Origin of the sequence: Pseudomonas sp. AMR01 (assembly GCF_041946035.1) — a bacterium.
In the GTDB taxonomy this organism is placed as follows: domain Bacteria; phylum Pseudomonadota; class Gammaproteobacteria; order Pseudomonadales; family Pseudomonadaceae; genus Aquipseudomonas; species Aquipseudomonas antarctica_B.
Window position 1 is genome coordinate 1 of sequence record NZ_JAUTYR010000022.1, and the last position, 55,069, is coordinate 55,069.

The window sequence follows — 55,069 nt, forward strand, 5'->3', positions numbered from 1 at the left end:
GGTTAGCCGTGCTGGGCCAAGGATGGCCCATCACGGCGGCCCACGGATTCAAGCCGGAGTGAGGGCACACCGAGCCTAAGCGAGGTGCCGAGTGGTGGGGCGAAGGCTTTTTGGTTACTTTTGGGCCTTTCCAAAAGTGACCCGCTGTAAGAGCGGAACCCATATCAGCCGTTGCGACGCTAACGGATATACACCCAAAACCCGCACCACACATTCAACCGACCCCATAGCCCAATCCTTCCGCTTACCCCTAGAATGCCCGCTCCACTTCCTCAGGCACTCGGGGCATTCATGCATATCTCTTCCGGTCGCTGGGTCTATGGCTTTGGCTTGACCCTGATGACCGCGTTTCTCTGGGGCATCCTGCCGATCAAGCTCAAGCAAGTGCTGCAAGTGATGGACCCGGTGACGGTCACCTGGTTTCGCCTGGTGGTCGCCGGCAGTTGCTTGTTCGTCTACCTCGCCCTTACCAAACGCCTGCCTAGCCGCAAAGTGCTTGGCCCCAGAGGCGGCTGGCTGGTAGGGATGGCCGTGTGCGGCCTGGTGGGCAATTACGTGTTGTACCTGATCGGCCTCAAAATGCTCAGCCCCGGCACCGCGCAGTTGGTGGTGCAGATGGGGCCGATTTTCCTGATGGTCGCCAGCGTATTCGTGTTCAAGGAGCGCTTCAGCGTGGGGCAGGTGCTGGGCCTGGTGGTGCTGATCCTCGGCTTCGGGCTGTTTTTCAATCAGCGTCTGACAGAGCTGCTGACCTCGATGGGCTCTTACACCGCCGGAGTGCTGACGGTTTTGCTCGCCACCACCATCTGGGTGTTCTACGCGCTGGGCCAGAAGCAGTTGCTGACGGTATGGAATTCACTGCAAGTGATGATGGTGATCTACCTGTCGTGCGCGGTATTGCTGACGCCATGGGCGAACCCGCTCGAAGCATTGGACCTGAGCCCGCTGCAAGGCTGGTTGCTGCTGGCCTGCTGCATGAACACGCTGGTGGCCTACGGCGCCTTTGCCGAAGCGTTGGCGCATTGGGAGGCCTCGCGGGTCAGTGCGACCCTGGCGCTCACGCCGTTGGTGACGTTTGTGGCAGTGGCCTTGGCGGCGTGGTTGTGGCCGGAATTTGTGCAGGCCGAAGACATCAACGCCCTGGGCTATGCCGGGGCGTTGGTGGTGGTACTGGGCTCGGCGACGGTAGCGCTGGCGCCGTCGCTGATCGCCGGGTTCAAGGCCCGGCGATTGCGCCTGGCGTCTTAGTGCCCGGCTTCGAGCATGTTTTCCGGGCGTACCCACTGATCGAACTCGGCGTCGGTCAGGAAGCCCAGGTCCAGCGCGGCCTGGCGTAGGGTCAGGCCTTCGGCGTAAGCCTTTTTGGCGATCTGCGCCGATTTGTCGTAGCCGATATGCGGGTTCAGCGCTGTCACCAGCATCAGCCCGCGCTCCAGGTGCTCAGCCATTTTTTCTGCATCCGGTTCAAGGCCTTCGATGCAATGTTCCTGGAAGTTGTTGCAGCCGTCCGCCAACAGGCGGATCGACTCCAGCACGTTGTGGATGATCACCGGCTTGTACACGTTCAACTGCAAATGCCCTAGGCTTGCGGCAATGCCGATGGTCACGTCATTGCCCAGGACTTGGCAGGCCAGCATCGACAACGCTTCGCACTGGGTCGGGTTGACCTTGCCCGGCATGATCGAGCTGCCCGGTTCGTTGGCCGGCAACTTGACCTCGGCCAAACCGGCTCGCGGGCCGGAACCCAACAGGCGCAGGTCGTTGGCGATTTTCATCAGCGCCACGGCCAGGGTTTTCAGCGCGCCGTGCAGGGTCACCAGCGGCTCGTGGCCGGAGAGGGCGGCGAACTTGTTCGGCGCGGTCACAAACGGCAAACCCGACAATGCAGCCAGCTCGGCGGCAATCGCTTCGCCAAAGCCATGCGGTGAATTAAGCCCGGTGCCGACGGCGGTGCCGCCTTGGGCCAGCTCGCACACGGCAGGCAGCGCGCTGCGGATAGCGCGCTCGGCGTAATCGAGTTGGGCGATAAACGCCGAAAGCTCTTGGCCAAAGGTGATCGGCGTGGCGTCCATCATGTGGGTGCGACCGGTCTTTACCAGTTTCACATGCCGCGCCGACAACTCGGCGAGGCCACCGGACAGGTTGCCGATCGCCGGCAGCAACTGCTGGGTAATCGCCTGCACCGTCGCAATGCTCATGGCGGTGGGGAAGCAGTCGTTGGAGCTCTGGGAACGGTTCACGTGGTCGTTGGGGTGCACCGGGCTCTTGCCACCACGGGGTTTGCCCGACAGCTCGTTGGCGCGACCGGCAATCACCTCATTGGCGTTCATATTGCTCTGGGTGCCACTGCCGGTCTGCCAGACCACCAGCGGAAATTGGTCATCGTGGGACCCGTCGAGCACCTCATCCGCGGCCTGTTCGATCAGGCGGGCGATGTCAGCGGGCAGGTCGCCGTTACGGTCGTTGACCCGTGCGGCGGCCTTCTTGATCAGGGCCAGTGCATGCAACACCGCCAGGGGCATACGTTGCTCGCCGATGGCGAAGTTCACCAGCGAACGTTGGGTTTGCGCGCCCCAGTAAGCGTCATCCGGGACATTTACTTCCCCCAGGCTGTCGGTTTCGATACGGCTCATCGGGTACTCTCCTTGAAGTCGGTTTGCGCAGTTTAGGCTGTGATCGACCTATGTCGTTCCATAAAAGACGTTTCATCGGTTAGAAGCCCCGCAAATCCAGGCCCGACAAGGCGCGGGGTTGAGCCGCGAGGTTTTTTAGGCGCAGAATGGTCGCCCTTGGGGTTTTACCTCGCCTGCTAGAAAGGAAACTCGATGACTCGTCTTCGTGCCATCTGTACCGCGGTTGCTCTGGTTTGCGCCAGCGGCCAAGTCTTTGCCGATACCGCCAGCCATAACGCCAGTGCCGAAGCCTTCCTGACCCTGGCCCACGCTGATAAGCTGGGGACCCCGGTGTACATGCAAGTGCAGCAAATGTTCGCTCAGCGTTTCGAACAGACCAAAGCGCCTGCCGCCAAGCAGTCCGTACTGGACAGCTACCAGGCCAAGGCCAACGCCGCTCTGGACCAAGCCATCGGCTGGCCGAAGCTCAAGCCGGACATGGTCAAGCTCTACACCACCAACTTCAGCGAATCCGAACTCAAGGACCTGGTTGCCTTCTACCAGTCGCCTCTGGGCAAGAAAGTCCTGGAAAAAATGCCACAACTGACCCAGCAATCGGCCCAGATGACCCAGGCCAAGCTGGAAAGCGCCGTGCCTGTGGTGAACAAGCTGTTGGAAGACATGACCAACGAGCTGGCGCCAAAAGCCGCTGCACCGGCCAAGAAGAAGTAAGCAGGAATGACCATGCAACAGCGTATCGAAACGGCACTCACCGCCTTGAGCCCGCAATACTTGAGCGTGCTGGATGAAAGCCACATGCACAGCCGTGGGTTGCAGACCCACTTCAAGGCCGTGCTGGTCAGTCAGCAGTTCGAGGGGCTTAACCGCGTCAAGCGCCACCAGACGGTCTACGCCACCCTGGGTGACCTGATGAGCGAGTTTCATGCGTTGGCGCTGCATACCTACACGCCTGAAGAATGGGCGAAAATCGACGCAGCCCCGGCCTCGCCGACCTGCGCCGGCGGGCATGACTGACGCGCGGGTGTCTCTGGCACCGAGCATTTGTTAGAATCCGCAACGCGCCGCTCAGACGGCGCGTTTTTTTTGCATCCGGTTCACCCTTTACGAGGGTAGCCACCTGGAGAGAACACCCATGACCCAACCGATCGTCGTGGCGGCACTGTATAAGTTCGTCACCCTCGAAGATTACGTCGCCCTGCGCGAGCCACTGCTGCAGGCAATGGTCGACAACGGCATCAAAGGCACCTTGCTGATCGCCGAAGAAGGCATCAACGGCACCGTTTCCGGCAGCCGCGAAGGCATTGATGGCCTGATGGCCTGGCTCAAGAAAGACCCGCGCATGGTCGACATCGACCACAAAGAGTCTTACTGCGACGACCAGCCGTTCTACCGCACCAAGGTCAAGCTCAAAAAAGAGATCGTGACCCTGGGCGTCGAAGGCGTCGACCCGAACAAACAGGTCGGCACCTACGTGAACCCGCAGGACTGGAACGCGCTGATCAGCGACCCGGAAGTGCTGTTGATCGACACCCGCAACGACTACGAAGTGTCGATCGGCACCTTCGAAGGCGCGATTGATCCGAAAACCACCAGTTTTCGCGAGTTTCCTGACTACATCAAAGCCAACTTCGACCCGGCCAAACACAAGAAAGTCGCCATGTTCTGCACCGGTGGCATTCGCTGCGAAAAAGCCTCCAGCTACATGCTCAGCGAAGGCTTCGATGAGGTCTACCACCTCAAGGGCGGCATCCTGAAGTACCTCGAAGAGGTGCCGCAGGAAGAAACCAAATGGCAGGGCGATTGCTTTGTGTTCGATAACCGCGTGACCGTGCGCCACGACTTGAGCGAAGGCGACTACGATCAGTGTCACGCCTGCCGCACGCCGGTGAGCATCGAAGACCGCGCGTCCGAGCATTACGTGGCTGGCATCAGTTGTCCACATTGCTGGGATAAGCTGCCGGAGAAGACCCGTCGCAGCGCGATTGACCGGCAAAAGCAGATTGAGCTGGCCAAGGCCCGCAATATGCCGCACCCGATTGGCTTCAACTATAAGCAATCACCTTCCGAGGCTTGACCCATGCCCGCGCGCCTGCTCTATGTGATGGACCCGATGTGTTCCTGGTGCTGGGGCTTTGCCCCGGTGGCCGAAGCGTTGGTGGAGCAGGCCCAGGCCGCAGGTGTGGAGCTGCACCTGGTGGTCGGCGGCTTGCGCACCGGCAGCGGCGCGGCGCTGGAGCCTACGACGCGGCGCTACATTCTTGAACACTGGCAGGCGGTCACCGAGGCCACGGGTCAGTTGTTCACGCGTGAAGGCGCGTTGCCCGACGGGTTTGTCTACGACACTGAGCCGGCGTGCCGCGCCATCGTGACTGCGCGCAGCCTGGCGCCGGACTGCGCGTGGACGTTGCTGGGGCTGATTCAGCGTGCGTTCTATGTTGAGGGCCGCGATGTGACCGTCGCCAGCGTGCTGGTGGAGCTGGCCGAGCAGGCCGGCATCCCGCGTATCGTGTTTGCCGAAGCATTCGACAAGGCCGAGCAGCACGCGGCCACGGCGGCCGATTTCACGTGGGTACAGGATTTGGGCATTGCCGGTTTCCCGACGTTGTTGGCCGAGCGCAATGGCCAGTTGGCGTTGTTGACCAACGGCTACCAGCCGTTGTCCGAGCTGTCGCCTTTACTCGCCCGATGGTTGGAGCGAGCCGCCTGTGCCTGAGCAACGCCAACGCACTGATCGTCTGACCTGGGCGGAAATTCGCCGTCTGGCCCTGCGTCACAAGAAATCCCTGTGGGTCGCCAATGGCGTCGCCGTGCTCGCCACCCTGTGCAGCGTGCCGATTCCCTTGCTGTTGCCATTGCTGGTGGACGAAGTGCTCCTCGGCCACGGCGATGCGGCGCTCAAAGTAATGAACCACGCGCTGCCATTGGGTTGGCAGAAGGCTGTCGGGTATATCGGCCTGATGCTGCTGGTGACCCTGACACTGCGTTGTGGCGCACTGGTGTTCAACGTGGTGCAGGCGCGGCTGTTTGCGCGCCTGGCCAAAGACATCGTGTACCGCATTCGCGTACGCCTGATCGAACGGCTCAAGCGCATTTCCCTCGGTGAATACGAAAGCCTGGGCAGCGGCACCGTCACCACGCACCTGGTGACCGACCTGGATACGCTGGACAAATTTGTCGGCGAAACCCTCAGCCGCTTTCTGGTGGCGATGCTGACGCTGGTGGGCACCTCGGCGATCCTGGTGTGGATGCATTGGCAACTGGCACTGTTGATTCTGTTATTTAACCCGCTGGTGATTTACGCCACTGTGCAGTTGGGCAAACGCGTCAAACACCTGAAGAAGCTTGAGAACGACAGCACGTCGCGCTTTACCCAGGCGCTGACCGAAACCCTCGACGCCATCCAGGAAGTGCGTGCCGGCAACCGCCAGGGCTTTTTCCTCGGGCGCCTGGGCCAGCGCGCTCAAGAAGTGCGCGACTACGCCATTCACTCGCAGTGGAAAACCGACGCTTCCAGCCGCGCCAGCGGGTTGTTGTTCCAGTTCGGCATCGACATCTTCCGTGCGGCTGCGATGCTCACTGTGCTGTTTTCCGACCTGTCCATCGGCCAGATGCTCGCGGTGTTCAGCTACCTGTGGTTCATGATCGGCCCGGTGGAGCAGTTGCTGAACCTGCAATACGCCTACTACGCGGCGGGCGGGGCGCTGACGCGCATCAACGAATTACTGGCGCGTGCCGATGAACCGCAATACGCCGGGGGCGAAGACCCCTTCACCGGCCGTGAAACCGTCGGTATCGAGGTGCGTGGCCTTAACTTCGGCTACGGTGAGGACCTTGTACTCGACCAGTTGAACCTGACCATCGCACCCGGTGAAAAAGTCGCCATCGTCGGCGCCAGCGGGGGCGGTAAAAGCACGTTGGTGCAACTGTTGTTGGGGCTCTACACGCCGCAGGCCGGCAGCATTCGTTTCGGTGGCGCGACCCAGCAGGAAATCGGCCTGGAGACCATCCGCGAGAACGTCGCCGTGGTCCTGCAACATCCGGCACTGTTTAACGATACGGTGCGCGCCAATTTGACCATGGGCCGTGAGCGCACAGACCAGGCCTGTTGGCAGGCGCTGGAAATCGCCCAGCTGGACGCGACCGTCAGGTCTTTACCCTTGGGGCTGGACAGTGTGGTGGGGCGCTCCGGCGTGCGCTTTTCCGGCGGCCAACGGCAACGCCTGGCGATCGCGCGCATGGTATTGGCTGAACCGAAAGTGGTGATTCTGGATGAAGCCACCTCGGCGCTGGACGCGGCCACCGAGTACAACCTGCACCAGGCGCTGGCGCGGTTTCTCAGTGGGCGTACTACACTGATCATCGCTCACCGTCTGTCGGCGGTGAAGCAGGCCGACCGAGTATTAGTGTTTGACGGTGGTCATATCGCCGAGGACGGCGATCATCAGCAATTGATTGCCGACGGAGGCTTGTACGCCAAGTTATACGGGCACTTGCAGCAAGTGCGTTGATTTAGCCTAGGCTGTGCTATCAGAAGCGGGTTTTTGCGTGCGGATTCAGCATTGCATGTGCAAGGGACTTCATGAAGCAAAAGCGGACTCTCGGAACGCCTCGACTGTTGGGCATTGTCTGGCCCTTTATCGCCGTCGTGCTGTTCCAGGCATTGTTAGGCTGCGTCAGTCTCTACGTGCTTTCAGCCGTGCGGGGCTACGTGGCTGGCGAAAGCCTGTGGTCCAAGGGCCAGAAGGACGCTATCTACTATTTGACGCTTTACGCGGATAACCGCGACGAAGCCACGTTCCTCAAGTACACCCAAGCCATTGCCGTGCCCCAGGGCGGGCATGAGTTGCGCATCGCTCTCGACCGCTCCACGCCGGATTTGTCTGCGGCGCGCCTGGGTATTCTCAAGGGCGGTAATCACCCGGATGACGTCTCCAGCCTGATCTGGCTGTACCTCAATTTTCGCCATTTCAGCTACCTCGAAAAAGCCATCGAGCTGTGGACCGTCGGCGACGGTTACCTCGTACAACTGGATAACCTGGCTCAGGAGATGCACCGGGCAGTCAGTGCCGATCACGTCAGCAGCAACGATGTGCGCCAATGGAAGGCCCATATCATCGCCATTAACGACGGCGTGACGCCGGCGGCCAAGGCGTTCAGCGACGCCCTGGGTGAAGGCTCGCGGGTTATTCTTCGGCTGTTGTTGATCACCAACCTGGCCACTGCCCTGGTTCTGATCCTGCTGGCGCTGTTGCGTACGCACAAGCTACTGGCCCAGCGCCACGCGTTTGCCGATGCCCTGCAGGCGGAGAAGGAGCGCGCACAGATCACCCTGGAATCGATTGGCGACGGCGTGATCACCACCGATGTCGATGGCGCTATCGCCTACATGAACCCGGCAGCCGAAGCGCTGACTCACTGGAAGTCGGCGCAGGCTCAGGGCTTGCCTCTGGCGGCGTTATTCAATCTACTCGACGAAAACGCCGAGCCCGATGGCTTTGCCCTGATCGAGCACATCATCAAGGGCCGGCTCAGCGGCGGCAGCGAACACTCAAAACTGATCCAGCGCCTGGATGGCAGCACGGTGTCGGTCACCCTGGTGGGCGCGCCGATCCGTAGCGCCGGCAAGGTCAGCGGCGCGGTGCTGGTGTTGCACGACATGACCCAGGAGCGCCAATACATCGCCAACCTGTCGTGGCAAGCTACCCACGATGCGTTGACCGGCCTGGCCAACCGCCGCGAATTCGAGTTTCGTCTGGAGCAAGTGCTGCAGCAGGTCGCCCGGCAACCGAATGGCCGGCACGCCTTGATGTTCCTCGATCTTGACCAGTTCAAACTGGTCAACGACACCTGCGGCCACGCGGCGGGCGACGAATTGTTGCGGCATATCTGCGCGCTGCTGCAATCGGACCTGCGCGAGTGCGACACTCTGGCCCGCCTGGGCGGCGACGAGTTCGGCATCCTGCTGGAAAACTGCCCGGCGCCGGTGGCGGAGAAAATCGCCGAGAGCCTGCGCCATACGGTGCAAAGCCTGCATTTTGTGTGGAAGGGCCGGCCGTTTATGACCACCGTGAGTATTGGCCTGGTGCATATCTCACAAACCCCGACCACCCTGGAAACCTCGCTGCGTGCGGCGGATATGGCGTGCTACATGGCCAAGGAAAAGGGCCGCAACCGCGTGCAGGTCTACCACGTCGACGACTCGGAGTTGTCCATGCGGTTTGGCGAAATGGCCTGGGTGCAGCGCCTGCACATGGCGCTGGAAGAGAACCGGTTTTGCTTGTACGCCCAGGAAATTTCTCCCCTGGGCCATACCGACGGCGGCAATGGGCACATCGAAATACTGCTGCGCCTGCACGACGAAGCCGGCAGGATCATCCTGCCCGACAGTTTTATTCCGGCCGCCGAGCGTTACGGATTGATGACATCGCTGGACCGCTGGGTCGTTGAAAATGTATTTAAAATTATTGCTAACTGCATGCGTGAGCGTCCGGGCCGACCAATGGCCATGTGTGCGATTAATCTGTCAGGTATTACGATTGGCGATGAAGACTTTCTCGGTTTTTTACGTGAGAAATTTGCCGCTTATAACATTCCACCGGCAATGATCTGTTTTGAAATAACCGAAACAAGTGCTATCGCAAATTTGGGCAGCGCCATTCGTTTTATTAATGAACTCAAAGCGTTAGGTTGCCATTTTTCACTCGATGACTTTTGTGCCGGAATGTCCTCATTCGCCTATCTCAAACATTTACCTGTAGACTTCCTGAAGATCGATGGAAGTTTCGTAAAGGATATGCTGGACGACCCGATTAACCGCGCTATGGTCGAAGTGATCAACCACATCGGCCACGTCATGGGTAAGTGCACAATTGCCGAGTTTGTTGAAACACCGCAAATCGAACAGGCTCTACTTGAGATCGGTGTGGATTACGCTCAGGGCTACCTGATTGAACGCCCGCAATTGTTTACCTTTGATAGCTTGCAGTGTCGACCTGTGCGGCCGCAGCCTTTGTTATTCAAGGCGCCCGGCACATTCCGCTGAAACTTTGCTGGTCTGTACAATCACACTTAAAAAGGAGCCCTACAGTGATCGACACCTTCAACAGAACCGGCCCGCTTATGGAAGCCTCTAGTTACCCCGCCTGGGCGCAACAACTGATCCAGGACTGTAGCGAGAGCAAGCGCCGAGTTGTCGAGCACGAACTGTATCAGCGCATGCGTGACAACACGCTCAGCGCCAAGACCCTGCGCCACTACCTGATCGGTGGCTGGCCAGTGGTTGAACAGTTTGCCTTGTACATGGCACAGAACCTCACCAAGACCAAGTTTGCCCGCCATCCTGGGGAGGATATGGCGCGGCGTTGGCTGATGCGCAATATTCGCGTGGAACTCAACCACGCCGACTATTGGGTGAATTGGGCCCGCGCCCATGGCGTGAGCCTGGAAGAACTGCAAGCGCAGAACGTACCGCCGGAGTTGCACGCACTGAGCCATTGGTGCTGGCACACCAGTTCAGCGGATTCGTTGATTGTCGCCATTGCTGCCACCAACTACGCGATCGAGGGGGCGACAGGGGAGTGGTCCGCCGTGGTCTGCTCTACCGGCGTCTACGCTGCAGCCTTCCCCGAGGAAGACCGCAAGCGTGCAATGAAGTGGCTGAAGATGCACGCTCAATACGACGACGCCCACCCGTGGGAAGCCCTGGAAATCATCTGCACCCTGGCCGGGATGAACCCGACCAAGGCCCTGCAGACGGAGCTGCGTCAGGCCGTGTGCAAGAGCTACGACTACATGTACCTGTTTTTGGAAAGCTGCATGCGGTTGGAAAACGAGAGGGACAAGGCGCCCGTAGCTCATCGCGAGCGTGAAGCGCGCGTCGCCAGCGAGGCGTGATGCAAGCGTGATGGCGGGGGTTACCCCGCCATTGCCAACCGGTTACGGCCTTCACGCTTGGCCACGTACAAAGCGCTGTCGGCCCGGCGCAGCAGGCTTTCGGCAGACTCGGCGGCCAACAAGGTTGAACAACCCAGGCTGACGGTTAACTCGACCCGCGTATCATCTACCCAATAGTCGTGATTTTGTGTCGCTTGGCGCAGGCGCTCACCGACCATTCCCGCCGCATCCCGGCCGGTGTTTGACAGCAGGATCAGAAACTCTTCCCCGCCAAACCGAAACACCATGTCCACGTTGCGCAACTGGCTTTTGATCGCCCCGGCCACGGCGCGCAGCACGTTGTCGCCCGCGGCATGGCCATGGGTGTCATTGATTTTCTTGAAGTGGTCGATGTCCAGCATCAGCAACGACAGCGGGTGGGAATGCCGCCGCGCCATGTCGATTTCACGCTGCAGCGTCTGGTCCATCGCGATGCGGTTACCAGTCTCGGTCAAGGGGTCCCGCAGGGCGCTGCGGGTGGCGGCGCGGTAGAGCAGGGCGTTGCGCATCGGGTACAACAACGTTGCCAGCAGAGACTCAAGCTGACTCAATTCGTCTTCGGTAAAACGTTGATTGCGGCGAAATATCAGCTCGCCCAAATGTTCACCTTCATGGCTCAAGGTGTAGCTCACCGAGTGGTGGCCTCGGTGGCCGAACTCCAGGCGCAGGTCGCTCGCTTCGTGCCGATAATGCAGCGCGTCGAGGGGCACCAGGCGTTGGACCTCGCGGAAGAACAGGCCAAGAATGCGCTCCGGCTCAAGACTGGTCTGCAATTGCTGACTCAGTTGCTGGCGAAGCTGGGCAAAGGTGACGGGACGGCGAGGGCGGAGGGCTGGCTGACCAAACCCCAGGCGTTGCAATTTGGCACTGTCGAAGTCAATTGCGTTGGTCTGGGTCGGTGTTTTCATTAGCTTGCGGCCTCTAAGCACTTAACTGTCTTACAGGCTGGATGAGGATGGCGAGTGCCAAGCGTCTTACTGTTCCGTCAGTTCTGTAAAACATCGGATACAGTTTAAACCGCTTTGCAGGGGGTTTATAACCCCTGTGCGCTGCCACACGTCTTGTCATCACTTGACCTGCTTAAGACCGTTTAGAGCGAGATTCATGCCAGTTGGTTTAATTTAATAAAACTCTTTGTAAATCAATTGGCTGTTCTGGGGTTCAAGAACAGCCACTGCAGGATGGTGTCAGTTATTTGGCTAGAGGAAGGTCAGCGCTGGACCAAGGTGTTGTGGCCAATCTGATCAATTGACGTAACGCCCGTCAGCGTCATGGCGACGCGCATCTCCTTGGCGAAGATATCCAACAGGTTTTCAACGCCTCCCTGACCATCGGCCGCCAGCGCGTAGGCGGTCGCGCGGCCCAGCAGGCAGGCCTTGGCGCCCAGGGCAAGCATGCGCACCACGTCGAGCCCCGAGCGAATGCCCGAGTCCACCAGTACCGTGAGGTCATCGCCGACCCCATCGGCTATCGCCGGCAAGGCTTTGGCGGTGGACAGCACGCCATCCAGCTGTCGGCCGCCGTGGTTGGACACCACGATGCCGTCGGCGCCGAAACTCACGGCATCCTTGGCGTCCTGAGGGTCGAGGATGCCCTTGATGATCATCGGGCCTTTCCAGAAGTCGCGGATCCATTCCAAATCTTTCCAGCTGATGGAAGGGTCGAAATTGTTGGCCAGCCAGCCGATGTAGTCTTCCAGGTGCGTCGGTTTCCCGAGGTATTTGGAGATATTGCCCAGGTCGTGCGGGCGGCCCATCAACCCCACATCGAACGCCCACTGCGGTTTGGTGACGGCTTGCAACATGCGCCGCGACGCTGCGAAAGGCCCGGACATGCCCGAGTGCGCATCGCGATAGCGCGCGCCAGGCGTCGGCATGTCCACCGTGAACACCAGCGTCGTTACCCCGGCGGCCTGCGCCCGCTCCAGCGAATTGCGCATAAAGCCACGGTCTTTGAGCACGTACAGCTGGAACCAGATCGACTGCGGGCTTTGCGATGCCACTTCTTCAATCGAACACACCGACACCGTCGACAGGCAAAACGGAATGCCCTGATTGGCCGCCGCTTTGGCCGCCTGCACCTCACCGCGCCGCGCATACATGCCGGTCAAGCCCACTGGGCTGAGAACCACCGGCATCGCCAGTTCCTGGCCAAACAGCGTGGTTTTCAGGCTCAGGCTGTCGACATTGCGCAGGACGCGCTGGCGCAGGCTGATCTCGGCCAGGTCCGAACTGTTCGCGCGCATCGTGTGTTCGGCGTAGGCGCCGCCATCGATGTAGTCGAACAGAAAGCGCGGCAGCTTGCGCTTGGCAGCTGCGCGGTAATCAGACGCGGACGAGATGATCATCAAAGGTGTCTCCACAGGGCAGGATGGGGTTCAAGATAAGCAAACATCTGTCATGATAAAAACAACTTTTATCACTAGTATCCAGTCGTCAAGAGAATACCGATGAACCTGAGAACATTGCTGGCGTTTGTTGAAGTGGTGCGCCAGGGCGGGTTTTCCCAGGCGGCAGAAGTGGTTTCGCTGACGCAGTCGTCAGTGAGCAAGGCGGTCAAAACCCTGGAGGATGAACTGGGCATGCCGCTGCTCAATCGCCTGGGTCACAAGAATGAGCTGACTGCGGCTGGCGAAATTGCCTACCGCCGTGCGTTGGTAATGCTCGGGGAGAGCAACGATTTGGTGGCACAGATCAATGATTTGCGCGGCCTCAAACGTGGCGTGCTGCGCATTGGCCTGCCGCCGGTGGGCTGTGGCGTGCTATTTGCGGCGATGTTCGCGGCTTACCGCAGCCGTTATCCCGACATCGAAATCGAACTCACCGAATACGGCAGCAAAAAACTGCGCGAATGCCTGGAGGCCGGGGAGGTCGACCTGGCGGCGCTGCTGTTGCCGGTGGACGAAGGCTTTGACTTCCAGCCAGTGCGCAACGAACCGCTGATGGCCGTGCTGCCCGTAAGCCACCCCATGGCGCAGCGCAAACGCATCGACTTCACCGACCTTGCCGACTCGCCGTTCATTTTGTTCGAAGCCGGCTTTGCCCTGAACGCCAAGATTCTCGCCGCGTGCGAGCGCAAGGGCGTGACGCCGAAGGTGACCGCCCGCAGCGGGCAGATCGACTTTATTGTGGACCTGGTCTCGGCCGGCCTTGGCGTCGCGTTCTTGCCGCGCATGCTCGCGCACACGCATCAACACGCGGGTATTGCCCTGATTCCATTGGACGAACCTCACACCGATTGGCACATCGCCCTGGCCTGGCGTGCCAGCGCTCATCTACCGCCAGCGGCACGTGCCTGGCTGGATTTGGCCAGGGAAATGGCCGGCCCTGCGCAAGTGGCGTACCGGTCATCTGGTGGAATAGGTGCTAGTGCTTGACTTCTTCTTTTTAATCAGTAACATACGGCGCATTCCGCGATAGCTCAGTTGGTAGAGCAAATGACTGTTAATCATTGGGTCCCTGGTTCGAGTCCAGGTCGTGGAGCCAGATAGAGAAAAGCCTGCAGCGATGCAGGCTTTTTTTTGCCCTGAATTTGGCCGGTCAACCCAGGTTCATGCCTTGGCCGCGGCGCCGCCAGTGCGCTCGAACAACTGCCTCCAGAGGCCCGCACGTGGGTGATGCAAACCTGAGTGTAAAAATTTTTTTTGACGGCTCTTGAAATCTTTTCTCCTGAACTTACTTAGGGTTTACGCGATGCCGAACACGGGTCGCGTCTTGAATCACTTGGAGAACACTCAGGAGATTTCGCAATGGCTACTACTCTTTCTTTGGCTCCACTGTTCCGCCACTCTGTTGGCTTTGATCGTTTTAACGACCTGTTCGAATCGGCGCTCCGCAGCGAGGCCGGTACGACTTATCCTCCTCACAATGTCGAAAAACGCGGTGATGACCATTACCGAATCGTCATTGCGGCCGCAGGCCTGGTAGAGGATGACCTGGACATTCAGGTTGAAAAAGGTGTGTTGACGGTCGCCGGTGGAAAGCGCGAGCACGATGAAGGCGTTACGTACCTGCACCAGGGAATTGCTCAGCGCGCATTCCGGCTGTCGTTCCGTCTGGTTGACCACATTGAAGTGACGGGCGCCCAGCTTTCCAACGGGTTGCTGAGCATCGATTTGCTCAGAGTGGTACCGGAGGAGGCCAAGCCAAAACGCATCGCCATTGGCGGTGATACGAAGGCGCAGGTGAAATCAATCACCGAGCACTGAGTCACAGTACAAGAGGCGCTCTTCGGAGCGCCTTTTTTTTGCACGTTTTTGCAGGTCGTCCACAGTGGCCACTTTTTGGCAGCCTCAAGCTGTTCGCCAGCATGTCGGGTGCGCCATCGGGTCAGGGCGTGTGTGGATTTTTTGCTGGGGTGTCGGGAGCAATGGGGGCCACTGTCCACGTCAGCAGGAGCTGACTGATCGCTGCATCAAGGGTTTCAAACGGCGTGTTGTCCCGCGCCAGAATCGAAATCCCCTGCAGGAAACTATCAAACACCGTTGCCATCACCTGCGGGTCAAGCGTGGCGGGCAACTCGCCGGCACTCACCGCACGCTCCACACACGCCACGATCCCGGCCCGCGTGCGCAATCGCGATTGGGTCAACGCGTCCGCCACCCGCGCGTTCTCCGGGCTCGGTGCGCTCATCACGCCCAGGGTCACCATGCAGCCCTTGGGATGGGCGTTGTCGCATTGCATGCGCGCCGACTGGCGCAGCGCGGTGTCGATGGCCTGACGCGGTGGCAGGCTTTCATCCCACAGGCATTCGGTGACTTGGGCGTAGGTCGCGAGGTAGCGCTGCACGCACTCATCGAACAAGGCTTCCTTGGAGCCAAAGGCCGCGTAAAAACTCGGCGCCGAGATGCCGCCGCCCAGGCCAGCCTTGAGCTGGGCGAGGGACGTGGCGTCGTAGCCGTGTTGCCAGAACAGGTGCATGGCCTGTTCCACCGCCTGGTCGCGATCAAAATTACGCGGTCGGCCCATTTGTGCCATGTGAACACTCCTGTGGAATTCGAGATAAATACTAGTCGATACATAAGTCGTTGACAACGCACCGTGCGAACACGCAACATTTGTATCGATCAGTATTTAAGTCGTCCCAAGGAGATTCCCGTGACACCTTCCCTAAGCTTATCTGCGTCGTCCGACCGCTTGCCCATTGGCGCCTTGCTGGCCCTGGCCATGACCGGCTTCATCTGCATCGTCACCGAAACCTTGCCCGCCGGGCTGTTGCCATTGATCAGCGAAGGCCTGGCGATTTCGCCGTCGATGGCCGGGCAGATGGTCACGGCTTACGCCTTGGGTTCGGTGCTGGCGGTGATCCCGATGACCATCGCCACCCGTGGCTGGCGTCGGCGTAATGTGCTGTTGCTGACCATCGTCGGCTTTCTGCTGTTCAACTCCATCACAGCATTGTCGTCCCACTATGGCGTGACCCTGGTGGCGCGCTTTTTTGCCGGAGTGGCAGCGGGATTGGCCTGGAGCCTGCTCGCCGGTTACGCCCGGCGCATGGTCGCGCCGCATCAACAGGGCAGGGCGCTGGCGTTGGCGATGGTCGGCACGCCGATTGCGCTGTCGCTTGGCGTACCGCTGGGGACGTGGCTGGGCGGGCTGGTGGGCTGGCGCACCACGTTCGGCATCATGTCGGCACTGACCCTGGTACTGATTGTGTGGGTGCTGGTGAAAGTCCCGGACTATCCGCCCCAGGCTGCGCATCAGCGTGTGTCGTTGGGCGAAGTGCTGACCACGCCTGGCGTGCGGCCGGTGCTTGCGGTGGTGATCAGCTGGATGCTGGCGCACAACATTCTCTATACCTACATCGCGCCGTTCGTGGCGTCGGCCGGCTTGGCTGAGCGTGTCGATGCGGTGCTGTTGGTGTTCGGGGTTGCTGCGTTGGCAGGCATTTGGGTAACCGCCAGGCTGGTCGAACCGTTGTTACGCAAAACGGTGCTGATGAGCCTGGCGATGTTCGCGCTGGTGAGTGTGCTATTCGGGTTGCTGGGCACTGTGCCGCAGGTGATTTACCTCGGCGTGGCCGTGTGGGGTTTGAGCTTTGGCGGCGCGGCCACCTTGTTGCAAACCGCATTGGCAGACGCAGCGGGTGACGGCGCGGACGTGGCGTTGTCGCTGAATGTGGTGGCCTGGAACAGCGCGATTGCCGCCAGTGGCGTGGCGGGCGGTGTACTGCTTGAAACCTGGGGCGCTGCGTCGTTTCCGTGGGCCATGTTGCTGCTGATTGCCGTGGCGTTTTTGATCGCCTGGGGCGCGCATGCCAAGGGGTTCAAACCGGGTGCGCGCAGTGCAGGAAAACCCGCCGCTGCCGGGCACTAATGTGACTCGGTCCGGTCAATAACCCTCGCACTATCATTCACTTGGCTCCGCTTGCCGGAGCCTGTCGCCTCACTCCCGCCAAAGAAGTCATGCATGCACCTACGCAAAATCGCACTCGGGCTGTCGGCCCTTGTTTTGCTCTCCACCGGGGCCGCCGCGCGCAATCTCCCCGACCTCTACTCCCGGCAAGAAAAGCAGCTTTCGTTCGACAGCTGCGCCGACCTGTTCCCGGCCTCGACACCGATCAATACGGCTACCGTGCCCTCCGCCATGAAACCCCTGGCCCTGTGCTCGGACACTTTCGCGGTGCTCTATTCGCAAACCAGCAAAACCCCGCTGGTGGTGGTTGAACGCCTCAACGCCGCGCAGTTGAAAGACGCCAAAGGCGAAGAACGCACCAACCAGTTTTACGCCGACCCGCGCATCCCTAAAGGCGCCCGTGCAGAGTTGAGCGACTACCACGCCCAACACCCGGCCGTGGACCGTGGCCATCAATCCCCAGCCGCCGATGCACCGAACGCCCACGCCATGGCGCAATCGTTCGCGCTGTCGAACATGGTGCCCCAGGACCCCGTCAACAACCGCAAGATCTGGAGCAAGGTCGAGGCGGACGTGCGCAAGTTTGCCGTGCGTGCCGGCGGCGACGTGTTTGTATTCACTGGCCCGCTGTTTGATGCGGGCTACGGCACCATCGGCGACAACAAGGTGTGGGTGCCCACGCGCCTGTTCAAACTGGTGTACGACGCCTCGTCCAAGCGTGCGTGGGCCTACGTGCTGCCCAACGCGGAAACGCGCATCGAACGGCCGATGGACTACGCGACTTTTGTGAAGACCACCGGGCTCAAATTGCTCGGCAATCTCCCGGTCACAGGCTCGGTGGGTCGGTCTTGATCACCCGCGGCTTATCCAGCTGACGCTTGATCGTCCAGACCGCCACGCCCACGGCGAGGATGCCCGACACCGCGCCGACCACCAATGCCCAACGCGGGCCGAGGTGGTCGGCAACCCAGCCGACGATGGGCGCGCCGAGGGGCGTGCCGCCCAATCGACGGCGGCTGCGTTGTTCGGCGTGAGTTGGGTGAGCACCAGCCAATCCTGGGCGGTGCGTTGCATCCAGGTGCCGACGTTGGAGACCAGCGCCCCGGCTGCCCAGATGCGGTAATTGCGGCTGCGCAGGGAGCGGAAGGTGCCGAGGAAACTCATAGCGGTTTCATGCCTCCCGGTGGTTGAGCAATTCGATGACGGGGAGCGCGTGTTGCAGGTCTGCGATGATCAGGGCGGTGGTTGCGTCCAGCGAGGTGACAGCCATGCTATTTCCTCAATCGTTGCGTTCAAAATCGGCGGGGCGCCTCAGATCAAAATCTACAGCATGGCGGGCTGAGTGGTTTGATCAAAAGGCGCTGTTTTTTTCTGAAGCAGGTCGCATTCTTCCTGATGTATGAAAATCAACTGTGGGAGCGGGCTTGCTCGCGAAGGCGGTGGGTCAGCCAACTCATCCATCAACTGACCCACCGCCTTCGCGAGCAAGCCCGCTCCCACAGTTTTGACCGAGTAAGCCTTCAATACCTCTACACACTGTTGAGCCTTTCAAGGTCTTTAGTTAGGACAGGCGATTAGTACCCCTGTGGCGAGCGGGCTTGCCCCGAGTTGGGTTGCGAAGCGACCCTAAAAAGGAAGAATGCGGTGAGTCAGATACTCCTCGGCCGCTGGTTTTGGGGCCGCTTCGCAGCCCAACGCGGGGCAAGCCCGCTCGCCACGGGGTACTAATCGCCTGTTCTACCTAATACCTTGAAAGGGCTGGCCGTAAGAGCCGAACCCCTATCAGACGTCGCCCAAACCACGAATCTATACGCAAAAACCCAGCCCATTAAAAACAGGTGTCGATACCTACACCTCAACGCCCGTTTATACTCAACCCCCTCGCAATCAACCCCATTCAAACCAAGCGGATCCCCCATGAGCACCACTGTCCCCATCACCCCCACGCGCAAGCCGGCCGCGCCGCTGTTGGCTTTCATCATCCTGGTGCTCGGCGCGCTGTTCCTGCAAAACACCGTCGGCTCACGCCAGGTGCTGTTACTGGTGGTCGGCGCCGCGCTGGGCCTGACCCTCTACCACGCCGCGTTCGGCTTCACCTCCGCTTGGCGCGTCTTCCTCAACGACCGTCGTGGCGCCGGCCTGCGTGCGCAGATGGTCATGCTCGCGGTGGCGGTCGTGCTGTTTTTCCCGGCTCTGGGTGCGGGCACATTGTTCGGCCAACCCGTCGTCGGTCTGGTGGCGCCTGCCGGGGTCTCGGTGGTCTTCGGTGCGTTCATTTTCGGCATCGGCATGCAGCTGGGCGGCGGTTGTGCGTCAGGCACCCTGTTCACCGTAGGCGGCGGCAATGCGCGCATGCTGGTGACGTTGTTCTTCTTCATCTGCGGTTCATTGATCGCCACCCACCATGTGGATTGGTGGTTCGCACTGCCGGCATTCCCGGCGGTGTCCATCGTCAAAAGTTTCGGCGTAATACCGGCGCTGGTCTTGAGCCTGGCCGTGTTTGCCTTGATTGCATTCGTCACTGTTCGCCTCGAAAAGCGCCGCCATGGCCAGCTCGAAGCAGGCGTGACCAGCGAACACATCGGCCTGCGCCGTTTCCTGCGCGGGCCGTGGCCGCTGGTGTGGGGCGCGATTGGCCTGGCCCTGCTCAACTACGCCACGCTGGCATTGGCCGGGCGCCCATGGGGCATCACTTCGGCATTCGCGCTGTGGGGCGCCAAAGTGGCGAGCGGCCTGGGTGTGGACGTTGCCAGTTGGGCGTTCTGGCAAATGCCGGGCAACGCCAAGGCCCTGGCCGCGCCGGTGTGGGAAGACATCACCAGCGTCATGGACGTGGGCATCATCCTCGGCGCGCTGTTGGCCGCAGGCCTGGCCGGACGTTTTGCGCCAAGCCTGAAAATTCCGCCGCGCTCGCTGGTGGCGGCGGTGATCGGCGGCCTGCTGTTGGGTTACGGCTCGCGCCTGGCCTATGGTTGCAACATCGGCGCGTATTTCAGCGGCATCGCTTCGGGCAGCCTGCATGGCTGGGTGTGGCTGGTAGCAGCATTTATCGGCAACGGCGTGGGCGTGCGCTTGCGGCCATTGTTCTTTGCGGGCGAGCGGCCGCAGGTGGCATTGAGCGGTTGCTGAGCGGTTAAACCTCTAGCGGTAAGGTGCCAGGATGATTCGAGAGTTAAGAACCTTTGTATCCGCCGCCCGGCGCGGCACCTTTGCCGCCGCCGGGCAGCAGGTCGGGCTGACGCAATCGGCGGTGAGCGCGCAAATCAAACACCTTGAGGACGCGCTGGGGGTCAAGCTGTTCGACCGCACCGGCCGCTCGGCCACGCTCAATTCGGCAGGGCAGCGGGCGGTGCCGATGGCGGAAGAAATCCTCGATATTTTCTCGCGCATGGGCGCCCCCGACAGCGCCAACAACTTCCACGGCTCCCTGCGTATCGGCGCCATCGGCAGCGTGCAAACCGGCATCCTGCCCCAGGCGCTGGTAGCCCTGAAGCGGCGCGCGCCGTTTATCGAGGTGAGCCTGGTGCCCGGCGTGTCACTGAACCTGCTCAGCCAGGTGGATGCCGGGGAGCTGGACCTGGCGATCATGATCCACCCGCCGTTCAACCTGCCTAAAGACCTGAATATTGAAGTCATCGCGCGCGAGCCGTTTGTGCTGATCACCGCCAAGGACGTGGAGGGCGATGACCCGTTGCAGATCCTGCGCGAACAGCCCTTCGTGCGTTACGACCGGGGCTCGTTTGGCGGGCGTCAGGTGACCCAGTTTCTCAAGGAACAGAAGATCCAGACTCAGCAAGCCCTTGAGCTCGACGAACTGGACGCCATCGTCAAGATGGTCCGCAGTGGCCTCGGGGTGTCTCTGGTGCCCCTGGCAGGTTTGTGGCTGGAACACGGCAGCGACGTGCGGGTTTTGCGATTGGACGCGCTCACCTTCTATCGCGAAATCGTCTTGCTGACCAAGTACACCCAGCGTCAATTGCCGCTCTTCGCGTTGTTCAGGTCGTGCGTCATGCAAGTGCTGAGTGCGCCGAAATAGCGCGCAAGCATCGAAATTATTGAGGCTCAGGGCGAAGGATATGCGCTTTATCCGCTAAGGGTTCTGGTGAAGAATCGAGTTCTAAACAACAGAACTTGCAGGTAACCGCCGTGAGCCTTTCGCCCTTTCATCTAGCTATTCCCGTCTACGACCTCGCCGCCGCTCGCCACTTTTATGGCGACGTGTTTGGCCTCTGCGAAGGCCGCTCCAGCGCGCAGTGGGTGGACTTCGATTTCTACGGCCACCAGCTGGTTATCCACGAACACCCCAAGACTGAATCCCAGGCGTCGGTGCACTCCAACCCGGTCGACGGCCACGACGTGCCGGTCCCGCATTTCGGCATCATCCTGCAGTGGGATCAATGGGAAGCGTTGGCCGACCGGCTGCGCGCCCGTAAGACCCAGTTCGTGATCGAACCCTACATCCGCTTCCAGGGCCAGGTCGGCGAACAAGCCACCATGTTTCTGTTTGACCCGTGTGGCAACGCCCTGGAGTTCAAGGCGTTCAAGGACATGAGCCAACTGTTCGCCAAGTAAGTGTGACCTGCGCGACCGTCGCCAGCAGAGCGACGGCGTTAACAATAGGTGAAGCCTGACCGGGCGGATCTTGATGGCTGCCGCCTGCGAGAAACGACGTTATGTCTGACGTTAACTGTGATGCCCGTAATCCGGTGCGAGCCGAGCCGTCCTGGCGGTTCGAGCCGTGCGGCGACAGCTGCATCGTGGTGGTGTTTGCCACGCTGTTCAGTGCGCAGGCCAACCGCCGCGCGGTGGCGTTCAGCGCGGCCCTGCATGAGCGGTTGGCGCAGGGTTCTCTCACCGGCGTCACCGATGTCATCCCCGCGATGGTGTCGGTGGGCGTGCATTATTCCCCGGCTATCTTCGCAACGCGGTCTCCCGACTCAGTGCCTTATGACGCGGTTGTCGAGCTGCTCGACAAGGCCCTGACACGGCTGCAAACCGCGCCACGCACAACGCCCAGGCGCCTTGAAATTCCAGTGTGCTACGAGGGCGACTACGCGCCCGATCTGCTGGATATCGCCACCGCCTGTGGCATGACCCCAGGCGAAGTGGTTGCCGTACACACTGCGCAGTGGGTCGACGTGTTAATGGTGGGTTTTGCGCCGGGCCATCCCTACATTGGCATGCACGAACCCGCGCTGAAGCTGGCGCGTCGGGCTGTGCCGCGCACGTTGGTCAACAAAGGCAGTGTGGGCCTGGCCAACTGTCAGAGCGTTATTTACCCCTCTGATTTGCCCGGCGGCTGGAACATTGTCGGGCGTACGCCGTTAACGATGTTTTCTCCCGCCAATGAGCCGCCTTGCCTGCTCACCGGGGGCGATCAAATCCGTTTTGTGCCGATCACGGCCCGTGAGTTCGCGCTGATGGCGGGAGCGCTGCCATGACCGTCAAGGTGATCCGGCCCGGGCTGTTTTCGTCGTTTCAAGACACCGGCCGCACAGGCTTCCAGCACTGGGGTGTGCCGGTCAACGGTGCGATGGATCCCGACGCCCATGCGCTGGCGAACCTGTTGGTCGGCAACCCGATCAGCGCGGCTACATTGGAAATGACTATTCAAGGCCCGCAGCTGTGCTTTCAAGCCCGGGCATTGATCGCCTTGGCCGGCGCCGACCTGGGTGCAAGTTTGAACGGGGTGGCGCTGAAACCGGGCCATTCGGCCCTGGTTAAGCCGGGTGCCACGCTGCGTTTCGAAAAACGCGAATACGGTGCGCGTGCTTACCTGGCCGTCAGCGGCGGTTACCTGCTCGACCCGGTGATGAACAGCTGCAGCACCTACAGCCGAGGCAGCTTTGGCGGGCTCCATGGCCGGGCGTTGAAAGCCGGTGACGTGATCCCGATCAGCTCGTCGTTTGCCAACCCGCCGCGCTTGAACATCCCTGCCGGGTTGCTATACGCCGCGCCCAGCCAGCCTGTGACAGTGCGCGTGCTGCAAGGGCGCGAATGGGCCGACTTCAGCGATACCGCCCGGCATGACTTTCTCAACGAGCCCTACCAGATGACCGCCGCCTCGGACCGCATGGGTTACCGCTTGGACGGCGCTGCCCTGGACCTGACCGAGCCCACCCAACTGCTGTCGCAAAGCGTGGCGTTTGGCACCGTGCAAGTGCCCGCTGGCGGCCAGCCGATCGTATTGATGGCCGACCGGCAAACCACCGGCGGCTACCCCCGCATCGCCCAAGTGGCGAGTGTGGATTTGCCCAGGCTGGCGCAACTGATGCCGGGCGATGAAGTGCGATTTTCACTGATTGACGTGCGCACGGCGCAGCAGCTGTTGGTGGCCCGCGCACGCACGCTCAAACGACTGGAGACGGCCCACTAAAACACACACCGTCGCTACCCAATAATAAAAACAGGAGCGCTACATGAACCAGCCCCCTTACACCTTTCTTACTGTCGAGCATTAAAGCCTCTCGGTTCCCGATGGGGTTACTTCTGGGTGGAACACTCCACCTCAATAACTCAAATGACCAGCGGTCAGAGTGGAAGGTGTTTATGTCTCGAGTTTTATCTACGGCGGCCCCGGCAGCCAGTTTCGATACGCAGGCCACAACGGCTCAAAACAGCACCACCAAAATCGCCAGGCGCGCGGCAATCGCCGCTGCCACCGGCACGGCGGTGGAGTATTACGAGTTCGGTGTGTACGGCTTTATGGCGACGATTATCGCGCCTTTGTTCTTTCCCAGTGACAACGCCGCTGCCGCATTGCTGGCGACCCTCGCGGTGTTTGGCAGTGCGTTTTTGATTCGGCCGCTGGGCGGTATTTTGCTCGGGCGCCTGGCGGACCGCATAGGCCGGCGCAGCGTGTTGTTGAGCACGGTGATCGGCATGGGCACCGCAACGGCGGCCATCGGGCTGTTACCGACGTCCGCCCAAGTGGGCATTGTCGCGCCGATCCTGCTGGTGCTGATTCGGCTGATCCAGGGCTTTTTCGCCGGCGGTGAAGTCATCGGCGCGGCGGCGTTTCTGGCCGAGTCATCGCCCAAAGGCCGACGCGGCTTTTATGGTGCATTCACCCCGGTCGGTGTGGCGATTGGCGGTTCGATGGCGGCGATTATCTGCGGCATCACTACAGGGATGGCCGATGCCGAGCAGCTGCAAGCCTGGGCGTGGCGTATTCCGTTTTTCCTCGCCATTCCCTTGGTGATCTTCTCTTGCATCATGCGTCACAACGTTGAAGAAACGCCTGAGTTCAAAGCCTTTCTTGCCGTGGAAAAACCGCCCACTGCACCGGTCCGCGAGGTGCTGACCCAGAACCTGCCTGCGGTGCTGCGCGTGGTGGTGTTCGCCTTCGCGCAGAACGCCGGTTACTACATCGGCCTGGTGTTCATGAACATTTACCTGACCACCTACCTGCACTTCGAAAAATCCAAAATCTATTGGGTAATAGCCGGGATCAGCCTGTGCATGGCGGCGATGATGCCGTTCTGGGGCGGCTTGTCCGATCGCATCGGGCGCAAGAAGGCCTTGGCCATCGGCTTTGTCGGTTACGCGGTGCTGGTGATTCCGATGATGGTGTTGATGAACAACAGCAGCCTGTTGATTGCGGTCATCGCGTTTTTTGTGGCGACGTTGCCGATGCCGGTCATTCAGTCCGCGGGCTACCCCACCTACGCCGAGCAGTTTCCAACCCGCGTTCGCTACACCGGCATGGCCATCAGCATCAACCTGGGGGCGATTTTGGGCGGCGGCATTACGCCTTACATCGTCACCTCATTGATTGGTTCCACCGGCAATTTGCTGGTGCCGGGGTTCTTCATGGCCGGCGCGGCGGTGTGCGCATTGGTGGCCTTGATCACCTTGCGGGAAACCTCACAGGGCGACCTTCGGCGCTGAAGGACGATGTCCGAATACGTCCTCAAGTGGTCCGGCGTGTGTCTGTCAGCGATGCGGTATTGTCCTTAGCATGGCGTGCATCAGCCTTCCACAGGCACGCCAAGAGGACTCACCATGCAGCGCAAAGCCTTGATCGTTATCGATGCCCAGCATTCCTTTCGCCATTCCACCTATTGGTCTGAAAATGACCTGCCGGGTTACCTGGAAAAACAGCAAGCCCTGATCGACGGGTGTGTTCAACAGGGCATCCCGGTGGTACAAGTTTTCCATGTTGAGGAGCAGGGGCATTTTTCCATGGCATCGGGTAACGTCAGGGCCTTGAGCGAATTATCGATCAACCCCGACCTGATCATTCACAAGCGCTACCACAGCGCCTTCGCCGGCACGCCCCTGGCCGCGCGGCTTACCGAGATGGGCGTCACGTCGCTGATCATCAGCGGCATCCGTACCGAACAGTGCTGCGAAACCACCACGCGCCAGGCCTCGGACAGCGGCTTTGCCGTGGACTTCGTCAGCGAAGCCACGCTGACCTTTGCGATGACCCACGCGCGCAGTGGCCGGGTTTACAGCCCGGCCGAGATTCGCGAGCGCACCGAGCTGGTTCTGGAGGAGCGTTTTGCCCGTATCCTCACTGTCGCCCAAGCCCTGGAGAGTTGAACCCGTGAGCGTGCCGGTGCTGTTCGTCTTATTGCCCAATGTGCTGATGCTGGACCTCGCCGGCCCAGCGGAAGTGCTGCGCCTGGCCGCGCAAATCGAGGACCCGGCGGCGGTGGATTTCGACTTGCAATACGCCAGCCCCGTGGCGGCGCTGCAAACGTCCATCGGCTTGCCCCTCAGCGGTTTGGCGGCGCTGCCACAGAACCTCGCGCCCGGCACGCTGGTGGTGTTGGTGGGCTCCACGGCGAAGGTGACGAAAGCACGGCAGCGGGCATTTGAATCGGCGAGTAATACGCTGGTGCAGTGGCTGCAAACTGTCTTCGCACCTTCGGGCGAACGGCTGGTGTGCGTGTGCGCCGGTGCATTGACCGCCGCGCGGGCGGGGCTGCTCGATGGTCGCCAATGCACCACGCACCATGCGCTGTGCGAGACGTTGCAGGCCATGGCGCCCAAGGCGAAGGTGCTGGAAAACCGCCTGTACGTCACCGACGGCCCGATCAGTTGCAGCGCCGGGATCACGGCAGGTATCGATTTGATGCTGCACCTGGTCGCCGAACTGGCCGGGCCACGGCTGGCCAGCGCCGTGGCGCGGGACATGGTGGTGTACATGCGCCGCAGCGGTGCCGACCCGCAGTTGTCGCCCTGGACGTGGGGCCGTGACCATTTGCATCCGGCGGTGCATCGAGTGCAGGACGCCGTCGCAGCAAACCCCGGTGATGCCTGGACCGTCACGCGCATGGCAGACCTGGCCTACACCAGCAGCCGCCACCTGGCGCGGTTATTCCAGGAACATGTGGGTGTCAGCCCCCTCGATTACCTGCACCGGCTGCGGTTGGCGGTGGCCCGAGCGTTATTGGCGGAGTCGAACCTGGACATGGAGGCGGTGGCCGAACGCGCAGGGTTTGGGTCGGCGCGTCATTTGCGGCGTATCTGGGGCAAATACGAGAAGGGCACGCCTTCAGATGGGCGTGTCGCCGGTTTCGGCTGAACCTGGCGTGGCCTCGGCCGCCAGTTTCAGGCGGTCGGCTTTGCTGATGTAGATGTCTTTGTTTTTCGGTGCCAGTTTGGCGCTGGCCTTTTTGGCTTTGGCCTTGAAGAGCTGCTTCAGTTTCTTTTGGCGATTCATGGGTGGCTACTCAGCGGTTAATGGCCTGAATGATATCAGCTTAATAAACCGCGTCAGAACCCTGCTTAGTCAGCGGCAGTTGTGACTCCGCCAGCCAATGAAACACCGAGGAAATACAACAGCCCTCCGGCCAGGACGAACAGCACCAGCAGGTAAAAAATGTAGTGCGCCGGCTGCGTGGCGCTGCCAAAGGTTCGGGTGGTGGTGGAGGCGCTGGTTGAGGGGTTGGGCGCGGTTAGTGTTTCGGCGTTTGCTTGAAACGGGCTGGCGGAGTGGGTCAGGCGGTATTTCTGTTGGCAGTACCGCCGTCTTCGCAGGCAAGCCAGCTCCCACAGTAGCACTGCATCGCTGGCAAGAAAGTGTTCGGCACGATGGCCCTGCCGGTGGTGCTTTAACAAACACTGCAAGTCCCCTGTGGGAGCTGGCTTGCCTGCGATGGCGGTGTAACAGACGATACCGCTGCTGACAGTGCCGCCGTCTTCGCAGGCAACCCAGTTCCCACACTGAGCCTGAACTACTTCGCCAAAAACTCCGAAATCAACCCGATCACCTGTTGCTGAATCACCTCCCGTGGCCGCGCGCCTTCGCCATCCCGGCAAATCATGCCGTCCCCTGGCGAACCCTCTTCAATCAACGCAATCGCCCCTGGCTTGCATATCGGCATAAAGCTGAAGTGGTTGGCGTCGCTGATAGCCACGTAAGTCGTCGACGCTTTGGGCAACCGCCTGGCCAAGTCGGCAGATTCCAGTTCGGCAGGCATATCCTCCGAGGGTGCGCCGCCGGCAATCACCAACGCCGGTACCGGCAGTTTGGCCAGGCTGGCGTCGGTGAAGCCGCGTGACAAGCCGAGGTCCAACGACACAATGGCGGTGACGCGCTTGTCGCTCAAGTCGGCGGCCAAGTGAGCCTTCAAGGCGGGTGTTCCGGCAGGGTTCATCTCATGGTAGGCAATGCAGCCACCCAACTTAGGGTGTGCATCGCAGTCGCGGCTGAACAGGTCGGGGTCGAAGCGGGCGCCGGCGATTTCCAGCGCGGTCCAGCCGCCGAGGGAGTGGCCAATCACGGCAATCCGCTGTTTCTCAACCGCGCCAAATTGCTTCGGCTGCGCCAGCACCGCATCAATCGCGCGGCTCAGGTCGGCAGGGCGTTTCCATACCTGCGCGGCGGCCTGCGGTTCGCGGTTTTTGGTGGTGGTGCCCGGGTGGTTAACCGCCGCCACGATGTAGCCTTTATGCGCCAATGCACTGGCCAACCACACCTGTTTGCCCCAGTTGCCACCGTAACCGTGAGACAGCACAACCAAGGGATGCGCGCCTGCCGCTGGCGGTGCATCGGGCACTCCGAGGGCGCCGATAAAGACCACGGTGTCAGCAATCAACTCGGGTTTGGCAGTCGTTTTAGCCGGGTACCACACCACCAGTTCCAGTGGGTTGTTGTGTTGCGCATCGTGAAGGGTCTCGGTGCGAAAACCGATGGGGCTTTCTGCAGCAATTGCAGGCGTGGCCAGGGCCAGCAAAAGCAGGGCGGTGAGGGCGTTTTTCACTGTTATTATCGTCCTTGATTATGTGTCGGCGCATCATGCCTTGAAATTCGAAGCGAGCGCATCCCCCCCGCGCGAACGAAAGTAGGTGCTGCGAGCGAGTGGAATTGACTAAGGTTGAACAACTGCCAATCACAAACCCACCCCCTAAAGAGAGCGAAGCCATGCGATACACCCTGTTCGAGCGTCAACGCGACCTGATCATCCTGATTGCCCGCATCCTGCTGATGTTGCTGTTCGTGACCTCCGGCTGGGGCAAACTCACCGGGTTCAGCGGCACCGTCGAGTACTTCACCTCCATCGGCGCACCGCTGCCTTCCATCGCCGCGTCGGTGGCTGTGCTTATGGAATTTGGTGTGGGCATCCTGCTGCTGATCGGTTTCTACACACGGCCGCTGGCGTTGTTGATGGCCTTGTTCGTATTGGGTACAGCGATCATCGGCCACCATTTCTGGAACATGGTCGAACCGGCCAAATCGGCCAACACGGTTCAGTTCTTCAAGAACATGAGCATCATCGGCGGGCTTTTGCTGCTCAGCGTGACCGGAGCGGGGCGTTATTCCCTTGATCGTCGATAAACCGGAGAGGTTGATGCGCGACTGAAACGTTGCCTGAGCGCATCAAGCTTTTCTTAGGAGGAGAATCGAGGAGAGGTCCCGATTCTCTTACTCACCACAGCAATGCTTCAACTTCGTCGTATTTATCCGCCACCTTCAAGAAAACGTCCGCCCAGCCGCTGCTCAGGCTCACCTCTTGCAGCGGGCCGGTTGCGGCAAACAGCACCGCTAGGCTCATCTTTTCAGGCAAGCCGCCAGACTTGAGTGTGCTGAGCAAGCCAACTAACTCTGACGTTGCGTGAGCTTCGTTCTCCCAGCTGGACCAGCAGAAGTCGTTGTCGGGGAGCGAAATCAGCTCAATAGCGGCTTCAAGTACGTGGATGAGACTCTCAATGGGATCGTCCCGATTGATCTGGCCGTGAATCAACGCCTTCGTGCGATCCAGCTTCATAGCGTGGCGAACCCCTCATCGTGTGCAAAGTGAAGCAGCATAGCGAAGATAGGCGGCATGCCCACCTTGGTATCCGCCAACCCGGCCCCATAACTACACCTGTATCCACTGAGGTGACTGACCATGACCAACTCAACCGAAACCGCCATCCTCGCCGGCGGCTGCTTCTGGGGCATGCAAGACCTGTTGCGCCGCTACCCCGGCGTGCTGCACACGCGCGTCGGCTACACCGGCGGCGACGTGCCGAATGCCACCTACCGTAACCACGGCAACCATGCCGAAGCGATTGAAATCGTGTTTGACCCGGCCGTGATCACGTACCGGCAGATTCTTGAGTTTTTCTTCCAGATACACGATCCCAGCACGCCTAACCGTCAGGGCAATGATCTAGGGCCGGGTTACCGTTCGGCGATTTATTACCTGAGCGAACAGCAGCGCGACATTGCTAAAGACACCGCTGCCGACGTCGATGAGTCGGAGCTGTGGCCGGGCCGCGTGGTGACCGAGATCGAACCGGCGGGGCCATTTTGGGAAGCGGAGCCGGAGCATCAGGATTATCTGGAGCGCATACCGAATGGGTATACCTGCCACTTCATTCGGCCGAACTGGAAGCTGCCAAAGCGCGGTTGACAGTAGGGCCGTTAAGCCAGGCGCCTGGAAAATCAGTCTCGTAAAAAGCCCAACCTCGCGTTGGGCTTTTTTGCGTCTGCACGGCGTTGGGGTCTGTTCATCGATACGTCAGATTGGGATGCTATGACGGTACATCTCCAGCAAGCACTCCGTGTCCGAAGAAGGAATACTTCGATGATCCGTCACGCATTACCCTCCGACGCCAAAGCCATTGCCCAAGTGCATGTCAGCAGTTGGCAACAAGCGTATCGCGACCTCATGCCTGCCGACTATTTGAACTCGCTGAACGCGACGCTGGCTCAGCGGGAAGCCTTTTGGATGCGCACGATTGAAGCGGGTGAGCTAAACGTATGGGTGGCTGAACTGAATGAGCAGGTTGTGGGTTGGATATCAGTTGGCGCCAGCCGGGATAGCGATGTTGCCGAGGGCAATATAGGCGAGGTCATGGCCATCTATGTATTAGCGGAATACTGGCACACGGGTACGGGTCTGGCATTGTGGAATGCAGGCTTGCAGTGGTTGAGGGAGCAGGGTTATGAATGTTTGACGCTTTGGGTTTTGGCCGGCAATGAACGGGCTATTCAGTTTTATCGCAGGGCAGGATGCAGTGAGGAAACAGGCAGTGAGCGCACGCTTGAGAGGGGCGGGGTGTCGCTGGTGGAAGTGAGGTATCGACTCCCTTTTGTCCAATTAATCAAGGAAGCATGATGCAAGCCCCAACCTTTTCCATTGTCCGGATAGACCAGATCCACGAGATCATTGCGCCCGTTGTAGAGCCATTTTTGCAGCCTCTGGGTTTTGAGGTGCAAGCGCCTCTGACGTGGCTACGCAGTGAGGATGCGCCGATTCGCCAGATTTTTTGCCTAAAGCAGTGGAAGGGTGGCGCGCTGGCGCCTGCGTGGGGGTTGTCGCTGGATTTCGTTCCACATCTTTCCGGCAATCAAATCAAATGGCACAGAACGCCCAAATCGGCGCGACTTGATCTGACGTGGGACGTGCGCGATCGAGCGATGGACATTTCCTATATGTACGGGCCCGAAGTGATTTCGCGCGATGCCCCGCGCATTTTGGGAGCCGCCGTGGCGAAGGCTGAAACCTTCTGGTGCAGTGCTCGCGCGGTATCAGATCTGCCTCAAGCGTTTGAACAGGTGAAGCAACATCTGTCGTCCGGCGGGGTGGGGTTTTACAACTACCTGCAACACCCGCTGGCCTACGCGTTTGTACTGGCCATGAATGGCAAGCCCGATGCTGCTGAAGCGGAGCTTCAGCGCTTTACGGCGAGCCTTTCAGTGCAAGCCACTGAAAAACTGCATGCAGTATTTGCCGATTTGGTCCGCCGGGAAGGGCACGTGCATGGAAAGGCTTGATCGCTTGAACGAGTGCCTGCAAGCGCATGACTGTGTTATTTCGATCAACATACGATTCGACGACTTCAAATACGATCTGGCGCTAACGCTATGCGCCAACATTTCGGATGTGGAGGGTGTGACGATACTTTTTCAGGATGTCAGCTCACTCAATCTGAGTGGGTTTGGGGGTGGGCTGACCCAATTTATGTCCCTCGAAGTTACCCGAATCAACGAGGGGCTCGACAGGATTCGGTATGAACTGAGAGAGGTTGAGCACGAAAGCATTTCATTCAGATTTTTCACGTTTAGTGAGGCGAATTTTGAGGGAGCAATACTCTAGAGAAGAGAGGAGACGCGTCGCTGGTCCAGGTGTTTTATCGATGCGTTTGATATAGCTGGGTTAGGCGGCACGGAACGCCTGAACGCTCAAGCAAGAAAACCGTCGAAAACCACCGAATCGTCCGGACGAAATTTAAACGATTCGGCGGTTTGCGGCTAACAGCGTTGAAATGTCAGCTTTGCGCTACCGAGACCTCTCGATCCATCAGCTTATCTATCAACAAAACCCCCAGCTCACTCAACTGGTGAATCGCCAACGCCACATCGCGTTGCTTGCCCGTCAAATCCTCCGACAGGTCGAGCAACAACGCGGTTACCGAAGAAAAGGTTTCATAGCTGTTGGCGATCAGGGTTTCGCTGCTGGCGTCGGCGGCGACGCTGAACAAGCCGGGTGGTGGAGGCGGGTTGGGCGTTACTTTGCACATACTTGGAATTTCCCACTTGAGGGCCGCCACCTCTGAGCTACTAAACAAAGGGGTGGCAGCTGTGCGCAGGTTAGTAGACCGGGGAATTCCAAGAAAGCCGGCGCGCCCGAAGACGCCCTGCACACAGCTACCATCAAGCACGGACGAGAACGTCCTACAGATGAAGCTCATGCACTGACTGGAATAACCCCGGGCTACTAAACCCGATCACTGAGTATTCAGCGACCGGGCAACCTTAGAGACGCCCACTCCAGCGCACAAGCCGGCGGATTCTGACGCACGCGTAGGCAAAGGAGCAAGGCGCTGTGGCCTCGGACTTTTCTGTTTCAGGGCTTACTGTAGGACATGTACTCGTTCTGCAAAACAATATTGTTCGCCCACGGTGCATCAGACAAACCGGGTTGATGCCTGCTTAGGAAAAACCGAAGCCGGTGCCTTATAGTTCGGTATCAACGCCGCACCCCTTGAATACGGGTCAATGACTGACGCCTGGCACTCACCAAAACAAGGACGCCGATGAAAATTCTGATGGATAACCGTAACAAGCTGCTCATTACCCTGACCGTGATGATTTTTGGATTGAGCTACGGTTTGAGCGCGCCCTTGATTGCAATCAAGTTGACCACTGCGGGCTTCAGCGAGATGTACGTTGGCATCAACGCCGCGATGCATGCGGTGGGTGTCTTTGCCATCGCGCCTTTTCTGCCGATGCTGTGCCGTCGGTTCAGCCCCAGCCTGTTGTTAGGGTTTTCGCTGGGCGCGCTGGTGGTGTTGTTGGCTGCATTCCCTTTCGTTCCCATCGAAGCCTGGTTTTTACTACGCCTGGGCCTTGGGCTGTTCAGCGAAATCATCATGGTGGTGTCGGAAACCTGGCTGAACCACACCACGGTGGAGCAGGCGCGGGCAAAAACCATGGCGATGTATGTGGCCAGCCTGTCGTTGGGGTTTGCCCTGGGGCCGTTCATTCTGTCCTGGGTGGGCAATGCGTCGTCGGCTGCCTTTCTTGTCGGCAGTTTGATTACACTGCTCGCCGGCCTTTCACTGCTCGGGATCAAAACCGATGGCCGCCCGATTGCCCACGAAAAGGGCCGCCCGCTCACACTGTATGTGCGCATCGCACTGCTTGCCCTGGTGGCGGCTGCACTGAACGGCGCCCTGGAAAGCGCCGGCATGAACATGCTGGTGATTTACGCGATCAACGTGGGCTGGCCGGTGCAGCAGGCCACGTGGTTGCTGTCTATGCTGTTGTGTGGCGCGATTGTTTTGCAGTTGCCGATTGGCTGGCTCGCCGACCGCATGGACCGCCGTCGCCTGATCATCGTGCTGTCGGCGCTTTCAGCGGTAGGCGCGCTGATCTGGCCGTTGGCACTGACGCAGCGCTGGCTTTCGTATGGGCTGTTGTTCGTGTGGGGCGGTGTGTTTGTCGGGATTTATACGGTGGTGGTTACGCAGGTCGGTGAGCGTTTCAGCGGCACCGAACTGGTCGGGGTTTACAGCGCACTGTCGGTTGCCTGGGGCATTGGCGCGCTGTTGGGGCCGGTATTGGCCGGCGTCTCGATGCAATTGGGCCTCCACGGTTTGCCCTTGCTCACCGCCGCACTGTGCGCACTGTTCACGCTGTTTGCCGTGAGGCACAAACAGCCCACACACACGCCCCCTCAGGCGTGAACCCTCAGCATCCTTATTATTGAATTGGAAAAAAACGTCGTGATCCTACGCAGGGCTCTATTGCAAGCCGCCACCTTATTGATGTGGGCGCTGGCCTATTACGTGACAGGCCTTATTTCACTTGAGTTCGATGACCCTGTTTCCCAGGTGGCCGTGGTGTGGTTCCCGGCGGGCGTGGCCGTTTCGGCGTTCCTCATCTCGCAACGTTCGCGTTGGCCACTGCTGTTTGTGGTGCTGCTGACCACGCGAATCGTTCTGGAATACCTGTGGCGACACGACTGGGCCTCCACACTGGTGCATTCCGTCCTGGCCCTGAGTGCTGCCCTCTGCATTGCCTGGCTGGTGCGCCGCTTTGCCCGGCCCAATGACGATTTGCACGCCATTGTGCTGTGGATAATTGCCACCGTGGTGGTGTGTGCATTGCAAGCTGCACTGATCGGCGTCTGGCTGTCGCTTGCGCGCGACGTGCCGCTGCAGCGCCTGCTGTGGGTGATCTGGATCGCCAACATCACCGGGGTTATTTTCAGCACGATTGCGATCATGAGCCTGCTGCATGTCGATCTGAATATCTATCGCACCGGGTGGCTGGCCAGGCTCAGCGGAGTGATCGCCTTTTTCCTGATGTGCCTGAGCGCCTGGTTTATCTTTGGCGTCGATTCTCCGTGGTTAAAGTCCAGTATTACCGACTCGGCCGGGTCTGCCATGAACTTTGCGCTGGCGTGTATTCCGATCATCTTTTGCGTGGTTGTTTCGGTCACCTGGGGCGGGCGAGGGGCGACGCTGGCGTTGCTGACGCTGGCGATTCTGGTGATTCATCACACCGACATGGGGCAAGGGCCGTTTTTCCTCAAGGGGCTGAACCCCGGTGAACCACTGTTGTTAGCCCAGTGCTACCTGTGCGCGACAGCCTTGTTGCTGGTTTTTCTGCGGGTGCTGGCCAAGTCAGCGCGGCGCTACGACCTGGACACCGGCCGGGCGGCGGGTGAGGGGGTGATGTATCGATTGCACCCCGTGTCTGGCGAGATTTACTGGGACGACAACCTGCGTGAGGTGCTGGGCATCGACGCGCCGGTGTTGTCGACCATCAATGACGTGCTTGAACGCGTAGATCCCAATGACCAGGAAAAACTTCGACAACATTGGTCCACTCAACAGCGCAGGCAGGGCGGCGCCTCGCTGACGTTTCGCATCACCGCGCAGGGTTCGGATACTCGGGTTATCTGCGACAACACGCCGGGCCTGATTGCAGATTCCAGCGGTGAGGTGATCGTGGGCAACTGGCAGATCAGTCACTACGAATGATGTTGCAGCACTTCGATTGGCAACCTTGGTACCAGGGAAACAACTCATGATTCAAATCGCATTGCTGCTGTTTGGCGCAGAATTCGTCCGCTCCAGGGCCAAATTCATCGGTGGCCTGGGTTTGCTGTGGGGCGTAATGGGCGCGGGCGTGCTGATCGACGGCATGGACGGGGTGTTGTATTTCCCGATGAAGGCGTTCGGCATTCTGCTGCTGTTGGAAAGCCTGATCACACTGAGCGTCGCATCAAGCGGTATCGGTGCGCAAAAGGCCGTGCTGTTTTTCAAGGGCGGCGTGTGCTTCTTCGTGTCGCTGTTGATTCTGGCCAACAAGACCTACAGCAACCTGTTACTGGCGATTATTTTCGGCTTCTCCTACTTCATTTTTGGCTTGCTGGTGATCACGTCGGCGTTTGTCGTCAGGTACCCGCATTGGCGCTTTTCAGTGGTCACCGGCAGTGCCAAGGTGATCTTCGCCCTGTTGCTGTTCACGCCTTACCCGGTGGGCTACCAGTCAACGGTGTCGTTTTTCATCGGGTCATTGATGATCGTCAGCGGCATCAGTGCCCTGCGAGTGGCCAGGCGCGCCAGTTTACTGGTGCGTGGCACGTCCTCGTTTGAGCTGCTGACGCCCCGCGCACCGGTCATGAGCCTCACTATAAAGTCGGCGGTCAAACCGGAACTCGTCACGGTAGCTGCCAACCCGCCAAGCCATGAGCCTTTGGTTGTGCATATCTGGACGCCGGAGGGCACAGCAGAAAATACGCCGGTGCCGCGACCGATCATCAACCGCTACATCGCCGCAGTGGACAGCCAGGGCGTGATTTCCACTGGGCACGCAGCCCTTGAGTTGCAGCCCTCGATCTATATCAGCCTGTACCCTGCCGCCGATATCGACCGCTCGCCTTCGGAGTTCTTCCGGATACTCAAGGCCACCCGGGACAATGATGTGCCGGGTACCTTTCAGCCTGACTACGCTACAGAAGCGGCCGATTGGTGTGAGTCGGACCGCAAGATACTGTTTCACCACTACAACAGCAGTGCCCTTGAGCATTTCTGGATGAACTACAGCCTCGACAACCGCTACAACCTCACCTACCGCAACTGTTCCAGCACCGTCGCTTACGCGCTCGAGGCATCGCTGGATGGCGCGCTGGCCTTTCGCAGCGAGCGCTGGCGAGACTGTTTGCGCACCCTGTTCATGCCTGAACTCTGGATCGCAGCGCAAGTGCGCAGGCGTGCGCTGACCATGGCCTGGACCCCAGGCCTGGTGATGGATTACGCCAGGGCGCTGCGGGCCGTCGTACACCCGGTGCCGCAGTCCTGGTTTCAGCGCATGCCCTGGAAGGCCCGTCACGTTGATACCCTTTCAAACGACGCGCCAAGCGGCCCAAAGTAAAACCCCACCCGAACACTAAAACTGTGGCGAGCGGGCTTGCCCCGCGTTGGGCTGCGAAGCAGCCCCAGAACCAGCGGCCGAGGAGTACCTGACTCACCGCACTCTTCCTTTTAGGGCTGCTTCGCAGCCCAACGCGGGGCAAGCCCGCTCGCCACAGGGTACTGATCGCCTGTTCTTCCTGGCCTGTTTTATCCGGCAGTACCTCTAACGGATGGCGTAAGGCTCCAGCCACTGCGCATGTATCTGTGGAAAGCGCTCCAGCAACCACTGCGTAAAGGCCTGCACCTGCGGCGCAATGTGGGTGCGGCTCGGGTATAGCAGCGTCACCGGTCTGGGGGCGGGGCGATAGGGCGCCAGGATTTCTACAAGGTCGCCGTTGGCCAGGTGATGGCTGACTGAAATGCCCAGCGCTTGAATGATGCCGAAACCCGCCACCCCACACTGAACATAGGTGTGCGATTCGGTCACGGTGATGGCGGCCTGACTGACATGCACGTGGTCCGCGCCGTCCACCCGAAAATGCCAGGGCAGGATCCGGTTGCTGTGGCCAGACAGAAAGCTGACGCCCTGATGCGCCGCCAGCGCCTCTATTCGCTGAGGTTCACCGTGTGCCTGCAGGTAACCGGGCGCGGCGCAGGTGATCAAGGTCGCCATGCCCACGGGCCGCCCAACCAGCGTTGAGTCCGGTAGATCGCCGATGCGCAGTGCGCAGTCCACCCCTTCGCCCACCAGGTCCACCGTTCTGTCGGTGACGCCGAGTATCAGGTTGATGCCTGGAAAAGCGCTGGCGAATGCTTTAAGGCTGTCGATGAATTCGATTTGCGCAAAGGCGGTCGGGATGTCGACGCGCAGCCGACCACTGAGGGTCGCCCCGGTGGGGTCAAACATGGAGGTTGCGTCAGCAATGTTGCCGAGGATTTCCAGCACCCGCCCATAGAACTGCTCGCCTTCAGCGGTGAGCGTGACTTTTCGCGTGGTGCGCTGGAACAAGCGCACGCCCAGCGACGACTCCAACTCTTGAATGGCGCGGGTAACGTGCGGGCGGCCGATGGCCAGGGACTCGGCGGCCTTGGTGAAGCTGCCGAGTTCAGCGAGCCGAGCGAATAAGCGCATCGATTGGAGCAGTTCCATGGGCGACCCTGGTGACGGTGTTGGCTATGACTGTTGCTTGAGAATAGAACAATCCTGTCCATTTCTGCGTATTTATTGCCTCCGTCAAACGGCGAATGATGTGTTCAAGGCAATGCCGCCTCTCACGTCACGCGGGGAATACGTTATGAAAGCTTGGTTACTCAGAGAATTCGGGCTCGACAATCTGCACATGGGTGAAGTGCCTACGCCAACACCAAAGCCCGGCGAACTGCTGGTCAAGGTGGGCGCCGTCTCGCTGAATTTTCGCGACAAGGCCATCGTCGATGGCATCTACGAGCCGCACGCAGTGCCAAAGGATTTGATTCCGGTAAGCGATGCTGCCGGTACTGTGGTCGCGGTGGGTGAAGGTGTTTCGCGCTTCAACATCGGCGATCGCGTGAACTCGCACTTGTATTCACGCTGGCTGGACGGTGAACCCGGCCCGAATGAGCCGGACTACTGCTTTGGTTCACCGCTGCCTGGCGGGCTGGCCGAATACATGATCATCCACGAGGACAGCGCGGTGCGCGCCCCCGATAACATGAGCGACGAAGAGGCTGCCACGTTGCCGATTGCTGCGCTGACGGCCTGGTACTCGCTGGTGGATTTCGGGCAGGTCCAGCCCGGGCAGACCGTATTGGTCCAGGGCACTGGCGGGGTATCCATCTTCGCCGTGCAAATCGCAACTGCGCTGGGGGCCAGGGTAATCGCGACGTCCAGCAGCGACCAGAACCTGCAAACCGTCATCGGCTTGGGCGCCGTGGCAGGTATCAACTATCGGAGCACGCCCGCCTGGGAGGAAGAAGTGCTGAAGTTGACCGAGGGCAAAGGCGTTGACCTGCTGCTTGATGTCGCCGGTGGCAATGGCATCAACCAGTCGGTGGCGGCCACCAAGGCCGCCGGACGCATCGCGCAGATTGGTTTTCTGACGGGCCAGACCGTGCAATTGAACCTGATGCCGCTGATATTTCGCCAGACCACCCTTCGCGGCATCGCCGTCGCGCCGCGCTCATCATTTGATCGGATGAACGCGTTTTTGAACGAACACAAGATTCGCCCGGTGATTGATCAGGTCTACTCGTTCGAACAGGCGCGCGAAGCTTATGCGCATCTGGCCAAAGGCGCATTTGGCAAGGTGGTCATCAAGATCGCTTAAATAACCCTCGGTCCCGTGGTGAGGGAGCCGGCTGCTCCTGCGTCTACGAAGCATCGCGCTTCCTCGACAGCCCGGAGGTTATCAGTGCGTATCTTGCGCAAAGCATGAAATCGCAAGACCCGCAGATACTGATGAAGGCGCTTGCCGAGGTTGCCAAAGCCCAGGGCGTGAACAAAGTGGCGGAGGCTGCCGGGGTCAATCGGGAGAGCCTTTACAAAACGCTGAAGGGCGGCTCGAAAACCCGTTATGAGACGATTCAGAAGCTGATGCTGGCCCTGGGTGTCGAGCTGACGGTGCAACCAATTGCACCGAGGAAAACTGCCAGGGCAAAATCGGAAGCAGCCAGTAAGCCCTGAGTTCCTGTGGCGAGCTGGCTTGTTGTGGCGAGCAGGCTTTCTGTGGCGAGCGGGCTTGCCCCGCGTTGGAGTGCGAAGCGCTCCCCATTCAACCAACACGGTGTAACTGATAAACCGCGTCGTCAGGTTTTAGGGCTGCTTCGCAGCCCAACGCGGGGCAAGCCCGCTCGCCACAGAAAGCCCACTCCCCATAGGCACTGTGTTCGCAGGGGGCCCTAACGCACCAGGCAAGGCTGCTTGTTATTGAAGCGCCAGCCGGGAATCAAAAACTGCATCGCCACGCTGTCATCCCGCGCGCCGAGGCCCATGCCTTTGTAGACCTCGTGGGCCTTCGCCACGGCGTCCATATCGATATCCACGCCCAGGCCGGGCTTGCTCGGCACCTTCACATAACCGCCTTCGATTTTCAGTGGTTGCCTGGTCAGGCGCTGGCCGTCCTGCCAGATCCAATGGGTATCGATGGCGGTGATATCGCCCGGTGCCGCAGCGGCGACCTGGGTAAACATTGCCAGGGAAATATCGAAGTGGTTGTTGGAATGCGAACCCCAGGTCAAGCCCCAGTCGTTACACATCTGCGCCACGCGTACCGAGCCCTGCATCGTCCAGAAGTGCGGGTCAGCGAGGGGGATATCCACCGATTGCAACTGGATCGCGTGGCCCATTTCTCGCCAGTCGGTGGCGATCATATTGGTGGCGGTTTTCAGGCCCGTGGCACGGCGGAATTCGGCCATGACTTCGCGGCCCGAGTAGCCGTTTTCCGCACCGCACGGGTCTTCGGCGTAGGCGAGTACGTGGTGCTGGTCGCGGCACAGGCGGATGGCTTCTTTGAGTGACCAGGCGCCGTTCGGGTCGAGGGTGATGCGTGCATCCGGGAAGCGTTCGGCCAGCGCGGTGACGGCTTCAATTTCTGCATCGCCGCTCAACACGCCGCCTTTGAGTTTGAAGTCGTTGAAGCCGTATTTGGCTTTGGCGGCTTCTGCCAGACGCACCACCGCGTCGGCCGTCAGGGCTTTCTCGTGGCGCAGGCGAAACCAGTCATCATCGGCGTCCGCCTCGTTGCGATAGGCCAGGTCTGTGGCGGTGCGATCACCGACGTAGAACAGGTAGCCGAGCATCTTCACCGCGTCGCGCTGCTGGCCTTCGCCGAGCAAGGCGGCCACCGGCACTTCGAGGAACTGGCCCAGCAAGTCGAGCAGTGCCGCTTCCATCGCCGTGACCGCATGAATGGTGATGCGCAGGTCAAAGGTTTGCAGGCCGCGACCGGCAGAGTCCCGTGAGGCAAAGGTGGTGCGCATTTGGTTGAGGATGCGCTGGTAGTGGCCGATGGGTTGGCCCACCACCAGGCTGCGCGCGTCTTCCAGGGTTTGGCGGATGCGTTCGCCGCCGGGTACTTCGCCCACGCCGGTGTTGCCGGAGCTGTCTTTGAGAATCACGATATTGCGCGTGAAGTAGGGCCCGTGGGCGCCGCTCAGGTTCAGCAGCATGCTGTCATGGCCGGCAACCGGAATGACTTGGAAATGGGTGACGACAGGTGACGTTGAAGTGCTCATGGCAAGTTCCTGAATACGCTTAAAGAGGTTTGCTGATGGCGGCGCCCGTGGGCACAACGCTCGGCGAAGCCTGCGGGGCAGAGGGAGCGGTTTTGGCGAAAAACACCAGGATCGCGGCGATCACCGACGTGCCGGCCAGCCCATAAAGGCCGCCCTGGATCGAACCGGTGGTCTGCTCCAGAAAACCAAAGGTCGTGGGTGCTACAAACCCGCCCAGGTTGCCGATGGAGTTGATCAGCGCGATCACGGCGGCGGCGATGCGCGCGTCCAGATACCCCTGCGGAATCGGCCAGAACAGCGACGAGGCCGACTTGAAACCGATGGCCGCAAAGCAGATCGCAACAAAGGCAAAAATCGGCCCGCCCGTGGTGGACATGAACATCCCCGCAGCCGCAATCAGCAGCGCAGCGGCGACCCAGGCTTGCTGGAACCTGAATTTGCCCGACAGCGAGGCGAAGGTGTACATGGCAATGATCGAAATCAGCCACGGGATCGAGTTGAACAAACCCACCTGTATATCGCTCAAGTCGCCCATCTTTTTGATGATGCTCGGCAGCCAGAACGTTGCGGCGTAGATGGTCAATTGGATGCAGAAGTACAAGGCGCAGAACAGCAGGATCTGACGGTCCTTGAGCAGCTTGCCAATCGTCGGTTTGACCGTGGTCAGCGCTTCACGCTCGCGCTGTTCCTGATCAATCGCGCCGACCAGTGCGTCCTGTTCTTCGCGGGTCATCCAGTTGGCGTCATGGGGTTTGGAATCCAGCCAGAACCACACAAAGAACCCCAGCGCCACCGAGGCCAGGCCTTCTATGGCGAACATCCACTGCCAGCCATGGAAGCCGAAGCCCTCTATCTGCAACAGCGCGCCTGAAAGCGGGCCGGAGATCAGCGAGGCCACCGCCGAACCACTCAGGAAGATCGCAATGGCTTTGCCGCGCTCAACCCCTGGCAGCCAGCGGGTGAAGTAGTAGATCACGCCAGGGAAGAATCCCGCTTCAGCCACGCCGAGCAGGAAACGCAGGATGTAGAACTGGGTTTCGTTCTGGATGAACGCCATCAGCGTGGCAACGATGCCCCAAGTGAACATGATGCGGGTCAGCCAGATGCGCGCGCCGACTTTTTGCAGCAGCATGTTGGAGGGCACTTCGAACAGCGCGTAGCCGATGAAGAACAGCCCGGCGCCCAGCCCGTAGGCGGCCGCGCCGATGCCAAGGTCATGCTCTATGTGCGTGCGCACGAAGCCGATATTGACCCGGTCGATGTAGTTGAGGATGAACATGATCACGAACAGTGGGAGCACATGGCCCTTCACTTTGCTCACGGCGCGCGCGAGCACTGAATCGTTTTCTGGTGCGGCAGATGCATGGCTTGAATTGTTCACAATTCAAAACTCCCCCTGATTATTTTTATGCGGGTTTGCGTGTTTTGTTGATAGACATCATACAAGTGCTTTTCCGGGGATCGCAATGTGGTGACGGGTGTATTTGTTCTTATAACGGCGAATGCCAAATGGGTATTTTGGTTATTTGTCTAATAGGTATTAGGGTTTTAGAGATTTTTAGGTGACTGTTCAGGCATGTGATTCCAGATTGGCGCGAAGGTCAGTGTTCTTTGGGTTGTGGAGGTTTAAGATTGGTTGTCATACAAGTTGATTGATTTTCGAATCAGTTCAACGAGGGTGATAAGCTCGCACCAGCCCAACCCCGTGGATCCGTCGCGATGCCCATTGATAGCGCAACCCTTGTTCGTAAACGCTCCAACAACCTCGCCCAGGGCGTGGTCGAGGCGCTGACCCAGCGCATCCTGCTCGGGCAGCTCAAGCCAGGTGAAAAACTGCCGTCAGAATCGACCATCGTGCAGGAGCACGGTGTGAGCCGAACCGTGGTTCGCGAGGCCATCTCCAAGTTGCAGGCGTCGGGCCTGGTGGAGACGCGTCACGGCATCGGCACCTTCGTGCTGGAGCCGCAGGCTCAGCAAGGCTTGCGCTTGCACGTGGACACCGTCGCCAGCGTGCGCAACATGCTCGAACTGCGCCTGGGCCTGGAGGTGCAAGCCGTGGCGCTGGCTGCGTTGCGCCGGTCTGAGGAGCAACTGGCGCAGATGCGCGCAGCACTGGATGACTACCAGGCCTCGCTGGCCAACAACGACAGTTGCGTGGAAGAGGACAAGCGCTTTCACCAACTGATCGCCGAGGCCACCGGCAATACGTTTTTCACCGAGATCATGCTGCATTTGGGCAATGCGATGATCCCGCGTACGCAGGTCAAGGGCGCCGAGCGCGGTGGTGCCGACTTTGCCAAGCTGGGCCAGTTGGCGAACCTGGAACACGAGGCGATCTTCAACGCGATCAAGCGCCAGGACCCGGACGCGGCGCGGGCGGCCATGGTGCTGCACCTGACCAATAGCCGTGACCGGTTTTCGGGTGAGTAATTTTTCAGTGACAAGGAACAACCGTTGAACGAACACACATTATCCAGGCGCCTTGAGTGCGTGGCGGCGAACGTGCCCGTTGGCGCGCGCCTGGCAGACATCGGCTCGGACCATGGCTACCTGCCGGTGGCAATGATGCGCCGGGGTTTGATCGCAGCGGCGGTGGCGGGGGAGGTGGCAGCTACGCCCTTCCACGCAGCCCAGCGCACCGTGCGCGATAACGGCCTGGAAAAAAGCATTACTGTGCGGTTGGCCGACGGCCTCGCGGCGATCGAAGTTGGCGACGGCATCACCGCCATCAGCGTCTGCGGCATGGGCGGCGAGACGATTCGCGACATCCTCGACAACGGCAAGGCGCACCTCGCCGGCCACGAACGCTTGATCCTGCAACCCAACGGCGGCGAGCAACCGTTGCGCCACTGGCTGATGCACAACGGTTACCGAATCCTCACGGAAGAGTTGTTGCAGGAGAACCGCTTCTACTACGAGATCATCGTCGCCGAACGTGCCGAGCCGGTGACCTACACCGATGAAGAACTGTACTTCGGCCCCCTGCAACTGCAGGCGCGCAGCCCGGAGTTTCTGGCCAAGTGGCAACGCATGCTGCGCCAGAAGCACAAGACCTTAGCCAGCCTTGAGCAGGCGAAGCAGTGGGTGCCGGAAGACAAGGTGCAGGAAATCGCCCGGCAGGCGCGGTGGATCACGCAGTTACTGGCCTGACCAGGTAACAGTGAACTCGACCACGCAACACAGGTCGTTATTTAACCTGTCCCTTGCACCGTCCGGGATGGACAGCTCGCACTCATGGAGGAACCTGCGCATGTTTGGCACCCTGATCGACAAGCTCTTCAATCGCCCCCTGACCGAGGAGGCCTTCGCCCAGAAAGTCATCAAGGCTGCCCGCCAGGTGGGCTTCAGCGGGCCGCTGGTGTATGTGCCCACGGAGTTTCGCCTCGACCACGGTGACGGCGGCGGCTTCTTCAACCTGCATAACGCATTTCGTGACTACCAGAACGCCGAGAAGTCGCGCAAAGCCGATGTATTGAATGGGTATGCGTCGACGCTGCTCAACTACCGCAATAACGCGCCGGAGCAATTCGAAGAGGTGAGGCCGCTGTTACGGCCGGTGATTCGTAACCTGGCGATGCTGGAAGAGGTGCGCCTGTACAAGGTGCGCACGGATGGCTGGGATACGCCGCGCAATGCTGTCCACCGACCGTTGGGTAAAGACTGCGTGATCTTGTTGGCGGTGGATTATCCCGAAACCACTTCAACCCTCACCGACGGCCCGAAAGAGAGCTGGGGGGTGAGCCTCGACGAGGCATTGGCGGCGGCGCAGAGCAACTTGCGCGAAACCACCCCGGACGCCTTCGAAGAAATTGTGCCCGGGCTCTACCTCGGGCGCTGGAACGACAGCTATGACACCAGCCGCGTGCTGCTGCCGGATGTGCTGCAACGCGCGCCCATCAAGGGCCGCCCGGTGTTCATGATCCCGACCCGCGACGTGCTGATGGTCACCGGCGACAAAGACGAGGACGGCATTCGGCACATGGTCGAGGTCTGCTTCAAGGCCATGGAAAACGGCCGCGTCGTCTCCAGCCAGGTCTATACGTACGAGGGCCAGCGGATCGTGCCATTTGTCACCCACGACGAGGCACTGCTGGCGCGTATGGCAAGCCTTGAACACATGTTGCTCGAAGGTAATTACCGCTCGCAGAAAGAGCAACTCGACACGATCCACGCTGAGCAGAACACTGAGTTATTCGTCGCGACGTACACGCTCTTCGAGTTGACGGACGGCAGCGGCAAGACCTTCTCGGTCTGCAGCTGGACCGAAACGGTCGACACCTTGCTGCCCAAAACCGACCGCGTCGCATTGGTCCAGCTCCAATCCGATAGCTCGGCCAAAACCCAGCTTTTCGCCTGGGACGAGCTTGAGGCCAAGGCCGGTGAACTGTTGCAGCCATTCAACACTTACCCGCCACGCTACAGGACACTGGGGTTTCCCACGGCTGAGCAGTTGAGTCAGATGACGCGGTTGGATTAGTGCCAGCTTGTAACTTTTCCTACAACTGTGCCAGGATCGCCCCATGACTCAATTCCTGCAGAGCAACCGCCATCACCACCACGGACCCTCTACCAGGCGCCGCGGTTGCTTGCACTCACTGTTTGAACAGAACCTCTGATCACTCACTGAACCCAAACCAAGGCGCCCACAGCGCCTTTTTTATTGCCTGTAAAAAATGGAGATTTACCCCATGACCATGCTACGCGGAACGCGAATTGTGACCGGAAAAGAAGCTTCAACAATGCGTGAAATTGAAGGCCGGTTTCGGAGCTACCTTCATCGAAGCGGGCGCTGAAGAAACCATCGTGCCGGCGCTTTGGGGCCAGGACACGTTTATCGAAAAAGCCGGCGGCAGTGAAATCATCGGGCAGATGTGGGCGTTCGACGACAAGGCGGGCCGCCAGTGTTGCTTGATCCCTGAGGCCACCGCGCTGTTCCAGGAGCGCAACGCTGAATTACTCGGCGGACGACGCGAGGCGATGTTTTTCTACGTGGCACGCTGTTACCGCTACGAGCGCCCGCAGGCTGGCCGATACCGTGAGTTTACCCAGCTGGGGTTGGAGATTCTAAGCCCGGAGCCGGCTTTGGCGTTGCAGCTTAGCCAAGTCCTGTGCACCGGTTTTTTGGACTCGCTGGGGCTCGACTATCAGCTCAATTGCGCAGTGAAACGTGGGTTGAGTTACTACCTTGAAGGCAACGGCTTCGAAGTGCGTTGCCCCGCGTTAGGTGCACAGCAGCAAGTGGTGGGCGGTGGCGCCTACCGCGAGGGCGCAGGATTCGGTATCGGGCTTGAACGGCTGGTGCTCGCATTGATGTGACAGTGCAGGCGCCTGCAAACCGGCGGCCGGATATGCTCCAATGGCCGCCATCATTTGTTCATCCGGAACCTTCATCATGGCCGACACCACCGACCAAGCCTTTTACGACCGGGCCGACGCCCATATCGAGCTGTCGAACGAGCAGCTTAAAACCTGTGAAAACCTCGGCGAGGTCAGCGCCTCGATGATGTTTGGCACCACGCGTTTTAACGCCTGGGCCAGTGCGCGCAACTTCAAGTCCGGCGCTGAAATGGCCGATGCGCGGGAGGCGATGTTGAAGTATTTCTGCGATCAGTACCGGATGATGCTGGAGGACAATCTGGATGATCACATCAATAATTTCAGTCAGTACATGCTTGTGAAAACAGCTGGCTGATCGTTGCACGGAGCGGTTAAGTAGGTCACCGCTCCGAAGGGTTACAGCGTGGGTAGTCGTAACTGAGTGCTTTCGCCCCATTTTCGGGCACGCAATGCCTCTATTTGAACGTGAAGCCGCCTATTTCGTGGTCTGCTGGCAGCGGCCCGTATCTTGCTAGAGCCAGGCTAATCAATGACATGGCATTTTGCCGTTATTCATTTCAAGGCTTCACCCACGCGTGCACCGTGTGGGTTGTTTTAGGGAGTGGTCGGCCATGCACAGTCTTTTATCACCCGGTATCCGTCTGCTCGGACGGTTCGGTTTCGCGCGCAAATTCCAGATCCTGTTTTTCCTGTTCATGCTGCCGCTGGCCGGGAGCCTGTGGATGATCGGCCAGGACTACCGCGAAAAATTAGCGGTGATTTCCAGCGAGCAGTCCGGCGTTCGCCAACTGCTGTCTCTGGACACGCTGGATGGCCAATTGACCGCGCAACGCAATTTGGCCGCGCGCTGGAAGGCCCTGGACATCTTGCACACGCCAACGCCAGCGGCTAAGGCGGCGATGGACAAGGTCGACGCCGCAAGCCCGGCAATTACCCAAAGCCTGCAAGCCTTGGGCGATGCGCTGAAAAAACAGAACGCCAGCGCCGAAACCCTGGCGCGTTTCGAGGCGTTGCAGGCCACGGTCAAGGGCATGGACACCCAGTCTCTGCGCACAGTGGGCTGGTGGCCGGACGGTTACGACCGCTTCACCGCTGCGCTGACCGCGATGCAAACGTTGCGCGAGCAGATCACTCAGGACGCCGGGCTAATTCTCGACCCTTGGCTGGAAACCTATTTGCTGATGCAGATTTCCACCCAGCACGCGCCAGACCTGATCGAGCGCATCGGCCGCACGGCGAGCGTCGGTGAGTCGTCCATCGCGTCGGGGCAGTTCACCCTGCAAAGTCGCCTGCAGATGCGTGACCTGCGTAGCCGTATCGGCGACGCGCGCGACCAGTTGGTCAAGGCCGCCGCCTCGCTCAAGACCAAGCGCTACGCGGGGCTTGAGCCTTGGACGGCGCAGTACGAGAGCAGCCTGCAATTGCTCGACAGCGAGCTTAAAGCCCTGGACGACGGTGTGTTTGGCGGCACCATCAAGCTCGACACCACAGGCTTCGACCGCAGTATCGACAGCGTGCTCGGCGCCTTGGGTGCATTGCGCAGCCAGTCGCTGACGTCGCTGGATGAGCGCCTGGGCTACTACCGCGACCGCTCGCTCAAGCAGTTCATCCCGGTGGTGGCGACATTCAGCCTGCTGGCGCTGGCCGCGTTGTACCTGTTCATCTGCCTGCAAGCTTCGATTCGCCGCAGTGCCAGCGGCATCACCACGCTTGCCGAGTCCCTGCGCGACGGTAACCTGTGTGTCGAAGTGGCGGTGGAAGGCCGCGATGAACTCGCCGCCATCAGCACCGCGCTCAACGTTGCGGTGGTGCAGTTGCGCACCAGCCTTTTGGGCGTGAATCACGAAACCCAGCAGCTCGGCTCGACGGTGCTGACCCTCAACTCGCAGTCGGGCAGCACCCTCACCGAAGTCGAAGATCAGCAACAACAAATCAGCCAGATTGCCGCCGCCGCGACGCAATTGGCAGCCACGTCGATGGGCGTCGCCAGAAGTTGTGAGCAAGCCTCAGACAGCGCCCAGCACACCCGGCAAATTGCCGAAGACAGCAGCCGCGACAGCCAACGCACCACGGCCAGCATCCAGCAACTTAATCAGCGCCTGACTGACACCGCCAACGCGCTGGAACAAGTCAGCCAGCAAGGGCAGCAGATTCAGTCGGTGGTCGACACCATTCGCGGCATCGCCGAACAGACCAATCTGCTGGCGCTGAACGCCGCCATCGAAGCCGCCCGCGCGGGCGAGCAGGGCCGTGGTTTTGCCGTGGTAGCCGATGAAGTGCGCAGCCTGTCGCAACGCACCCAAGCCTCGACAGCTCAGATCGCCGGCACCGTGGACAGCCTGCGCGCCACCGTGAGCCAGGCCGTGAGCCTGATGGGCGCTGCGTGCGACCAGGCGCTGACCGATGCCGAATCCGTCACCGGCCTGGGCACCCGCCTGGGCGAGATTGCCGGCGCGGTGCAAAACGTCACCGATACCCTCGCGCAAATTGCCGCTGCGGTAGAAGAGCAAGCCGCTACTGCGGACGAAGTCAGCGGCAATATCCAGCAAGTCGACCAAGCCGCAGGCCGCCTGCTCGAAGGCGCCCGCGCCGTAAACCAGGCCGCCGACACCCTCAGCAAAGGCAGCCGCGCCCTGAGCGACAACACCGCCCGCTTCCGGCTGGCTTGACCAGGTTCTTTTGGCTAGTCGGCTAGTTGGCTAGTTGTGGCGAGCGGGCTTGCTTTGGCAAGTGGGCTTGTTGTGGCGAGCGGGCTTGCCCCGCGTTGGGCTGCGAAGCAGCCCCATCAGGGCCACCGCGATCTTTCAGTTATATCGGGGTGGCAGGTTTGGGGCCGCTTCGCAGCCCAACGCGGGGCAAGCCCGCTCGCCACAACAAGCCCACTCGCCACGACAGGCCAACCCCCGTTCTCAAACACCTGCAACTTCCGGGCACTCCACCGCCCGCGCGCAGTCTGCTGATATACCTTCAACGCTCGACCCACGGAGCTGCCCCCATGATCACTGTCCACCACCTCAACAACTCCCGCTCACAGCGCATCCTCTGGCTGCTCGAAGAACTCGGCCTGCCTTACGACATAAAACGCTATCAGCGCGACCCGAAAACCAACCTCGCCCCACCCGAACTCAAAGCCATCAACCCGCTGGGCAAGTCGCCCGTCATTGAGGACGGCTCGCTGGTATTGATCGAGTCCGCCGCGATCATCGACTACCTTATCCGCCGCCACGGCCAGGGCCGTCTGCAGCCCGACCCTGCCACCGCCGCCTACGACAAATACGTGCAATGGCTGCACTTCGCCGAAGGCTCGGCCATGCTGCCGCTGATGCTCAACCTGTACGTTGGCCGCCTGGGTGAAGCAGGCGCGCCGTTGCATCCGCGTATCGAGTCGGAAATCGCCAACTACCTTGGCTATTTGAACGACGTGCTGGCGGATACGCCCTACCTGCTGGGTGACGAGTTGAGCGGCGCCGATATCCAGCTGAGCTTCATCGGCGAAATCGCCGGGGCGCAAGGCAAGTTGCAGGCGTATCCAAACCTCGCCGCCTGGGTGCACCGCTTCCAGGCTCGCCCGGCTTACCGCAAAGCAGTGGAGCAGGGCGGCGAATACGCGTTCGCAAAATAAGTCGAAGCACGCAAAAGGAGGCAGGCGACGTTGCCTGTCTTCTTTGCGGGTGCCGATGACAAAGTACCTCCACACTTTTATGCTCTCCTGACTTTTCATCCTTCAGGAAACCACCTGTGGCCGCTCCCTCTCCTGGACAACCGTCGACACCTCACTGTTTGCGCAAAGCCGTCATCACCGACCTGCCGTTGATTTACCGAGGTGAGCGCGAATACATCCAGCGCTGGGAACCCAGTCATGAGGACGGCTGGCTGCGTCAGTCCGAACGGCACCTTGCCAATTGGGTGGAACACTTTGACCGCCTGGTGATTGCCAGCGTCGACGGGCAATTTGCAGGTTATTGCCTATGGAAGCCTGAGGACGGCCGCGCGCTGCTCTGTACGATTGGCGTGAGTGAGCAGTACCGCTGCAGAGGGCTGGGCGCCGCCTTGTTGAAGGCCTACACAGATGAAGCCCGGCAAGCAGGATTTTCTCGTTTGACGTTGAGCGTGCGCGAAGACAACCCGGCCAAACGTCTCTACCAAAAAGCCGGTTTTCTGCAAACCGGCGCGGACGCCAATGGCTACCTGAGATTTGAATTGGGCACTTAATCCCAGCCACACCGCAAATCCACTGTGGGAGCGGGCTTGCCTGCGATGAAGCCCTTCCAGACAGCCCACAATAACGTGGAAAAACGCACCTTTTCAGCGCGACGCTTGTGCCAAACGCGCTCGCCAATCGCCGCCGTGCCTGGCCGTGCATTCCTCTTCCGAGTCGAAGCGAATGCAGCTTCCCATCGGCACGGGGGCCACTTCGGCGTCGAGGAGCGCAGCGCTGGTCAACTCGCGCATGCGTTCGCCGGCGCCGGCTGCCAGGGCGTGTTCCTTGTTGGCGAGGGTGTCGAACACCCATATCACCCGCAAGCTTCGGGCAAAGTTGGCGTAGTCGACAGTGTGCGTCAGCCAGTCGAAGCCCGGTATTTCGGTTTTTGCGGTCTCGCAGGCTTCAGTGAGGGCAACGACCAGGCGGCGCTCGAGGCGGGCATTGTCGCGTTGGGTAGACGGCATCAAGGGCTCCTTGGGTTTATGTAAGTTAGGTATCTATCGTTGCTCAGAGCGTGGGCGCCATCTATTCGGCGATCATCAGTCGCCGTTGACGCAGTTGTTGTTTGATTTGCGGGTAGCGATTAAAAAGTGATGTTTTGACCCGTAAGCGTTTTTTAACAGGGAGCCACGATGATTGACCTGAAGCAGGACGCCTTAACGATCGCACACTTCAATCAACAGTTTGATGCGTTGGTCGGCCGACCCAAAGAGGCGGTGCGTGCAGCGTTCAGTAACGACGGCGCGTACTGGTTGGAGATATGGGTATAGAACAGCCGCCCAGGTTCATTGCCGTACTTCGGGTTGACGTGGCCGGTACTCTCGCCTCGACCACCTGCGCGCAAGCGCTGGCCATTATAGGCGCACCTTATCGTTAATCGCCTTGCCCTGTTTCTGGAACTGCTGCTGATGCTTGTTCTTGGCGCTGCTGGACAGCTTGATGAGAATGCGGTCGTGTAGATCCACGAGTTCATCGGTCACCGTCGCAGCGAGCGGTTCTGGTGAATGTGCCGGTCGAGCCCTTCGGGCAGGGCCACCAGTTGGAAGATCTTCAGCCGTTCGATGTGCTCCATCATGTGCCGAGAGTTTGGTTTCAGCGGTGACTCGCGTAGCCAGGTCAACCTTGACGACGCATGATTATTCACTATGATTAACTTTAAATAGAAATGATGAAGATCAGCGCAGAGTAAATCACCATGTATCAACCTACGAACCATTCCGGCCATCCCGTTGCAGGATCCGGCGACATCCAATTCAAGAAGTAACGGTCAGGAGTAACCCTCATCATGGCAACCACCGCGAAAACCCGATCTGTCACGGCTCACGTCCCTGAACAACTGGCCCAAAAGGTCGATTTGATGGCAGAGCGTCTGGAGCGCTCCAAAAACTGGATCGTCAAACAGGCTCTGTCCGCCTGGATAGACCAGGAAGAAGAGCGGAGTCGCCTGACCCGTGAGGCCTTGGCCGATGTTGACGCTGGCCGCGTTATTGACCACAAAGCTGTCCAGGCCTGGGCTGATAGCCTCAGCACCGACACTCCGTTGACGGTGCCGCGCTGATGGAATTGAAGTGGACAAGCAAGGCGCTTTCCGACATTACCCGACTGTACGAGTTTCTGGCCTCGGTGAATCAGCCTGCCGCTGCAGGAACAGTGCAGCAACTCACCGCTGCACCTACCACGCTGCTGACCAACCCGCGCATTGGCGAACGCCTGGAAGAGTTCGATCCAAGGAATGTGCGCCGAATTCAGATCGGCCAATACGAGATGCGTTACGAGATAGTGGATTCGACTATCTACCTGCTGCGCCTGTGGCACACCCGTGAAGACCGATAGCTTGGCAGGACTGGGGCCTGAACCGGCCTCTGTCATTTGCAGATAGCGAAAGCCCGTGGCTAAGCCGAGGGCTTCCGCTGGTTGCAGTTAGTTTGAGCCAGAAGTACCGTTGAATGCGAGCCCGCTACACTTAGCTAGCTCGTACGACCGCCATTTTTATAGTGATCCCAAATCCATTGAGGGGTGTCATCTCCTGGTGGCTTCGGAGTGCAAGTGGGCGGCGCGACGGCAGGCTGCTATTCACACCTGATGTTGTTGCGGTTGGGTGAGGCGTCAAGAGCGCCGTCGGCGTTACGGTCGAGACCCGGTCCGGGCCTTGGCAGCTGATACCAAACGCATGGCTGCGGCGAGTAACTTGCCGCAGGTGTTTGCGCAGATGACCGTTTGGGACGCCGAAGGGTTGGTGGGACGTCATTGTGCCGCGATGGGGCAATGGCTGGCGGTGCCGCATAATGAGTTGCTGAGGCTGGGGTCAGTGGGATAAGGAGACGGTGGTCTTGCTCTTATTCATTAAAAAAATCATAGTGATGAGTTTCAAGGCTGGGCGGGCCAGGCGTTGTTTGATTTCCTGAATAGTCATGGCGCTGAGGTCTGTGAATCGACTGTCCCCGAGCTTTTTTGAATCGAGTCGCGTACCCGTTGCCACTCATTCCAGCAGTCCTCGGCCACGATATCCGGATAGCCACGCTGCTCTTCCATCGCCAGTGCAGTGCTGAAAGTCAGCGTCATACAGGTGGCTTGGTCCCGGATGTCACACACTTCAACTTCTGTGAGGGGCGCGCCCTTTTTGTGCTCGGCTGCGGTGAGCACGGCCACAAGGGCCGGTACGAACACCAGGCAGAGTGGTTCGGTAGACATCGACTTTCTCCCTGAATGATTGGGGTAAATGGAGAGGGCACCCGCCCTGCAGGCGTTAACCAAAGCGCCAGTGTAAACGTGCTGATCTTCTCTTACGCGGGTTCTGGCAACCGCTCGCTCTCTGCGTATGAAAGCGCCTTGGCAATCGCGTCTCTTTGATTAATTTTTAACGGGTTCAAATGGCGTGAGGTGGTCTGAATCTCGACTCTTATAATATTTCCGTCAGCTCAAATTCTTCTGCCACAAGTTCCATCGCCTCGTCGAACGAGCCTTCTCTTTGGAAAAAGTCTCTATGGCCTTGCTTCCAGTAGCTGAGGCTGAGATCCCCTTCGCCTTCCTTCTTTGCAAAATCATAATCCACGTCGCAATAACGAATTATGCGTAATGAAATAACTCTGATCACACACACGGGTTCACGTTTGCTGTTGAGGATGATGCTGTAACTGCCAAGAGTGGGGGACTCATGGTCGTGTTTGAAAGACGAAAGTGAGCTACAGCTGGCTGTTTTTATTCCTTTAGCAATAAGTTCGGCCAGTTCATCTGCCATTTCTGGAGAGTCCCCGAATTGCAATGCAATGGCTTCGGGGTACTTGATCTTTAAGTTATCAATCGTGGTCATCAATAAATCCTTATAAATCATGTCGCTGACTGCAGCGCTTATGTTCCCATTTTTAACGGCGACGAACATTTCTGCTGCATAGATGTTATCGATAGCTCAAATACAAGCTGATGGCATGAAACGCCGACGGCACTGAACGTTCCGTTGCTTGAGGGGGATTTTGAGGATATGGCTCTACAGGCCACAACAGTCTTGGTTGAAAAGCTGATGTGAGTAGTTCCGGAAAGGTCTTTTTTCGCCGACAGCAGCTCCCTGTGGACTGCTGTCGCCGAAACCGCTCAGTGGTTTATGCGCTTCAGATGAGTGATGGCTAGAAAAATAGTTGGCCCATCAGGTGGCGTTGGTGCTCGATAGCAACCCAGCGCATTCAGGTGGTGCACCGCGACAGCGGCCAACTCCCACGCCATCCCCTCATCTTCGAGGGCGATCGCCTCTTCAGCGCCAAAGCATTCAGCGCCCGAAAGGGTCTGCAGTTGCTTGAGCGGCAGTGCTTTTTCACGAAGCGCAGATGGCACCGTGGGGTTGCTCCAGGCCCACATCCAACTGGAACGCTTGGGTGCGAACGAGCCGATGTTGAGGATCTGCGCTTCGACTGACAACCGGTCGTTCTCATCGAAGAATTGGAGAGTAGCGGTCTCCTGATCCAGCCACCAGCGAGCCATGTTGCCCAGCCCGTAATCACGATTGAGTTGCTCTTGCTTGTTCCTCAAGGCCGACATGGCTGTTTCCAGGAGGCTTTCAAAGGTTTGTTCCAGCATCGGTTCGTCCTTGGCTCTCTATTAAGACTTTTAGCGAATGTTTTTCCTGAGGCAGAGTCACTCATTCTCTCTAGTGAAGCAATCGCGGTGAAACAACGTTGATAGTGTTTTACAAGCGGCCGGAAGTAGCCGCTTTTGACTGATTGCCGCCTGCTGCAACTGCCCGCAACAACCCAAAACCAACCCCTTACCACCCAAACAGGTCTACCATGCCACCCCGGCAATGGTTCTACGCACCACCGCCCTCCATTTTTTCAAGGTACCGCCAATGTCCATCGACCAAATCTCCCTCCCTAAAGGCGTAGGCCCTCACTCCATCAAGCTGCTCGACGCCATCACCGGTGCTTCCACCCACGAAGAACTCAACCGCGCTGGCGGCAAGGCCGAGGGTTTTGTGTTGGGGCTGGAAGCGTCCAAGGCCATCAAAAGCCAAATCGCCGAGTCGTTGTATGTGGCTTACGACGACGCGGCGAGCAATCGCGCTAGTGAATTGAAGGGCTAGTCATCAGCCAGGGCAGGGTGCTTCGCGGTCGAGGAGTTTGGCCGTGAGGAGCACGCCCAGTTCGCTCAGTTGATGAATGGCGAGCGCGATGTCGCGGTGTTTGCCGCTCAGGTCTTCGGACAGGTCAAGCAGCAGGGTGCTGACCGAGGTGAAGGTTTCGTAGCTGTTGGTGATCAGGGTTTCGGTGCTGGCGTTCTGGATGACGCAGAAGAGGGTGCTTGAATCCGGCGTGACGTTAGACATGTTTGAATTCCTGTTTAGGGCTACCCCCTTTAGCTACTAAACATAAGGGTGGCAGCTGTGCGCAGGTTAGTAGACCGGGGAACTCAAACAAAAGCCGGCGCGCCCGAAGACGCCCTGCGCACAGCCACCGTCAAGCACAGACAATAACGCCTGATTGATTGAGCTCGTGCACATCGTTTGAATATACCTTCAGGCTACTAAACCCGATCACTGAACAATTCAGCGACCGAGCAACCTTAGAGAAGGCCACCCCCGCGCACAAGCCGGCGGATTC

59 protein-coding genes, 1 tRNA gene and 1 pseudogene are annotated in these 55,069 nt (G+C 59.6%); 42 read left to right on the plus strand and 19 right to left on the minus strand.

What is annotated here, in order from left to right; translation table 11 throughout:
- Nucleotides 1-291 precede the first annotated feature (291 nt).
- The gene (locus Q7C20_RS18495; protein WP_375069303.1) at nt 292-1,248 is read left to right on the plus strand and encodes a DMT family transporter; all 957 of its coding nucleotides are present in this window, start codon (nt 292-294) and stop codon (nt 1,246-1,248) included.
- Here Q7C20_RS18495 and Q7C20_RS18500 read toward each other — a convergent pair.
- Nucleotides 1,245-2,633, minus strand: a complete 1,389-nt coding sequence (locus tag Q7C20_RS18500; RefSeq protein ID WP_375069305.1) for a class II fumarate hydratase — start codon at nt 2,631-2,633, stop codon at nt 1,245-1,247. The two genes, Q7C20_RS18495 and Q7C20_RS18500, sit on opposite strands and share 4 nt — an antisense overlap.
- 192 nt (nt 2,634-2,825) lie before the next feature.
- Here Q7C20_RS18500 and Q7C20_RS18505 point away from each other — a divergent pair, with 192 nt between their 5' ends.
- From Q7C20_RS18505 to Q7C20_RS18535, 7 genes are all read left to right on the plus strand, one after another.
- Entirely contained in the window at nt 2,826-3,344 is a 519-nt protein-coding gene (locus tag Q7C20_RS18505; protein WP_003175221.1) for a DUF2059 domain-containing protein, read from the plus strand.
- A 6-nt stretch (nt 3,345-3,350) separates the two neighbouring features.
- A complete protein-coding gene (locus tag Q7C20_RS18510; RefSeq protein WP_375069308.1) occupies nt 3,351-3,647 on the plus strand; it encodes a BolA family protein in 297 nt (98 codons plus the stop codon).
- Nucleotides 3,648-3,765: 118 nt separating this feature from the next.
- A complete protein-coding gene (locus Q7C20_RS18515; RefSeq protein WP_375069310.1) occupies nt 3,766-4,707 on the plus strand; it encodes a rhodanese-related sulfurtransferase in 942 nt (313 codons plus the stop codon).
- Between the two features lie 3 nt (nt 4,708-4,710).
- Nucleotides 4,711-5,346, plus strand: coding sequence for a DsbA family protein (locus Q7C20_RS18520; RefSeq protein WP_375069312.1), 636 nt, complete (start codon nt 4,711-4,713; stop codon nt 5,344-5,346).
- Nucleotides 5,339-7,141 (plus strand): ABC transporter ATP-binding protein, encoded by a 1,803-nt coding sequence (locus tag Q7C20_RS18525; protein WP_375069313.1) that lies wholly within the window; start codon nt 5,339-5,341, stop codon nt 7,139-7,141. The genes Q7C20_RS18520 and Q7C20_RS18525 overlap by 8 nt, the downstream gene beginning before the upstream one ends.
- A 71-nt stretch (nt 7,142-7,212) precedes the next feature.
- The gene (locus Q7C20_RS18530) at nt 7,213-9,675 is read left to right on the plus strand and encodes an EAL domain-containing protein (protein ID WP_375069315.1); all 2,463 of its coding nucleotides are present in this window, start codon (nt 7,213-7,215) and stop codon (nt 9,673-9,675) included.
- A gap of 77 nt (nt 9,676-9,752) precedes the next feature.
- Nucleotides 9,753-10,526 carry a TenA family transcriptional regulator gene (locus Q7C20_RS18535; protein ID WP_375069416.1) on the plus strand — a complete coding sequence of 258 codons (774 nt, stop codon included), beginning with the start codon at nt 9,753-9,755 and terminating at the stop codon, nt 10,524-10,526.
- Nucleotides 10,527-10,546: 20 nt separating this feature from the next.
- Here the strand turns inward: Q7C20_RS18535 and Q7C20_RS18540 are convergent, their stop codons facing one another.
- Together Q7C20_RS18540 and lldD are read right to left on the minus strand one after the other, a co-directional pair.
- Nucleotides 10,547-11,473, minus strand: a complete 927-nt coding sequence (locus Q7C20_RS18540) for a GGDEF domain-containing protein (RefSeq protein WP_348061114.1) — start codon at nt 11,471-11,473, stop codon at nt 10,547-10,549.
- Nucleotides 11,474-11,775: 302 nt separating this feature from the next.
- On the minus strand, nt 11,776-12,912 hold the full coding sequence (lldD, locus tag Q7C20_RS18545; protein WP_375069318.1) for an FMN-dependent L-lactate dehydrogenase LldD: 1,137 nt from the start codon (nt 12,910-12,912) through the stop codon (nt 11,776-11,778).
- A 102-nt stretch (nt 12,913-13,014) separates the two neighbouring features.
- Here lldD and Q7C20_RS18550 point away from each other — a divergent pair, with 102 nt between their 5' ends.
- From Q7C20_RS18550 to Q7C20_RS18560, 3 genes are all read left to right on the plus strand, one after another.
- Nucleotides 13,015-13,941 (plus strand): LysR family transcriptional regulator, encoded by a 927-nt coding sequence (locus Q7C20_RS18550; protein ID WP_375069320.1) that lies wholly within the window; start codon nt 13,015-13,017, stop codon nt 13,939-13,941.
- Nucleotides 13,942-13,974: 33 nt separating this feature from the next.
- Nucleotides 13,975-14,050: transfer RNA gene (locus tag Q7C20_RS18555), tRNA-Asn, on the plus strand.
- Between the two features lie 263 nt (nt 14,051-14,313).
- Nucleotides 14,314-14,772, plus strand: a complete 459-nt coding sequence (locus Q7C20_RS18560) for an Hsp20 family protein (protein ID WP_348062291.1) — start codon at nt 14,314-14,316, stop codon at nt 14,770-14,772.
- Nucleotides 14,773-14,893: 121 nt separating this feature from the next.
- Here Q7C20_RS18560 and Q7C20_RS18565 read toward each other — a convergent pair whose 3' ends face one another.
- Nucleotides 14,894-15,541 carry a TetR/AcrR family transcriptional regulator gene (locus Q7C20_RS18565; RefSeq protein ID WP_375069323.1) on the minus strand — a complete coding sequence of 216 codons (648 nt, stop codon included), beginning with the start codon at nt 15,539-15,541 and terminating at the stop codon, nt 14,894-14,896.
- Between the two features lie 120 nt (nt 15,542-15,661).
- Between Q7C20_RS18565 and Q7C20_RS18570 the strand changes: the two genes are divergently transcribed.
- Both Q7C20_RS18570 and Q7C20_RS18575 read left to right on the plus strand, forming a co-directional pair.
- The gene (locus Q7C20_RS18570; RefSeq protein WP_375069324.1) at nt 15,662-16,879 is read left to right on the plus strand and encodes an MFS transporter; all 1,218 of its coding nucleotides are present in this window, start codon (nt 15,662-15,664) and stop codon (nt 16,877-16,879) included.
- A gap of 93 nt (nt 16,880-16,972) precedes the next feature.
- Nucleotides 16,973-17,770: a DNA/RNA non-specific endonuclease gene (locus Q7C20_RS18575; protein WP_375069326.1), complete on the plus strand. Its 798-nt coding sequence runs from the start codon at nt 16,973-16,975 to the stop codon at nt 17,768-17,770.
- Here the strand turns inward: Q7C20_RS18575 and Q7C20_RS18580 are convergent.
- Complete coding sequence (locus Q7C20_RS18580; RefSeq protein WP_375069328.1) at nt 17,745-17,972, minus strand: hypothetical protein; 228 nt, start codon at nt 17,970-17,972, stop codon at nt 17,745-17,747. The genes Q7C20_RS18575 and Q7C20_RS18580 overlap by 26 nt on opposite strands.
- Nucleotides 17,973-18,835: 863 nt before the next feature.
- Here Q7C20_RS18580 and Q7C20_RS18585 point away from each other — a divergent pair.
- The 8 genes from Q7C20_RS18585 (at nt 18,836) to Q7C20_RS18620 (ending at nt 26,453) form a co-directional block, all read left to right on the plus strand.
- Nucleotides 18,836-20,047, plus strand: coding sequence for a YeeE/YedE family protein (locus tag Q7C20_RS18585; RefSeq protein ID WP_375069330.1), 1,212 nt, complete (start codon nt 18,836-18,838; stop codon nt 20,045-20,047).
- Between the two features lie 31 nt (nt 20,048-20,078).
- Nucleotides 20,079-20,954, plus strand: a complete 876-nt coding sequence (locus Q7C20_RS18590; RefSeq protein ID WP_375069332.1) for a LysR family transcriptional regulator — start codon at nt 20,079-20,081, stop codon at nt 20,952-20,954.
- Nucleotides 20,955-21,064: 110 nt separating this feature from the next.
- The gene (locus Q7C20_RS18595; RefSeq protein ID WP_375069334.1) at nt 21,065-21,490 is read left to right on the plus strand and encodes a VOC family protein; all 426 of its coding nucleotides are present in this window, start codon (nt 21,065-21,067) and stop codon (nt 21,488-21,490) included.
- 101 nt (nt 21,491-21,591) lie between these two features.
- On the plus strand, nt 21,592-22,359 hold the full coding sequence (pxpB, locus tag Q7C20_RS18600) for a 5-oxoprolinase subunit PxpB (protein WP_375069336.1): 768 nt from the start codon (nt 21,592-21,594) through the stop codon (nt 22,357-22,359).
- On the plus strand, nt 22,356-23,294 hold the full coding sequence (locus tag Q7C20_RS18605) for a biotin-dependent carboxyltransferase family protein (RefSeq protein ID WP_375069338.1): 939 nt from the start codon (nt 22,356-22,358) through the stop codon (nt 23,292-23,294). Before pxpB ends, Q7C20_RS18605 begins: the two co-directional genes overlap by 4 nt.
- Nucleotides 23,295-23,467: 173 nt before the next feature.
- Complete coding sequence (locus Q7C20_RS18610; protein WP_375069340.1) at nt 23,468-24,808, plus strand: MFS transporter; 1,341 nt, start codon at nt 23,468-23,470, stop codon at nt 24,806-24,808.
- Nucleotides 24,809-24,922: 114 nt separating this feature from the next.
- Nucleotides 24,923-25,465 (plus strand): cysteine hydrolase family protein, encoded by a 543-nt coding sequence (locus Q7C20_RS18615; protein ID WP_375069342.1) that lies wholly within the window; start codon nt 24,923-24,925, stop codon nt 25,463-25,465.
- Nucleotides 25,466-25,469: 4 nt separating this feature from the next.
- Nucleotides 25,470-26,453: a GlxA family transcriptional regulator gene (locus tag Q7C20_RS18620; protein WP_375069343.1), complete on the plus strand. Its 984-nt coding sequence runs from the start codon at nt 25,470-25,472 to the stop codon at nt 26,451-26,453.
- On the opposite strand, the gene Q7C20_RS18625 is transcribed toward Q7C20_RS18620, so the two are convergent.
- From Q7C20_RS18625 to Q7C20_RS18635, 3 genes are all read right to left on the minus strand, one after another.
- On the minus strand, nt 26,424-26,591 hold the full coding sequence (locus Q7C20_RS18625; protein WP_375069344.1) for a DUF2986 domain-containing protein: 168 nt from the start codon (nt 26,589-26,591) through the stop codon (nt 26,424-26,426). The genes Q7C20_RS18620 and Q7C20_RS18625 overlap by 30 nt on opposite strands.
- Nucleotides 26,592-26,656: 65 nt before the next feature.
- The gene (locus tag Q7C20_RS18630) at nt 26,657-26,989 is read right to left on the minus strand and encodes a hypothetical protein (protein ID WP_375069345.1); all 333 of its coding nucleotides are present in this window, start codon (nt 26,987-26,989) and stop codon (nt 26,657-26,659) included.
- Nucleotides 26,990-27,105: 116 nt separating this feature from the next.
- Nucleotides 27,106-28,134, minus strand: a complete 1,029-nt coding sequence (locus Q7C20_RS18635) for an alpha/beta hydrolase family protein (protein ID WP_375069347.1) — start codon at nt 28,132-28,134, stop codon at nt 27,106-27,108.
- A gap of 161 nt (nt 28,135-28,295) precedes the next feature.
- On the opposite strand from Q7C20_RS18635, the gene Q7C20_RS18640 reads away from it, so the two are divergent.
- Nucleotides 28,296-28,709: a DoxX family protein gene (locus tag Q7C20_RS18640; protein ID WP_348058199.1), complete on the plus strand. Its 414-nt coding sequence runs from the start codon at nt 28,296-28,298 to the stop codon at nt 28,707-28,709.
- Nucleotides 28,710-28,800: 91 nt separating this feature from the next.
- On the opposite strand, the gene Q7C20_RS18645 is transcribed toward Q7C20_RS18640, so the two are convergent.
- On the minus strand, nt 28,801-29,139 hold the full coding sequence (locus Q7C20_RS18645; protein WP_375069348.1) for a hypothetical protein: 339 nt from the start codon (nt 29,137-29,139) through the stop codon (nt 28,801-28,803).
- Between the two features lie 123 nt (nt 29,140-29,262).
- Here Q7C20_RS18645 and msrA point away from each other — a divergent pair, with 123 nt between their 5' ends.
- The 3 genes from msrA (at nt 29,263) to Q7C20_RS18660 (ending at nt 31,136) form a co-directional block, all read left to right on the plus strand.
- Entirely contained in the window at nt 29,263-29,769 is a 507-nt protein-coding gene (msrA, locus tag Q7C20_RS18650; protein ID WP_375069350.1) for a peptide-methionine (S)-S-oxide reductase MsrA, read from the plus strand.
- A gap of 174 nt (nt 29,770-29,943) precedes the next feature.
- Nucleotides 29,944-30,477 (plus strand): GNAT family N-acetyltransferase, encoded by a 534-nt coding sequence (locus tag Q7C20_RS18655; RefSeq protein WP_375069352.1) that lies wholly within the window; start codon nt 29,944-29,946, stop codon nt 30,475-30,477.
- Nucleotides 30,477-31,136, plus strand: coding sequence for a hypothetical protein (locus Q7C20_RS18660; protein ID WP_375069353.1), 660 nt, complete (start codon nt 30,477-30,479; stop codon nt 31,134-31,136). The genes Q7C20_RS18655 and Q7C20_RS18660 overlap by 1 nt, the downstream gene beginning before the upstream one ends.
- 494 nt (nt 31,137-31,630) lie before the next feature.
- On the opposite strand, the gene Q7C20_RS18665 is transcribed toward Q7C20_RS18660, so the two are convergent.
- Entirely contained in the window at nt 31,631-31,882 is a 252-nt protein-coding gene (locus tag Q7C20_RS18665) for a DUF6124 family protein (protein ID WP_375069355.1), read from the minus strand.
- Between the two features lie 516 nt (nt 31,883-32,398).
- Here Q7C20_RS18665 and Q7C20_RS18670 point away from each other — a divergent pair.
- The 3 genes from Q7C20_RS18670 to Q7C20_RS18680 are packed head-to-tail and all read left to right on the plus strand — an operon-like array spanning nt 32,399 to nt 36,248.
- On the plus strand, nt 32,399-33,550 hold the full coding sequence (locus tag Q7C20_RS18670) for an MFS transporter (protein WP_375069357.1): 1,152 nt from the start codon (nt 32,399-32,401) through the stop codon (nt 33,548-33,550).
- 39 nt (nt 33,551-33,589) lie between these two features.
- Nucleotides 33,590-34,852: an MASE1 domain-containing protein gene (locus Q7C20_RS18675; RefSeq protein ID WP_375069359.1), complete on the plus strand. Its 1,263-nt coding sequence runs from the start codon at nt 33,590-33,592 to the stop codon at nt 34,850-34,852.
- A gap of 46 nt (nt 34,853-34,898) precedes the next feature.
- Nucleotides 34,899-36,248: a hypothetical protein gene (locus Q7C20_RS18680; RefSeq protein ID WP_348058185.1), complete on the plus strand. Its 1,350-nt coding sequence runs from the start codon at nt 34,899-34,901 to the stop codon at nt 36,246-36,248.
- Between the two features lie 204 nt (nt 36,249-36,452).
- On the opposite strand, the gene Q7C20_RS18685 is transcribed toward Q7C20_RS18680, so the two are convergent.
- Complete coding sequence (locus Q7C20_RS18685) at nt 36,453-37,379, minus strand: LysR family transcriptional regulator (protein WP_375069362.1); 927 nt, start codon at nt 37,377-37,379, stop codon at nt 36,453-36,455.
- A 145-nt stretch (nt 37,380-37,524) separates the two neighbouring features.
- Here Q7C20_RS18685 and Q7C20_RS18690 point away from each other — a divergent pair, with 145 nt between their 5' ends.
- Together Q7C20_RS18690 and Q7C20_RS18695 are read left to right on the plus strand one after the other, a co-directional pair.
- The gene (locus tag Q7C20_RS18690) at nt 37,525-38,535 is read left to right on the plus strand and encodes an NAD(P)-dependent alcohol dehydrogenase (protein ID WP_375069364.1); all 1,011 of its coding nucleotides are present in this window, start codon (nt 37,525-37,527) and stop codon (nt 38,533-38,535) included.
- Entirely contained in the window at nt 38,505-38,891 is a 387-nt protein-coding gene (locus Q7C20_RS18695) for an addiction module antidote protein (RefSeq protein ID WP_375069418.1), read from the plus strand. The genes Q7C20_RS18690 and Q7C20_RS18695 overlap by 31 nt, the downstream gene beginning before the upstream one ends.
- Nucleotides 38,892-39,106: 215 nt before the next feature.
- Here Q7C20_RS18695 and gudD read toward each other — a convergent pair whose 3' ends face one another.
- Nucleotides 39,107-40,441, minus strand: coding sequence for a glucarate dehydratase (gene gudD, locus Q7C20_RS18700; protein ID WP_375069366.1), 1,335 nt, complete (start codon nt 40,439-40,441; stop codon nt 39,107-39,109).
- Between the two features lie 19 nt (nt 40,442-40,460).
- The gene (locus Q7C20_RS18705; protein WP_375069367.1) at nt 40,461-41,822 is read right to left on the minus strand and encodes an MFS transporter; all 1,362 of its coding nucleotides are present in this window, start codon (nt 41,820-41,822) and stop codon (nt 40,461-40,463) included.
- A gap of 338 nt (nt 41,823-42,160) precedes the next feature.
- Here Q7C20_RS18705 and Q7C20_RS18710 point away from each other — a divergent pair, with 338 nt between their 5' ends.
- The 8 genes from Q7C20_RS18710 to Q7C20_RS18745 all read left to right on the plus strand — a co-directional run bounded on the left by Q7C20_RS18710 (nt 42,161) and on the right by Q7C20_RS18745 (nt 49,990).
- Nucleotides 42,161-42,871, plus strand: coding sequence for a FadR/GntR family transcriptional regulator (locus Q7C20_RS18710; protein WP_348058175.1), 711 nt, complete (start codon nt 42,161-42,163; stop codon nt 42,869-42,871).
- 24 nt (nt 42,872-42,895) lie between these two features.
- Entirely contained in the window at nt 42,896-43,591 is a 696-nt protein-coding gene (locus Q7C20_RS18715; RefSeq protein WP_375069369.1) for a tRNA (adenine(22)-N(1))-methyltransferase TrmK, read from the plus strand.
- A gap of 100 nt (nt 43,592-43,691) precedes the next feature.
- Complete coding sequence (locus Q7C20_RS18720; RefSeq protein WP_375069371.1) at nt 43,692-44,918, plus strand: DUF1444 family protein; 1,227 nt, start codon at nt 43,692-43,694, stop codon at nt 44,916-44,918.
- Between the two features lie 266 nt (nt 44,919-45,184).
- Complete coding sequence (locus Q7C20_RS18725; RefSeq protein WP_375069372.1) at nt 45,185-45,757, plus strand: ATP phosphoribosyltransferase regulatory subunit; 573 nt, start codon at nt 45,185-45,187, stop codon at nt 45,755-45,757.
- Between the two features lie 76 nt (nt 45,758-45,833).
- A complete protein-coding gene (locus tag Q7C20_RS18730; RefSeq protein ID WP_348058167.1) occupies nt 45,834-46,133 on the plus strand; it encodes a DUF3144 domain-containing protein in 300 nt (99 codons plus the stop codon).
- 1,621 nt (nt 46,134-47,754) lie between these two features.
- Nucleotides 47,755-48,447, plus strand: coding sequence for a methyl-accepting chemotaxis protein (locus tag Q7C20_RS18735; protein WP_375069420.1), 693 nt, complete (start codon nt 47,755-47,757; stop codon nt 48,445-48,447).
- Nucleotides 48,448-48,773: 326 nt separating this feature from the next.
- Entirely contained in the window at nt 48,774-49,400 is a 627-nt protein-coding gene (locus Q7C20_RS18740) for a glutathione S-transferase family protein (RefSeq protein WP_375069374.1), read from the plus strand.
- Nucleotides 49,401-49,516: 116 nt separating this feature from the next.
- On the plus strand, nt 49,517-49,990 hold the full coding sequence (locus Q7C20_RS18745) for a GNAT family N-acetyltransferase (protein ID WP_348062411.1): 474 nt from the start codon (nt 49,517-49,519) through the stop codon (nt 49,988-49,990).
- 93 nt (nt 49,991-50,083) lie between these two features.
- Here the strand turns inward: Q7C20_RS18745 and Q7C20_RS18750 are convergent, their stop codons facing one another.
- Nucleotides 50,084-50,446 (minus strand): hypothetical protein, encoded by a 363-nt coding sequence (locus Q7C20_RS18750; protein WP_348062410.1) that lies wholly within the window; start codon nt 50,444-50,446, stop codon nt 50,084-50,086.
- A gap of 168 nt (nt 50,447-50,614) precedes the next feature.
- On the opposite strand from Q7C20_RS18750, the gene Q7C20_RS18755 reads away from it, so the two are divergent.
- Nucleotides 50,615-50,752, plus strand: a complete 138-nt coding sequence (locus Q7C20_RS18755) for a hypothetical protein (RefSeq protein ID WP_375069422.1) — start codon at nt 50,615-50,617, stop codon at nt 50,750-50,752.
- Nucleotides 50,753-50,839: 87 nt separating this feature from the next.
- On the opposite strand, the pseudogene Q7C20_RS18760 reads toward Q7C20_RS18755, so the two are convergent.
- Nucleotides 50,840-51,123: pseudogene (locus tag Q7C20_RS18760) on the minus strand (hypothetical protein); the annotation flags it as partial.
- A 144-nt stretch (nt 51,124-51,267) separates the two neighbouring features.
- Between Q7C20_RS18760 and Q7C20_RS18765 the strand changes: the two are divergent.
- Nucleotides 51,268-51,540 carry a ribbon-helix-helix domain-containing protein gene (locus Q7C20_RS18765; RefSeq protein ID WP_348062408.1) on the plus strand — a complete coding sequence of 91 codons (273 nt, stop codon included), beginning with the start codon at nt 51,268-51,270 and terminating at the stop codon, nt 51,538-51,540.
- Nucleotides 51,540-51,815 (plus strand): type II toxin-antitoxin system RelE/ParE family toxin, encoded by a 276-nt coding sequence (locus Q7C20_RS18770; protein WP_375069377.1) that lies wholly within the window; start codon nt 51,540-51,542, stop codon nt 51,813-51,815. The genes Q7C20_RS18765 and Q7C20_RS18770 overlap by 1 nt, the downstream gene beginning before the upstream one ends.
- A 576-nt stretch (nt 51,816-52,391) precedes the next feature.
- Here the strand turns inward: Q7C20_RS18770 and Q7C20_RS18775 are convergent.
- From Q7C20_RS18775 to Q7C20_RS18785, 3 genes are all read right to left on the minus strand, one after another.
- A complete protein-coding gene (locus Q7C20_RS18775; RefSeq protein WP_375069379.1) occupies nt 52,392-52,673 on the minus strand; it encodes a hypothetical protein in 282 nt (93 codons plus the stop codon).
- A gap of 208 nt (nt 52,674-52,881) precedes the next feature.
- Nucleotides 52,882-53,292, minus strand: coding sequence for an ASCH domain-containing protein (locus Q7C20_RS18780; protein WP_375069381.1), 411 nt, complete (start codon nt 53,290-53,292; stop codon nt 52,882-52,884).
- A 278-nt stretch (nt 53,293-53,570) separates the two neighbouring features.
- A complete protein-coding gene (locus Q7C20_RS18785) occupies nt 53,571-54,050 on the minus strand; it encodes a DUF6882 domain-containing protein (protein ID WP_375069382.1) in 480 nt (159 codons plus the stop codon).
- A 268-nt stretch (nt 54,051-54,318) separates the two neighbouring features.
- Here Q7C20_RS18785 and Q7C20_RS18790 point away from each other — a divergent pair, with 268 nt between their 5' ends.
- Nucleotides 54,319-54,552, plus strand: a complete 234-nt coding sequence (locus Q7C20_RS18790) for a hypothetical protein (protein WP_375069384.1) — start codon at nt 54,319-54,321, stop codon at nt 54,550-54,552.
- Nucleotides 54,553-54,555: 3 nt separating this feature from the next.
- Here Q7C20_RS18790 and Q7C20_RS18795 read toward each other — a convergent pair whose 3' ends face one another.
- Complete coding sequence (locus Q7C20_RS18795; protein ID WP_375069386.1) at nt 54,556-54,795, minus strand: DUF6124 family protein; 240 nt, start codon at nt 54,793-54,795, stop codon at nt 54,556-54,558.
- Nucleotides 54,796-55,069 lie beyond the last annotated feature (274 nt).

Coding starts and splice junctions, on each gene's coding strand:
- gudD (WP_375069366.1), bottom strand. CDS start 40,441: ATGAGCACTTCAACGTCACCTGTCGTCACCCATTTCCAAGTCATTCCG.
- lldD (WP_375069318.1), bottom strand. CDS start 12,912: ATGATCATCTCGTCCGCGTCTGATTACCGCGCAGCTGCCAAGCGCAAG.
- Q7C20_RS18710 (WP_348058175.1), top strand. CDS start 42,161: ATGCCCATTGATAGCGCAACCCTTGTTCGTAAACGCTCCAACAACCTC.
- Q7C20_RS18645 (WP_375069348.1), bottom strand. CDS start 29,139: ATGAAGCTGGATCGCACGAAGGCGTTGATTCACGGCCAGATCAATCGG.
- Q7C20_RS18730 (WP_348058167.1), top strand. CDS start 45,834: ATGGCCGACACCACCGACCAAGCCTTTTACGACCGGGCCGACGCCCAT.
- Q7C20_RS18515 (WP_375069310.1), top strand. CDS start 3,766: ATGACCCAACCGATCGTCGTGGCGGCACTGTATAAGTTCGTCACCCTC.
- Q7C20_RS18790 (WP_375069384.1), top strand. CDS start 54,319: ATGTCCATCGACCAAATCTCCCTCCCTAAAGGCGTAGGCCCTCACTCC.
- Q7C20_RS18770 (WP_375069377.1), top strand. CDS start 51,540: ATGGAATTGAAGTGGACAAGCAAGGCGCTTTCCGACATTACCCGACTG.
- Q7C20_RS18775 (WP_375069379.1), bottom strand. CDS start 52,673: ATGTCTACCGAACCACTCTGCCTGGTGTTCGTACCGGCCCTTGTGGCC.
- Q7C20_RS18795 (WP_375069386.1), bottom strand. CDS start 54,795: ATGTCTAACGTCACGCCGGATTCAAGCACCCTCTTCTGCGTCATCCAG.
- Q7C20_RS18625 (WP_375069344.1), bottom strand. CDS start 26,591: ATGAATCGCCAAAAGAAACTGAAGCAGCTCTTCAAGGCCAAAGCCAAA.
- Q7C20_RS18780 (WP_375069381.1), bottom strand. CDS start 53,292: ATGACCACGATTGATAACTTAAAGATCAAGTACCCCGAAGCCATTGCA.
- Q7C20_RS18670 (WP_375069357.1), top strand. CDS start 32,399: ATGAAAATTCTGATGGATAACCGTAACAAGCTGCTCATTACCCTGACC.
- Q7C20_RS18565 (WP_375069323.1), bottom strand. CDS start 15,541: ATGGCACAAATGGGCCGACCGCGTAATTTTGATCGCGACCAGGCGGTG.
- Q7C20_RS18540 (WP_348061114.1), bottom strand. CDS start 11,473: ATGAAAACACCGACCCAGACCAACGCAATTGACTTCGACAGTGCCAAA.
- Q7C20_RS18510 (WP_375069308.1), top strand. CDS start 3,351: ATGACCATGCAACAGCGTATCGAAACGGCACTCACCGCCTTGAGCCCG.
- Q7C20_RS18505 (WP_003175221.1), top strand. CDS start 2,826: ATGACTCGTCTTCGTGCCATCTGTACCGCGGTTGCTCTGGTTTGCGCC.
- Q7C20_RS18640 (WP_348058199.1), top strand. CDS start 28,296: ATGCGATACACCCTGTTCGAGCGTCAACGCGACCTGATCATCCTGATT.
- Q7C20_RS18755 (WP_375069422.1), top strand. CDS start 50,615: ATGATTGACCTGAAGCAGGACGCCTTAACGATCGCACACTTCAATCAA.
- Q7C20_RS18615 (WP_375069342.1), top strand. CDS start 24,923: ATGCAGCGCAAAGCCTTGATCGTTATCGATGCCCAGCATTCCTTTCGC.
- Q7C20_RS18575 (WP_375069326.1), top strand. CDS start 16,973: ATGCACCTACGCAAAATCGCACTCGGGCTGTCGGCCCTTGTTTTGCTC.
- Q7C20_RS18765 (WP_348062408.1), top strand. CDS start 51,268: ATGGCAACCACCGCGAAAACCCGATCTGTCACGGCTCACGTCCCTGAA.
- Q7C20_RS18660 (WP_375069353.1), top strand. CDS start 30,477: ATGCAAGCCCCAACCTTTTCCATTGTCCGGATAGACCAGATCCACGAG.
- Q7C20_RS18550 (WP_375069320.1), top strand. CDS start 13,015: ATGAACCTGAGAACATTGCTGGCGTTTGTTGAAGTGGTGCGCCAGGGC.
- Q7C20_RS18735 (WP_375069420.1), top strand. CDS start 47,755: ATGGGCGTCGCCAGAAGTTGTGAGCAAGCCTCAGACAGCGCCCAGCAC.
- Q7C20_RS18535 (WP_375069416.1), top strand. CDS start 9,753: ATGGAAGCCTCTAGTTACCCCGCCTGGGCGCAACAACTGATCCAGGAC.
- Q7C20_RS18655 (WP_375069352.1), top strand. CDS start 29,944: ATGATCCGTCACGCATTACCCTCCGACGCCAAAGCCATTGCCCAAGTG.
- Q7C20_RS18530 (WP_375069315.1), top strand. CDS start 7,213: ATGAAGCAAAAGCGGACTCTCGGAACGCCTCGACTGTTGGGCATTGTC.
- pxpB (WP_375069336.1), top strand. CDS start 21,592: ATGTCTGACGTTAACTGTGATGCCCGTAATCCGGTGCGAGCCGAGCCG.
- Q7C20_RS18720 (WP_375069371.1), top strand. CDS start 43,692: ATGTTTGGCACCCTGATCGACAAGCTCTTCAATCGCCCCCTGACCGAG.
- Q7C20_RS18500 (WP_375069305.1), bottom strand. CDS start 2,633: ATGAGCCGTATCGAAACCGACAGCCTGGGGGAAGTAAATGTCCCGGAT.
- Q7C20_RS18680 (WP_348058185.1), top strand. CDS start 34,899: ATGATTCAAATCGCATTGCTGCTGTTTGGCGCAGAATTCGTCCGCTCC.
- Q7C20_RS18740 (WP_375069374.1), top strand. CDS start 48,774: ATGATCACTGTCCACCACCTCAACAACTCCCGCTCACAGCGCATCCTC.
- Q7C20_RS18605 (WP_375069338.1), top strand. CDS start 22,356: ATGACCGTCAAGGTGATCCGGCCCGGGCTGTTTTCGTCGTTTCAAGAC.
- Q7C20_RS18785 (WP_375069382.1), bottom strand. CDS start 54,050: ATGCTGGAACAAACCTTTGAAAGCCTCCTGGAAACAGCCATGTCGGCC.
- Q7C20_RS18750 (WP_348062410.1), bottom strand. CDS start 50,446: ATGCCGTCTACCCAACGCGACAATGCCCGCCTCGAGCGCCGCCTGGTC.
- Q7C20_RS18585 (WP_375069330.1), top strand. CDS start 18,836: ATGAGCACCACTGTCCCCATCACCCCCACGCGCAAGCCGGCCGCGCCG.
- Q7C20_RS18685 (WP_375069362.1), bottom strand. CDS start 37,379: ATGGAACTGCTCCAATCGATGCGCTTATTCGCTCGGCTCGCTGAACTC.
- msrA (WP_375069350.1), top strand. CDS start 29,263: ATGACCAACTCAACCGAAACCGCCATCCTCGCCGGCGGCTGCTTCTGG.
- Q7C20_RS18520 (WP_375069312.1), top strand. CDS start 4,711: ATGCCCGCGCGCCTGCTCTATGTGATGGACCCGATGTGTTCCTGGTGC.
- Q7C20_RS18560 (WP_348062291.1), top strand. CDS start 14,314: ATGGCTACTACTCTTTCTTTGGCTCCACTGTTCCGCCACTCTGTTGGC.
- Q7C20_RS18590 (WP_375069332.1), top strand. CDS start 20,079: ATGATTCGAGAGTTAAGAACCTTTGTATCCGCCGCCCGGCGCGGCACC.
- Q7C20_RS18610 (WP_375069340.1), top strand. CDS start 23,468: ATGTCTCGAGTTTTATCTACGGCGGCCCCGGCAGCCAGTTTCGATACG.
- Q7C20_RS18495 (WP_375069303.1), top strand. CDS start 292: ATGCATATCTCTTCCGGTCGCTGGGTCTATGGCTTTGGCTTGACCCTG.
- Q7C20_RS18690 (WP_375069364.1), top strand. CDS start 37,525: ATGAAAGCTTGGTTACTCAGAGAATTCGGGCTCGACAATCTGCACATG.
- Q7C20_RS18665 (WP_375069355.1), bottom strand. CDS start 31,882: ATGTGCAAAGTAACGCCCAACCCGCCTCCACCACCCGGCTTGTTCAGC.